Annotated in this window: 44 protein-coding genes and 1 tRNA gene (1 of these 45 only partly in view); 16 read left to right on the plus strand and 29 right to left on the minus strand. The window is 40.9% G+C overall.

Going from position 1 to position 57671, the window contains the following annotated elements:
- Positions 1 to 94 precede the first annotated feature (94 nt).
- Both AACU25_RS02360 and AACU25_RS02365 read left to right on the plus strand, forming a co-directional pair.
- On the plus strand, positions 95 to 1192 hold the full coding sequence (locus AACU25_RS02360; RefSeq protein WP_422641094.1) for a fatty acid desaturase: 1098 nt from the start codon (positions 95 to 97) through the stop codon (positions 1190 to 1192).
- 132 nt (positions 1193 to 1324) lie between these two features.
- On the plus strand, positions 1325 to 2446 hold the full coding sequence (locus tag AACU25_RS02365; protein WP_096573745.1) for a fatty acid desaturase family protein: 1122 nt from the start codon (positions 1325 to 1327) through the stop codon (positions 2444 to 2446).
- 180 nt (positions 2447 to 2626) lie between these two features.
- Here AACU25_RS02365 and AACU25_RS02370 read toward each other — a convergent pair whose 3' ends face one another.
- The 5 genes from AACU25_RS02370 to psbZ form a co-directional block, all read right to left on the minus strand.
- The gene (locus tag AACU25_RS02370; protein WP_096573746.1) at positions 2627 to 3892 is read right to left on the minus strand and encodes a glutamate-5-semialdehyde dehydrogenase; all 1266 of its coding nucleotides are present in this window, start codon (positions 3890 to 3892) and stop codon (positions 2627 to 2629) included.
- 4 nt (positions 3893 to 3896) lie between these two features.
- A complete protein-coding gene (locus tag AACU25_RS02375) occupies positions 3897 to 4304 on the minus strand; it encodes a hypothetical protein (protein ID WP_045871917.1) in 408 nt (135 codons plus the stop codon).
- A gap of 731 nt (positions 4305 to 5035) precedes the next feature.
- A tRNA-Gly gene (locus tag AACU25_RS02380) sits at positions 5036 to 5107 on the minus strand.
- A gap of 176 nt (positions 5108 to 5283) precedes the next feature.
- On the minus strand, positions 5284 to 5862 hold the full coding sequence (ribH, locus tag AACU25_RS02385; protein WP_045871918.1) for a 6,7-dimethyl-8-ribityllumazine synthase: 579 nt from the start codon (positions 5860 to 5862) through the stop codon (positions 5284 to 5286).
- 186 nt (positions 5863 to 6048) lie between these two features.
- Positions 6049 to 6237 carry a photosystem II reaction center protein PsbZ gene (gene psbZ / locus AACU25_RS02390; RefSeq protein ID WP_045871919.1) on the minus strand — a complete coding sequence of 63 codons (189 nt, stop codon included), beginning with the start codon at positions 6235 to 6237 and terminating at the stop codon, positions 6049 to 6051.
- 244 nt (positions 6238 to 6481) lie between these two features.
- On the opposite strand from psbZ, the gene AACU25_RS02395 reads away from it, so the two are divergent.
- Positions 6482 to 9214 (plus strand): CBS domain-containing protein, encoded by a 2733-nt coding sequence (locus tag AACU25_RS02395; RefSeq protein WP_096573747.1) that lies wholly within the window; start codon positions 6482 to 6484, stop codon positions 9212 to 9214.
- 69 nt (positions 9215 to 9283) lie between these two features.
- Positions 9284 to 9871, plus strand: coding sequence for a Uma2 family endonuclease (locus AACU25_RS02400; RefSeq protein WP_096573748.1), 588 nt, complete (start codon positions 9284 to 9286; stop codon positions 9869 to 9871).
- 190 nt (positions 9872 to 10061) lie between these two features.
- Here AACU25_RS02400 and AACU25_RS02405 read toward each other — a convergent pair whose 3' ends face one another.
- The 6 genes from AACU25_RS02405 to psaK form a co-directional block, all read right to left on the minus strand.
- Positions 10062 to 10286, minus strand: a complete 225-nt coding sequence (locus AACU25_RS02405) for a YgiT-type zinc finger protein (RefSeq protein WP_096573749.1) — start codon at positions 10284 to 10286, stop codon at positions 10062 to 10064.
- 105 nt (positions 10287 to 10391) lie between these two features.
- Positions 10392 to 12158 carry a serine/threonine protein kinase gene (locus AACU25_RS02410; protein ID WP_190445558.1) on the minus strand — a complete coding sequence of 589 codons (1767 nt, stop codon included), beginning with the start codon at positions 12156 to 12158 and terminating at the stop codon, positions 10392 to 10394.
- Between the two features lie 336 nt (positions 12159 to 12494).
- Positions 12495 to 12830 (minus strand): XisI protein, encoded by a 336-nt coding sequence (locus AACU25_RS02415; protein WP_096573750.1) that lies wholly within the window; start codon positions 12828 to 12830, stop codon positions 12495 to 12497.
- Positions 12818 to 13234, minus strand: a complete 417-nt coding sequence (locus AACU25_RS02420) for a XisH family protein (protein WP_096573751.1) — start codon at positions 13232 to 13234, stop codon at positions 12818 to 12820. The genes AACU25_RS02415 and AACU25_RS02420 overlap by 13 nt, the downstream gene beginning before the upstream one ends.
- Positions 13235 to 13406: 172 nt before the next feature.
- Positions 13407 to 14603 carry a site-2 protease family protein gene (locus AACU25_RS02425; protein ID WP_096573752.1) on the minus strand — a complete coding sequence of 399 codons (1197 nt, stop codon included), beginning with the start codon at positions 14601 to 14603 and terminating at the stop codon, positions 13407 to 13409.
- 1414 nt (positions 14604 to 16017) lie between these two features.
- A complete protein-coding gene (gene psaK / locus AACU25_RS02430) occupies positions 16018 to 16266 on the minus strand; it encodes a photosystem I reaction center subunit PsaK (protein ID WP_096573754.1) in 249 nt (82 codons plus the stop codon).
- A 133-nt stretch (positions 16267 to 16399) separates the two neighbouring features.
- Here psaK and AACU25_RS02435 point away from each other — a divergent pair, with 133 nt between their 5' ends.
- Positions 16400 to 17053 carry a phosphoribosylanthranilate isomerase gene (locus AACU25_RS02435; protein ID WP_096573755.1) on the plus strand — a complete coding sequence of 218 codons (654 nt, stop codon included), beginning with the start codon at positions 16400 to 16402 and terminating at the stop codon, positions 17051 to 17053.
- Between the two features lie 135 nt (positions 17054 to 17188).
- Here the strand turns inward: AACU25_RS02435 and folE are convergent, their stop codons facing one another.
- The 5 genes from folE to AACU25_RS02460 form a co-directional block, all read right to left on the minus strand.
- Complete coding sequence (gene folE, locus AACU25_RS02440) at positions 17189 to 17896, minus strand: GTP cyclohydrolase I FolE (protein WP_096573756.1); 708 nt, start codon at positions 17894 to 17896, stop codon at positions 17189 to 17191.
- Between the two features lie 105 nt (positions 17897 to 18001).
- Entirely contained in the window at positions 18002 to 18727 is a 726-nt protein-coding gene (locus tag AACU25_RS02445; protein ID WP_096573757.1) for an SDR family oxidoreductase, read from the minus strand.
- A 391-nt stretch (positions 18728 to 19118) separates the two neighbouring features.
- On the minus strand, positions 19119 to 20099 hold the full coding sequence (locus AACU25_RS02450) for an acetyl-CoA carboxylase carboxyltransferase subunit alpha (protein ID WP_096573758.1): 981 nt from the start codon (positions 20097 to 20099) through the stop codon (positions 19119 to 19121).
- Between the two features lie 229 nt (positions 20100 to 20328).
- Positions 20329 to 21348: a long-chain acyl-[acyl-carrier-protein] reductase gene (locus AACU25_RS02455; RefSeq protein WP_045869008.1), complete on the minus strand. Its 1020-nt coding sequence runs from the start codon at positions 21346 to 21348 to the stop codon at positions 20329 to 20331.
- Between the two features lie 270 nt (positions 21349 to 21618).
- The gene (locus tag AACU25_RS02460) at positions 21619 to 22314 is read right to left on the minus strand and encodes an aldehyde oxygenase (deformylating) (protein WP_096573759.1); all 696 of its coding nucleotides are present in this window, start codon (positions 22312 to 22314) and stop codon (positions 21619 to 21621) included.
- Between the two features lie 177 nt (positions 22315 to 22491).
- Here AACU25_RS02460 and AACU25_RS02465 point away from each other — a divergent pair, with 177 nt between their 5' ends.
- Positions 22492 to 23319: a carbohydrate ABC transporter permease gene (locus tag AACU25_RS02465; protein WP_096573760.1), complete on the plus strand. Its 828-nt coding sequence runs from the start codon at positions 22492 to 22494 to the stop codon at positions 23317 to 23319.
- A 140-nt stretch (positions 23320 to 23459) separates the two neighbouring features.
- On the opposite strand, the gene AACU25_RS02470 is transcribed toward AACU25_RS02465, so the two are convergent.
- On the minus strand, positions 23460 to 24491 hold the full coding sequence (locus tag AACU25_RS02470; protein ID WP_096573761.1) for a hypothetical protein: 1032 nt from the start codon (positions 24489 to 24491) through the stop codon (positions 23460 to 23462).
- 624 nt (positions 24492 to 25115) lie between these two features.
- Here AACU25_RS02470 and AACU25_RS02475 point away from each other — a divergent pair.
- The 3 genes from AACU25_RS02475 (at position 25116) to AACU25_RS02485 (ending at position 32086) form a co-directional block, all read left to right on the plus strand.
- Positions 25116 to 26078, plus strand: a complete 963-nt coding sequence (locus AACU25_RS02475) for a trypsin-like serine peptidase (RefSeq protein WP_096573762.1) — start codon at positions 25116 to 25118, stop codon at positions 26076 to 26078.
- Positions 26079 to 26783: 705 nt separating this feature from the next.
- Positions 26784 to 29135 (plus strand): adenylate/guanylate cyclase domain-containing protein, encoded by a 2352-nt coding sequence (locus AACU25_RS02480; protein ID WP_096573763.1) that lies wholly within the window; start codon positions 26784 to 26786, stop codon positions 29133 to 29135.
- A 1415-nt stretch (positions 29136 to 30550) separates the two neighbouring features.
- Positions 30551 to 32086 carry a serine/threonine protein kinase gene (locus AACU25_RS02485; protein ID WP_096573764.1) on the plus strand — a complete coding sequence of 512 codons (1536 nt, stop codon included), beginning with the start codon at positions 30551 to 30553 and terminating at the stop codon, positions 32084 to 32086.
- 413 nt (positions 32087 to 32499) lie between these two features.
- Here the strand turns inward: AACU25_RS02485 and AACU25_RS02490 are convergent, their stop codons facing one another.
- The 5 genes from AACU25_RS02490 to abc-f form a co-directional block, all read right to left on the minus strand.
- Positions 32500 to 32697, minus strand: a complete 198-nt coding sequence (locus AACU25_RS02490; protein ID WP_045869015.1) for an NblA/ycf18 family protein — start codon at positions 32695 to 32697, stop codon at positions 32500 to 32502.
- Between the two features lie 976 nt (positions 32698 to 33673).
- Positions 33674 to 34405: a Stp1/IreP family PP2C-type Ser/Thr phosphatase gene (locus AACU25_RS02495; RefSeq protein WP_096573765.1), complete on the minus strand. Its 732-nt coding sequence runs from the start codon at positions 34403 to 34405 to the stop codon at positions 33674 to 33676.
- A 17-nt stretch (positions 34406 to 34422) separates the two neighbouring features.
- Positions 34423 to 36108 carry an AarF/UbiB family protein gene (locus AACU25_RS02500; protein ID WP_096573766.1) on the minus strand — a complete coding sequence of 562 codons (1686 nt, stop codon included), beginning with the start codon at positions 36106 to 36108 and terminating at the stop codon, positions 34423 to 34425.
- A gap of 187 nt (positions 36109 to 36295) precedes the next feature.
- Complete coding sequence (locus AACU25_RS02505) at positions 36296 to 36622, minus strand: DUF6825 family protein (protein WP_096573767.1); 327 nt, start codon at positions 36620 to 36622, stop codon at positions 36296 to 36298.
- Positions 36623 to 36800: 178 nt separating this feature from the next.
- The gene (gene abc-f, locus AACU25_RS02510; protein WP_096573768.1) at positions 36801 to 38426 is read right to left on the minus strand and encodes a ribosomal protection-like ABC-F family protein; all 1626 of its coding nucleotides are present in this window, start codon (positions 38424 to 38426) and stop codon (positions 36801 to 36803) included.
- A 575-nt stretch (positions 38427 to 39001) separates the two neighbouring features.
- Here abc-f and AACU25_RS02515 point away from each other — a divergent pair.
- Complete coding sequence (locus AACU25_RS02515; RefSeq protein WP_096573769.1) at positions 39002 to 39718, plus strand: hypothetical protein; 717 nt, start codon at positions 39002 to 39004, stop codon at positions 39716 to 39718.
- Positions 39719 to 39862: 144 nt separating this feature from the next.
- On the opposite strand, the gene AACU25_RS02520 is transcribed toward AACU25_RS02515, so the two are convergent.
- On the minus strand, positions 39863 to 41515 hold the full coding sequence (locus AACU25_RS02520; protein WP_096573770.1) for a Ppx/GppA phosphatase family protein: 1653 nt from the start codon (positions 41513 to 41515) through the stop codon (positions 39863 to 39865).
- Between the two features lie 249 nt (positions 41516 to 41764).
- On the opposite strand from AACU25_RS02520, the gene AACU25_RS02525 reads away from it, so the two are divergent.
- On the plus strand, positions 41765 to 42646 hold the full coding sequence (locus AACU25_RS02525) for a 4-hydroxybenzoate solanesyltransferase (RefSeq protein ID WP_096573771.1): 882 nt from the start codon (positions 41765 to 41767) through the stop codon (positions 42644 to 42646).
- Between the two features lie 101 nt (positions 42647 to 42747).
- Here AACU25_RS02525 and AACU25_RS02530 read toward each other — a convergent pair whose 3' ends face one another.
- The 4 genes from AACU25_RS02530 to AACU25_RS02545 form a co-directional block, all read right to left on the minus strand.
- The gene (locus tag AACU25_RS02530) at positions 42748 to 43425 is read right to left on the minus strand and encodes a hypothetical protein (RefSeq protein ID WP_096573772.1); all 678 of its coding nucleotides are present in this window, start codon (positions 43423 to 43425) and stop codon (positions 42748 to 42750) included.
- Between the two features lie 350 nt (positions 43426 to 43775).
- Entirely contained in the window at positions 43776 to 44123 is a 348-nt protein-coding gene (locus AACU25_RS02535) for a winged helix-turn-helix transcriptional regulator (protein WP_096573773.1), read from the minus strand.
- 114 nt (positions 44124 to 44237) lie between these two features.
- Positions 44238 to 48026 carry a CHAT domain-containing protein gene (locus AACU25_RS02540; protein WP_096573774.1) on the minus strand — a complete coding sequence of 1263 codons (3789 nt, stop codon included), beginning with the start codon at positions 48024 to 48026 and terminating at the stop codon, positions 44238 to 44240.
- 140 nt (positions 48027 to 48166) lie between these two features.
- Positions 48167 to 48865 (minus strand): hypothetical protein, encoded by a 699-nt coding sequence (locus AACU25_RS02545; protein ID WP_096583439.1) that lies wholly within the window; start codon positions 48863 to 48865, stop codon positions 48167 to 48169.
- 535 nt (positions 48866 to 49400) lie between these two features.
- Between AACU25_RS02545 and dnaX the strand changes: the two genes are divergently transcribed.
- Positions 49401 to 51968 carry a DNA polymerase III subunit gamma/tau gene (dnaX, locus tag AACU25_RS02550; protein ID WP_096573775.1) on the plus strand — a complete coding sequence of 856 codons (2568 nt, stop codon included), beginning with the start codon at positions 49401 to 49403 and terminating at the stop codon, positions 51966 to 51968.
- Between the two features lie 94 nt (positions 51969 to 52062).
- Here dnaX and AACU25_RS02555 read toward each other — a convergent pair whose 3' ends face one another.
- Positions 52063 to 53466, minus strand: a complete 1404-nt coding sequence (locus AACU25_RS02555; RefSeq protein WP_096573776.1) for a glycosyltransferase family 2 protein — start codon at positions 53464 to 53466, stop codon at positions 52063 to 52065.
- Positions 53467 to 54257: 791 nt separating this feature from the next.
- Between AACU25_RS02555 and ebsA the strand changes: the two genes are divergently transcribed.
- The 4 genes from ebsA to AACU25_RS02575 all read left to right on the plus strand — a co-directional run bounded on the left by ebsA (position 54258) and on the right by AACU25_RS02575 (position 57400).
- On the plus strand, positions 54258 to 54632 hold the full coding sequence (gene ebsA / locus AACU25_RS02560; RefSeq protein ID WP_045869026.1) for a type IV pilus biogenesis protein EbsA: 375 nt from the start codon (positions 54258 to 54260) through the stop codon (positions 54630 to 54632).
- A 209-nt stretch (positions 54633 to 54841) separates the two neighbouring features.
- Positions 54842 to 55936 carry a phosphotransacetylase family protein gene (locus AACU25_RS02565; RefSeq protein WP_096573777.1) on the plus strand — a complete coding sequence of 365 codons (1095 nt, stop codon included), beginning with the start codon at positions 54842 to 54844 and terminating at the stop codon, positions 55934 to 55936.
- Between the two features lie 217 nt (positions 55937 to 56153).
- Complete coding sequence (locus AACU25_RS02570) at positions 56154 to 56657, plus strand: DNA recombination-mediator protein A (protein ID WP_045869028.1); 504 nt, start codon at positions 56154 to 56156, stop codon at positions 56655 to 56657.
- A gap of 251 nt (positions 56658 to 56908) precedes the next feature.
- Entirely contained in the window at positions 56909 to 57400 is a 492-nt protein-coding gene (locus AACU25_RS02575; protein ID WP_045869029.1) for a YajQ family cyclic di-GMP-binding protein, read from the plus strand.
- 100 nt (positions 57401 to 57500) lie between these two features.
- Here AACU25_RS02575 and AACU25_RS02580 read toward each other — a convergent pair whose 3' ends face one another.
- On the minus strand, positions 57501 to 57671 hold the 3' portion of the coding sequence (locus tag AACU25_RS02580; RefSeq protein WP_096573778.1) for a hypothetical protein. Its footprint extends 294 nt past the window's final position; 171 of the gene's 465 nt are visible here — the last part of the coding sequence; its start codon lies off the right edge, out of view; it ends in the stop codon at positions 57501 to 57503.

Raw genomic sequence — 57671 nt, forward strand, 5'->3', positions numbered from 1 at the left:
ATAATCACAACAAACTAAAATACGCCAATCTAAAATTTTCGGTAACATTTCCTTGTTTACAGCAAGGCTTAGAATTTATATTCCATTGAATCCAGTGCCATCAAATAGTATCCCAGCCGACAGCGTTAAGCTACACCATACCGTTAGCTCACAATCATCTGAAGATTCGGCAAAATTACCTTTTACCCTGCAGGAATTAAAAGCTGCAATCCCACCTGAATGCTTTCAGCCAGATTTAGGTAAATCTCTGTTCTACTTTTTTCGAGACATCCTGATTATTGGTCTACTTTACGCAGTTGCTAATTATCTGGATTCTTGGTTTTTTTGGCCGATTTTTTGGCTAATGCAAGGAACAATGTTTTGGGCTTTGTTTGTAGTTGGTCATGACTGCGGACATCAATCTTTTTCTAAAAAGAAATGGCTCAATGATTTAATTGGACATCTTGCACACACACCAATACTCGTTCCTTATCACGGTTGGCGAATTAGCCACAGAACCCACCATCTCAATACCGGCAATATCGATAATGATGAAAGCTGGTATCCTGTGAGCGAATCACAATATAAAGAAATGCCGTGGGAACAAAAGATAGGGCGATATTATGTGTTTTTCTTAGCTTATCCGGTTTATCTGTTTAAGCGTTCTCCTAATAAAGAAGGTTCCCACTTCTTACCCAGCAGCTCACTTTTCAAACCTTCTGAAAAATGGGATGTGATTACCAGCACTGTACTATGGACTTGCATGGTAGCTTTGCTTGGCTTTCTGACATATCAATGGGGTTGGTTATGGTTATTGAAAAACTATGCCGCACCCTACATTGTGTTTGTAATTTGGCTAGATGTAGTGACATTCTTGCATCACACTGAGCCTGATATTCCCTGGTATCGTGGTGAAGAGTGGACTTTCCTGAAAGGTGCTATTTCTAGCATTGACCGTAATTACGGTTTAATCAATCATATCCATCACGATATCGGTACTCATGTAGCTCACCATATCTTTTTGAATATCCCTCATTACAATTTGCTGAAGGCAACCGAGGCAATTAAACCAATTATGGGGGAATATTTCCGTGAGTCTCAAGAACCCATTTGGAAGTCATTATGGCGTTCCTGTATTAGCTGTCATTTTGTGCCCGATTCTGGGGGAAAAGTTTACTACACATCTAATAGTAAATTTGCTAAACCTTCATAAATAGACAGCATTTGATGAACTGAAAAAGCATAGCTCAGAAGATAATCTTCTTACGCTTTTTCAGTTTCTATTAACTAGTGCTAGCTTCTTAATGAAGCAGCACTTTCATATTAAATTTACGTGAGTAAATCTATGACAACAGCACCAGAAACAAGAGTTACTTTTACTAAAAACTTTGGTTTTAGGAAAGAACTGAATAAACGAGTTGATGCTTATTTTAAGTCCAACAATATTTCTACCCGCGATAATCCAGCAATGTATTTCAAAACATTGACTATTGCAGTTTGGGTAATTGGAGCCTGGACATTTACACTCTTCGGCCCACCGCAAATCTGGCTGAAAGTGATTGGCTGTATTGTTTTAGGATTGGGTATTGCGGCTGTCGGATTTAGTGTCGGACATGATGCTAATCATGGCGGTTATTCGAGTAAGAAATGGGTCAATACTCTTGTGGGTTCAATATATGACGTAATTGGATTATCTAGTTATTTATGGCGATATCGGCATAATTTTCTACATCATACTTATACAAATATCTTAGGCCATGATGTGGAAATACATGGTGATGGCTTAGTGCGAATGACTCCCTATATGGAGCATAAATGGTATCACCGATTTCAACACATATTTATTTTATCTATCTATACAATCATTCCTATTTACTGGTCTTTTGCAGATATTCACATCATTCTGTTTAAGCGTAAATATCATTCCCATGTGGTTCCTACACCCAAACCGCTAGATATGCTGATCCTTTTTGGCGGTAAAATCATCTGGTTGGCACTTTTTCTCGGAATTCCCATTGCTGTAGGCTACAGTCCTATACAGGCACTTGTAGGATTTCTCATTACTTACATGACCTATGGATTTTGGATTTGCATAGTCTTTATGCTGGCTCATGTGATGGACACAGCAGAGTTTATCCAACCAGAGAGTCAACCAGAAGAAATTGATGATGAATGGGCAATTTTCCAAATTAGAACCACCGTTGATTTTGCTCCTAAAAATCACTTCTTAAATTGGTATTTAGGTGGACTGAATTACCAAGTTGTCCATCATTTATTCCCTCAAGTTTGTCATATTCACTATCCAAAAATAGCTCCTATTTTGGCAGAATTGTGTGAGGAATATGGAGTGAAATATAATGTCTGCCCAACATTTACATCAGCACTTGTATCTAATTTTCGTTGGTTGAAATATTTAGGAACTACACCAAATGCAGAATATAAAACTCCAGCTTTAGTGAATAATTAGCACGACTTAGTAAGTGTTGCGTGTAGTTTTTAAGCTGTAATATCAAACTTTTGGGGACATAGTATTACTATGTCCTTAATTTAATGTAAAAAGGGGATCGGTAATTGGTAATTGGTAATTGGAATTTATTAATAATTGTTATTTCTCCCTTTTCCTCCTCATATCCCATTCCCCAATCCCCTAAAACCTCCCATTCCCCTGCACAATATGCTTAACAGTCGTCAGAGTTTCTAGGCTAATAAATCCCCGCCGATGACCTTTTTGATTCGACATTCCTAAAAATATGGAGTCTCCCCGTGAGGGGTTGCGAGAAAAACGCGGGGAAGCATTGATGTAGGTGGAGGCGCTATTTACTCCTAAAGCAAACTGGCGACTTTCTTGATAAGATTCGGTAACAATGCAGTCCGCATGACCGCTACTGTATTGATTAATCCACGCGATCGCAGCTTCTAAGCTATCAACTAATTTAAAAGCTACTGTTTTGGTTAAATAGGCGGTTCCCCATTCGGTATCTTTCGCTAGCTGCAATTGGGGAAAGGCTTCTACTAGTTCTGCATCGCCTTTGACTTCAAAGCCTTTGTCTTTTAAGCTGTTCCACAAAACGGCTAAGGATGACGGTAAGGCTTGGCGATGAATTAAGACTTTTTCAATGGCGTTGACGGGATCTGGATCGCTTTCATGGCTATCGATAATCATCCAGCGTACCATTTCCAAGCTGCTATTGAGCGACCAGTAAAGGTAACAGTTACCCATTGCTGACTTTAACACTGGGCAAGTTGCTTGTCGCATGACTTGCTGTACCAAGGTGGAACGTCCGTAGGGAATGACTAAATTTAAGTATTGGTCTTGAACAACCAAATCCCGAACGGAAGCACCATGTTCTGTGGTAATTAGTTCTAAACAGCCTGCTGGTAGACCAACTTCAGTAATAGCACTTTGGAGAACATTGGCGATCGCTTCGTTGGAATGACTCGCCTCAGTGCTGCCTTTAAGAATAATACTATTACCAGTTTTGATACATAAACCCGCGGCGATCGCTCCTAAATCGGGGAACGCCTCATAAATAAACCCGATCACGCCTAAAGGCATTAACTGGGAGTAACTTTGAGAATCATCCTGCTGATACTCAGCGTTTCTCACCCGCCGCAGCGGATCGGATAATTCCCCCAACCGTTGTAAAATTTCCACAGTCGTTTCTAGCCTGGTGGGAGTTAATTTCAGCCAATCCAAAATCAACTCTGGCACTGCCATTTCTCGGCTTGCTTCTAGGTCTAAGGTATTAGCCTCTAGAATGTCATCAAAAGCGCGTTCTATAGCCCGCGCCATTGCCAATACAGCACGACTGCGGTCTACTCCTTTTGCGATCCCCAGCTTAAGGGAAGCTTGGTAAGCGCGTTTAGCGCTATTTATTGGTTCGGGGATATCATCCAAAACTTCAACGGTCATTGAGTTAACGTCTGTAGGTAAGCCAGACCATAAGTGCTGGCAAAATAGCCAGAAGTACCGCCACCATTGCCCAAGCAATAATGGTGGAACCATTTGCTAATCGCAGTGCTAATGGTAGCCATATAATCACTAGCACGAAAATAATGCCCAGCGCTATCGGCAGATAGCTTTCTCCCAGTTTTGGATGGACAACGTGCCAACTATTACCCATCCAGCGCCAAGCACGTTTGTAGGGGTAGGTGGTGGAAAGTTGCTCTAGGACATAAGCATCATTTTCTACCACAAAGATTTGTTGACAGCGATCGCAACCAAATGCATCTGTCAGGGTAATCGGAATTAACCGTCCTCGGCGACGGCAAGGACAGGGATATTCCGTATTGAAGTCTATTTTTTCAGGTTTTTGAGATTGCACAAGCGTTCTAATAACTTGAGCTTATTTTTTACAATAGGTGAAAACACTATGCCTCGGTCTATGCCTTGGGTAGTGGTTTTCTGATTTTTTCAGATTGATACAGATAGGAGACAAAGCCGAAATTGCAATGATTCCCCAGGATCAATGAGGCTGAATGAGGCTGTGATTACAGCCGTCTTCACGTTCGGTTTGTTAAATAAAGCTTATCTGGCTGTTGTTCCCTATGTTGAGTAATTTTTTTTAAGAGTTTTCTCGTCTGCATCTGTGGCTTAAAAAGTAATCTAGTAGTGTTTTTTAGACATTTATTGTTTTTGAATATCTGGCACCGTTTTTAGTTTAAGTGGCAATATCTCATAAAACAACCGTTCTCTGAGGTCTAGCCTAACAATAATCAGTACCAGCAAATCAAGGTTAAGTTCTTATGTCAAACGACTTACAATTTACTTGTCAGACTAATCAAGAGTCAACAGTTCAAGTTAGTCTAAAACAGGCGATTGCAAAAGCCAATGAACTTAACAGTGCTAACTCTTGGTCTAGGTAGATTTTGGCTCACTTCACAGCCACAAGGCGCTTGACACCTACACAATATCGCTATCAATCTAGCCACCCTTGATCCAGTGTAGTACAATGCACAAAAAACGAATTGACTACATATATAAAGATTAGATTAAGCCTGTATCTCACTCATCAGAGATTTACAGTCTCACTTCGTCTATTCTTAATTTTTATAAAGCGGGTAACGCGATTCGAACGCGCGACATTCACCTTGGCAAGGTGACGCTCTACCACTGAGCTATACCCGCATTGCTCAACACATTTATTATGATGTCATAAATATCTTGGTTTGTCAACCCCCTGATTGAGGTTTTGAGTCAAGGAGGGGGTGAAAGAGCAGGGGAGCAGAGGAAGCAGGGGAGCAGAGGAGGAATGCTTAATCACCTTTGTACAGACGCGATTCATCGCGTCTCTGCAACTCTTATTAGCCCAATTCTTCAGACTCAGGGGAGAAATTGCCGATGCTGGCGCTGGGGAAAGATGCTGGTAGAGATGGGCTATTACGGGCGTATGGCTCTGCGAGATTAGAGCGTAATTGCCGCATCAGGCTGGCCATTTCTAAGGCATTCATGGCGTATTCCCAGCCATGATTACTTTTTATCCCGGCTCTTTCTAAAGCTTGCTGCATGGTGTCTACTGTCAAAATGCCAAAAATTACAGGCACACCAGTTTGAAAGCTGGCGGCGGCAATGCCTTTGGCTACTTCCGAAGAGACATAATCGAAATGGGGTGTTTGCCCACGAATGACAGCGCCTAAACAAATAATGGCATCATAGCGATGAGAAAGCGCTAATTGCCGGGCGACTAATGGTACTTCAAAGCTTCCAGGAACCCAAACGTAATCAACTTGCTTACCTTGGGGGTCGGGATCTACACCGTGGCGTTTCAAGCAATCTTGACATCCCTCTAACAGCTTTACGGTAACTAGGTCATTAAATCGACCAATTACCAATGCAAACCGCAAAGGTTCTGTTTGAGTAAAAGTTCCCTCAAAAACTGCCATGACCGCCTCTTTACAAACTATACATCAAGGCTAATATACATTTCTTCTGCAAAGATAGAAGAGCAGAAGAACACAATCAGCCAAAAAGAACAAGGTGAACAAAGAAATTCACTATCATTACTTTTTAGCGTAGCTCTTCTGCTCTGGTAATATCTTTGCTATTTAACTGTGTCTCTAAGCGATCGCTTAAACTACAAAAAAGTTTAATAGCCCTACTAAAAGTACCAAAGCGATCCAAACTCCAGAACCTAGCCAGAGTAGCTTTTTAGACTCAACCCAATTTTGGGGTGTTGCATAGGCAACAGGAACGCCAATAACTAATACAAAAGACAGCAGAACCAATCCTAACAAAGCAATTTGGAATATTATGGTCATTTTTGCTTCTCCCAAGACAGCGAAATACTAAAGATAGAATATCGTACAGGGCAATACTGACATTTCCTTATTTGTTAAGCTATCAGAAATTGCGTCACTATAGTCATTAATCCCAAGTCCAAATCATGAATGTTGCTTAGTCCTTCTGGAAGTGCAAAGGACAAGGGAGATAGGGAAGACAAGGCAGAAATATTTATATTACTATGCCCTATGCCCTATGCCCTATGCCCTATGAGCAATGACTATGGACTTAATTCTTTGCCACACTACAGCTGATTTTGACGCACTGGGAGCTGCGGTAGGACTGACGCGGTTACAACCAGGTAGCAAAATTGTACTAACCGGCGGCGCTCATCCACCTGTAAGAGATTTTTTAGCGTTGCATCGAGATGAGTATCCCCTGATTGAGAGGCGTTCTGTCAATCCTGAGAAAATTCGTTCCATAACTGTAGTCGATACTCAACAGCGCGATCGCTTGGGTAAGGCTGCTGAATGGTTCGATTTACCTAATGTTCAAGATATCATTATCTACGATCATCATCTGGGACAAGATACAGATATTCCCGCCACTCACACTCATATTTCCCCAGTAGGAGCCACTACAACTTTAATGGTGGAGCAATTGCAACAACAGCAAATTTCCCTCACACCATTTGAAGCTACAGTGATGGCTTTAGGTATCCATGTTGATACAGGGTCGCTGACATACGAACAAGCTACACCACGTGATGCTTTAGCTTTGGCTTGGTTAATGCAACAGGGAGCCAGCTTGTCTGTAATTTCGACTTATCGAGACCCTGGTTTATCACCGCAATTGCAGCAGTTATTAACTAAGGCGCTGGACAACTTGGAATATCTATGCTTGCGTGGATATACGATTGCGTGGGTAATTTTAAAAACTCATGATTTTGTGCCAGGGTTATCAAGTATTGCTTCCCAACTGGTGGAGTTAACCGAAATCGACGCTTTACTACTAGCAAACGAATACCCTTTGAGCGAAGATGAATCTCGGTTAACAATAATTGGGCGATCGCAAATTCCCGAGACTAATCTCAACGAATTATTCCAACCTTTAGGCGGTGGTGGTCATTCTCAAGCAGCATCGTTGAATTTACGCGGAGTTGATTCCCAAGCTGTCCTCAAACAACTCCTAGATGAGTTTAAAGCTACTATCCCCCATCCCCTCACAGCTAGGGATTTGATGTCCTCCCCTGTCCGCACTATCCGGCCGGAAACCACAATTACGGAAGCACAGCGGATTATGTTGCGTTATGGACACTCCGGTTTATCTGTAGTCGATGCTGAAGGGCAATTATTAGGTATCATTTCCCGCAGAGATATCGATATCGCTTTACACCACGGCTTTAGTCATGCACCAGTTAAAGGCTACATGACACCCAATATCAGGAGTATTACACCTGAAACCACATTGCCACAAATTGAGGCATTGATGGTGACTTATGATATTGGACGATTACCAGTATTAGACAACGGTCAATTAGTCGGAATTGTCACCCGCACAGATGTATTGCGAGAATTACATCAAAATAGCGCCGAGTTCCGAGAAATGGATTCTCAGTCGCAATTTCCCCTCAAAACTCAAGATTTTGGACTCAGCACAGAATTAAAAAATCGCCTGACTCCCCAATTATGGCAATTACTCACCCAAGCATCTCAAGAAGCCGAAAAACGAGGTTGGCATTTGTATTTGGTTGGTGGTGCAGTCCGGGATTTACTATTAGCTGAAGGCGCAAGCAAGACATTAATGATTAAAGACATCGACTTAGTAGTTGATGGCTTCCACAAAGCCGCAGATGTGGGTGCTGGTGTCGAACTAGCCAAAGCATTACAGCAAATGCACTCAGAGGCGCGCTTAGAAATTCATGGTGCTTTTCAAACTGCGGCTTTGCTATGGCACAAACACCCAGAATTAGATTCGTTATGGGTAGATATTGCAACAGCTAGAACTGAATTCTACCCTTATCCTGCTGCGAATCCGGAGGTAGAAGCGAGTTCTATTCGCCAAGACTTATACCGCCGAGATTTTACTATCAACGCTATGGCGCTGCGGCTAACTTCTTCCCGTCTTGGTGGGAGAACACAACAAGCTGCACCCCTACTCGATTTCTTTGGTGGATTACTAGATTTACAAGCCAAGAAAATTCGGGTTTTACACGCCAACAGCTTTATCGAAGATCCTACCCGCATTTATCGCGGTGTGCGTTTTGCTGTCCGCTTTGGATTTGCAATTGAAGCACAAACAGAAGATTATATTCGCTATGCCATTAATAGCGGTGTTTACGATCGCACTGCCCAAGAGAATAGCAGAACACCAGCTTTACAAACTCGCCTCAAAACCGAATTGAAACATATTCTTGAAGCGCCTTACTGGAAACCTGCTTTACAATTACTCGATAACTTAGGCGCATTGCAGTGCATTCATCCCACTTTGAAATTAGATGAGGATATCTTACGAGAATTGCGTTTATTAGAGTTATGTTTGCGAAGATTTGACCGCCAACAAACTTTAATTCATTGGCAAATGCGTTTAGAAACTTTAATTGCTCACTTATCACCTCAATATCGAGAGAAAGTTGCAAAAAATCTGCAAATGCAAGAAGAAAGTATTAGTAGATTGAACACCTTAGCCGAGGTACAAGCTGAGGTGATAGCATCATTATCTAATTTTCAATCTCCCAGTCAGATAGTAAATTTATTGCGACAGCAGGATTTACAAACACTGATTTTAATTGCTTTGAAAAGTCCGCGAACAATCCGGCGGCAGATTTGGCATTATTTAACAGTTTGGGCTAATGTTCAACCCATTCTCAACGGTAATGATTTAAAGCAACTTGGCTACAAACCAGGCCCTCAATATCGCCAAATCCTCGACGATTTACTCACAGCAACTTTAGATGGCATAATCAACAATAAAACAGAAGCACAAGAATATTTAAGCACGCATTACCCTCAATAAATTCTCTCCTCTCTGCGTCTCTGTACCTCTGCGTGAAAAAAATTATTTTAACTTTATCTTACCGCTTTTATGCAAACACAAACACAAAAAATATTCTACACACCAGAAGAATATCTCCAACTGGAAAAAACATCGGAATTTAAAAATGAATATTGGGATGGAGAAATTGTACCAATGGCTGGCGGGACAACTAATCACAACGAAATAGCTCTAAATTTTTGCACCAATTTTAAATTTACAACGCGAGGTAAAAACTACAAAATATATATGGGTGATGTCAAATTGTCGATACCACGTTATCGCATTTACACATATCCAGATATTATGGTCATTCAAGGAGAACCAATATATGAGGGAAATGGTACTACTACAGTGACAAATCCATTATTGATTGTAGAAGTATTATCTAAATCCACAGAAAACCACGATAGAACCAATAAATTTAGATTTTATCGTTCCATCCCAACATTAAAAGAATATATTATGATTGACCAGTATGAATATCTAGTTGAGCAGTTTACTAAAAATGCTGCTAGTCAATGGGTATTAACTGAATATGAGTCTGAAGATGCAGTATTATCACTTCAGAAAATAGACTTTCAAATTCCCTTTAGTGAAATTTATGCAGGGGTGAATTTTGAAGTGGGCGAAGAATGAATTTTGGCTTGTCTTTCAATTCGCATCTGGCGCATTTTTTCTGACACCTGTTTTTTTCTCACTCTATGACCATGTTCTATCCAGTGTAATATTTTAGTGAAAGCGATCGCACTACATGAAGGACTTGAAAAAAAGGTGATCCTATTCTTAACTAGCTAGATTATATTGAAAATTCACTATTAGCATAAGACTACGCTGCATATCTAATAATCTCGACCTCTGCGCCATTATTCACAGCTATTTCTGCCCTTTCTAGGACTTGTTCAGTGATGGAATCACTTAAATAATATTCTCCGCAGTTATCACAAACTTCTGCTGGAACTTTTTTAATTACGATAATACATTCATCTCTTTCTAAGGTAACAGTTACTAAACCTGGCTTAGTTTCTCCATGCTTGCAAATGACACATCTCATGGCGATAAAACATCTATTGGATAGCATGACGGGAAAAAATTAGATTCTGACAATACATTAATCTTTACAAATAAGACTTTTTGGAGAAGTGGGATATCTGTTTAGTTACGGCTTGATTAAATATTCTTCAGAGTCACGATATTTAGTAATTAAATTACGTGTTTTTAGGGGTGAATAAAGCAGCATGGAAAGTGCGGGTAAACTGGTTCCTGTTAGTGCTAACAAAATAAATGGATTTAGAAAGCCTGCTATTATCCCAGTTCCTGCGCTAGCTCCAAATCCTAATGTTAGTAGTATTAGTACAGTTGTAAATGAGTCTTCAGCCAAATTTATAACCCAATCCACAGCATTACCCACAGCCCCACCCACAAACAAACCCACAAACAAACCCACAGTCCCACCCACATACAAACCCACAACCCCCCCAGCCCAACCCACAGCCGAACCCGCAAACGAACCCGCAAACGAACCCACACAGAAACCCACAACCGCAGCCGCCCTACCCACAGCCTCAACCACAGCCTCACCCACAGAGTTTCCTTGCTTTCGTGCGGAATAACCGCTCCCAAACACAAGCATAAGTGAGCAAATGCCGACAAACAGAATCCATCCATATCCAGCATTAGTAATAAACCAAGTCGTAGCCATAGCTACCACCACAGCCACTACAAACAACCCAATTAAACTACCAAAGGGTATCTTTCGCTTTTCAATTGGTAAAGCAGCCGTCTGCACCTTCACTGTTAAAGTGTGAGTCTGTGGATAAGCATTACTGTGCAGTATCAGTTGACGTTTATACTGCTTATCCGCCATCAATTTACTCGTATCCACCAGAACCTGACACTGAGTATGATTCCCGCTAAACTGAGCAGGTGTCACCGCAATCCAAGCATGATCGTCTGGCGTATGCGGTGGGTCATGAGGATGGGGTGCAACTTCCCATCTACCTTGTAGTAAAGTATCTGCTATGGGGTTCTCAACTGTGATACTTTGCGTTAGCTTTTCCCCTAATCGGTTCGCTTTGAACTCTAGCACTGTTTCACTAAAATCAACTCCCGCTACACGGATAACATCAATTGGTTTGAGTCCTGCTAACGCTTCTTTCGCAGTGGAAAAACGGTCTTTTTGTAGGGGTTGCACCATCTTCTCCAACCAGCCTATAAAGCTTAGACTCAGCTGAGGTAGGCGATTTTGAAACTGAATCTGATATGGATTATTGCGATCGCACAATTCACGGATTTCTGTAGATCTAATTTCTGTCAACAGACAAATCAAAGTTGCACCCAAAGCATACAAATCTGTAGCTTTGGTAGGCTCAAACATTTGCTCTGGCGGAATAAAACCCGGAGTACCTTTAAATACACTACTCCCCGCCACTTCCTGACTACCAATGCGAGCAAAACCAAAGTCTATCAAATAAACGTTGCATTCTTCATCTACTAAAATGTTTTCTGGTTTAATATCCCGATGAATCACCCCAGGTTTGAGATTTTGTAGATAGACAAGAATTTCTAAAACTTGAATAGCAATTTGCTTTATTTCTTCTAATTCAAAATGACCAATCAGTTCTGCCAAATTTTCAGCTTTGATATATTCTTGTACTAAGCAGAAGCCATCACATATACTAAAAGAATCTATGTACCTGGGAATACCAGGATGAGCTAGTTTTTCTAGCACCTCAATTTCTCGTTGATGAGCCTCAAACCCTGACCAACTAGAGCCAAATTGGGCAAAGCAAAACTGCTTCACTACCACCTGTTCTTGACTATCAATTTTTAATGCTAGCCAAGTAATTCTTCCTCCTTCCCGATTGCGCCCCAATTCTCTAATTACTTGATAGCCGTGTTCACTAAAATCTGGATAGCTAATCATAGTTCAAGGACAACAAGTATAGTAATCTATGTATGCTTTACAATCTGCAAATACACTTAGGCTATCAGGAGTAATTTAATTAATCAATAATTTTAAGAATAGTTATTGATTGCGCGAACTTTATTGTAAAATTTGTTACTTGTTGGCCCGTTTCTAGCAGATTACTCACTGCTTTCTCAAATTGAAGATTTACCCCAATCATCCAATACGGTTTAGTTAGACTTGGATGCCATGTCTAGCAAGGTAACGCAAAAGTTAAATTTTTTTAAACCCCGAAATACTATAGATGCCCTGCCTCTACAATTTGTCTTAACACTAGGTGCATGACCGAAATACTTACTCTACAGCATAAGCGGTGAATTGGCGTTTAAAAGGTGAATAAAAACCAATTACAATATCAGAATTAGGTACACCACACTCCACTAATCTTTCCGCAATCAGTTCTTCCGTACCATTATATTGAATCCATATTTTTCCATTTAAAATATCAAAATGTAGCACAGGGCCAAATACCCTTTTATCGCCATTCCAGCCAACATAAGCTAATTGATAATGGTCGTTGTCATTATCAAAAATTAATTCTGCTTTCACATCATCTGGATTAGAACTTAATTCTGAATGTTCTTGCAAAATTTGTTTAATAATTTGACGATAGCGTTCTATTTTATCCATTGCCTTATTTCCTCCTCTTTAGGGTCATAGACTATCAATTTTACTTGATAGCGCTGAAGTGAGCGTTGCACAAAAGCAAGCTGAAAAAAGTCCTGATAAGTTTCATTAGGAACAGCTAAATAAACTATTCTGTCTGGCTCATATTCTTCTAATGCTTGACAATAATTTAGATATTGTCCAAGTGCAGTATGAAATTCATTAATATCGGAACCTGTAATAAAACTCTTGATTTCAACTGCTATTTTTTCATGACCACGTTCGGCAGCAATGGCATTTTCTGCTGCTAAGTCTATTTGTACTTTTACGACTTCGCTAATGCGAACTGTTAATGGGTCATTCGTAATTATCCAACCATCTTTAATTAAGGCATTTTTTACCTGTTGATGAAAAACATCTTTAGCCATATTAAATTATGCTTTCTTTTTAGCTGCAAGCATTTGTAATACTTGAGAATGAATGCATCTATAGAAAAATATATTTCTTATTTAAGGGTTATTAAATCATCGTATTCAAAAATAATGCAGAGACGCAAAGTGAATTTTGATTTTATTCTCCGCGTCTCTGCAGCGTAAGCAATTAACTGATAGTTGATTTGGCAATTACTCCCAATTGCATCCCTGATGGGTAATTACCATCTTCTTTAATACGTTTAATTTCAGCATCGCCAATTCGCAAGTTTAACTTTTGTCCTACAGTCCGCACAATATCTCCGCGATCAATTACGCCAGCTACAGCACCAGCTGGAGACAGGACTGTAATCCGAGGTAACTTTTCAGTTTCCATTTTGTTAATTAATTCCGCTAAAGAAGTTGATTCTGCAACTGTAGGAATTTCTGTTAATGGATGCACAATGCTTTGCAGAGTTTGAGTTTCCCATTGGCTTCTTTCTACTAAGCGTAAATCGTCAATAGAAACCATTCCCCGGTAACGTCCATCAGCCGCAGCAAAATAAACTTCTGGAGCATTAGTATCTAATAGATATGCATCAGCAAAGACACGCAAAGTTTGATCAGCATCGACTACGCGGAAGTCACGCGTCATCGTATCAGCAGCTGCGAGTTTCAGCAAGGTTTCTTGTAAAGTGGTGACGCTATCATAGCTGTTGGCGTTGCGAATTCCAAACCAACCCAACAACACAATCCACAAACCTAAAGCTATTTCCCTAGTAAAAAAGTCTATAGCAAATCCCAGAGCGATCGCACTATAACCCAAAATCTGCCCAGCCCTAGCTGCTAAATGTACAGCTTGAAAGCGGTTACCTGTAAACTGCCATAGTGCTGCTTTTAATACTTGCCCTCCATCTAAGGGTAAGCCGGGAATTAAGTTAAATAAAGCCACAACTAAGTTAATTCTGGCCAAATCATTGACCATTTCACCCAGAGGATTAGTATCAGGTAACACATAACCCAATAGACGCAGCATAAAAAATAGAGCAATACTCACTAAAGGCCCTGCGATCGCAACTTGAAATGCTTTACCTGGAGTTTTCGATTCTTCCTCAATCGCCGCAATCCCACCAAACAAAAATAAGGTGATGGAATTTACTTTAATCCCTTGCGATCGCGCTACTAAGCTGTGACCTAATTCGTGTAACAAAACCGAACCAAATAACAGCAGCGCCATGACTATGCCTGCACTCCACGCTACTGTATTCCCCCATTCTTGGTAGGCTACGCCAAAGTTGAGAGTTGCTAACCCTAAAATTACGAACCACAGAGGATCTAAAAATAGTGGAATCCCAAATAAAGAACCAATTCTCCAATTTGTTTGCATGACATCTTCCTAAAAGTAGATATTTGCTGTAGTAGATGATATAAATAATTCAAGTGTTCTTTTATACTATGAAGTGTGCCTATGGCGAACCTTGTGCCCCACAACTGTGACGATGCTCTAATTTCTAGAATAGACAATTAATCTTATTTAATCACGCAAAGAAAATAAAATTCTCATTTCCAATCTATAAGCCTTTTAATCATAAATATGGTGCAATGCAGCCTTAATCATTGAGCATACCTGTATTGCAATAATTATGCGTTCAAGACATAAGAGAAAGTGGAAATGAAGCAAGAAAGCTTTTTAAACGCTTGTATAATGTTCACAAATAAGCATTTACCCTCAATAAAAATAGACTTTTAGAGCCTATTCCTGCAAGTATTTTTCTGCTTTCAGAATTAGTCATCTATAAACATTGAGGTGGCAATTTTTACAGTCAATTAAGATCAGAGACTGCCAACGGAAAAAAATATACAATCACACCCTTGAGCAGGAGAAGCTGGGGAGGAAGAATTTTATGATGATCTTTGCTCTCACTCATTGCATAATTGATTTTCTGGAACTCCCGAAAATAATATGTTGAAAGTACTGAAGCAGTATTTTATTAAGTGAAATAAATTAGTGTCAAATAGGAAAACCCTAAATTTTGATGTAGTTCTTACTTAATAGATTTTTATTTTTGTTACTCTCACTAATAAATGAAAAGCGTATATACTATTTTTATTTAATTTTTGAAAGTCAAAGTAAATTTGTCAGTTCTTCTTTCTTATTCTTTATTCCCTACTTTAATTAATCATTTCCCAACTTCTGCAAGCTTTGCTATATATCAATTATTTATCTTTGTACATAGCTGAACTATTGTATAAGCAAGATTATGGTAGGGTGAGTTTAACGCTGGACTTAGTAATACTAGATTACCTGAGATAAACAGTATGCTTTTACCAGTTTTTTACATGGCAAGCATTGATGATATAGACACTGCAAATCTTTCTCGCGGTGAAATACAAGTGCGGAATATTGCTAAAAATATCTCTTTAATTCCGACTTTCGTTATATATGCGCTCTTTTTACCGTTGCTAATGATTTTATATTACTGCTACGAACCTGGGAAAGAAAAAATTCATGGCTTTATCTTTACTTTTATGATTAAGCCAATTCGCTGGTTCTCATATCAAATAGTTTATTTGATTTGTGATTTTTTCCGAAGGCTGAATAAATAAGCAGGATTAACTGCGGACAAGAACATGGAATACAACTTACTTATTTGTGTCTTCATGCCTTTGCGATTCAAGATTTTTACACAAAGGCACAAAGGCACAAATTTATGTTTAACTCAAGTGAATATAAAGCTGAATAGATTTTCAGCCTTAGAACTTACAAGAGATATGTAGTTAAGAACCTTGATGAATCAAAACTACAGACGACCGATGTTAGTCAATCCCAACACAATGCCCACACCGATAATGTGACCAAAAGCCATTGCTGCAAGGAAGGTAGTACCGCTAACGGGAAGACCAGGTAATTTAGGGCCTACATTAGGATATTCAATTCTGGTAGACAGCAAAAGTGCTACGACACTGCTGAGACTGATGATAATGGCCACGGTTGGATTCCATGCAGGTGTTGCAGGAACGGATGTTGCTGCTAATAAGAGGGATGACATCAATTTTGTGCCTCCTAAAATAGGAAAATAAATTTAAACCATCAAGATTATAAAATTGATTAGGAAAAAACCAGAAAATAATGGAAAAATATCTACCTTTTTACAGGTATTTTTCTAATATAGATAAACCTCTATGCGAATCAAAATTTGTGGCATTACTCAACCTCAGCAGTCTGTCGCGATCGCTTCTCTTGGTGCTACGGCACTAGGATTTATTTGTGTGCCAACTTCACCCCGCTATGTTAATGTACTGCAAATTCAGGCAGCAGTAGCGCCACTACCCCACCACATAGACAAAATTGGAGTGTTTGCCAACTCTAGTATCCAAGAAATTAGTCAAACAGTTGTAGAGTCTGGTTTAACTAGCGTGCAGTTGCACGGTAATGAATCTCCAGAGTTTTGCCACCAGTTACGTCAAGCTTTGCCAGATGTGGAAATTATAAAAGCTTTGAGGATTCGCAGCCACGAGCATCTTCAGCAAGTGACTGAATATACCAATTATATAGATACGCTATTACTAGATGCTTATCATCCGCAGCATCTTGGGGGTACAGGTCAAACGTTAGACTGGACTATGCTCCAACAATTCAACCCTGGTTGTCCGTGGTTTTTAGCTGGGGGATTAACTCCAGATAATATTTTAGATGCCCTGAGTCTAGTAAAACCCAATGGTATAGATTTATCTAGTGGTGTGGAAAGAAAACCGGGAGATAAAGATTTAGATTTAGTCGCCAAGTTATTTTTAACGCTGAATAGTTATGCGAGCGATCGCACAATCAGCGCCTGAAAATAGCCTGGATCTAGCCTAAGGGATTTCCAGAAAATGGCATATTTTTTATTTGGAAGTCCCTAAGCGCCCTATTTTCAAGGATGAAGCCTGAAGATTGAAATTATTCATTCTTCATCCCTTACACTTTATTCTTTAAAAGAATGCTGCTTGGTGACGAATCAAATTCAAGAATTCTTCGCGAGTTTTTTGTTCATCTTGGAACACACCTAGCATCGCACTGGTGACTGTCCAAGAACCTGGTTTTTGTACACCGCGCATTACCATGCACATATGAGTTGCTTCCATGACTACCGCAACTCCTTGGGGGTTGAGGATGGTCTGAACTGCTTCTGCGATTTGGCGGGTAAGTCTTTCTTGGACTTGCAGACGACGAGAGTACATCTCAACAATCCGCGCTAGCTTGCTGAGTCCTACAACTTTTTGGTTAGGAATATAAGCAATGTGCGCTCTCCCCATGAAAGGTAACATATGATGTTCGCACAAGCTAAAGAAATTAATATCCCGAACTAAGACCATTTCGTTATGGCCCTCATTAAAGATGGCTCCATTAACCAGTTCTTCTAGCGATTGGTTGTAGCCACTGGTCAGAAACCGCATTGCTTCTGCTACCCGTTTGGGTGTTTTCAGCAGACCTTCACGTTCAGGATCTTCTCCCACACCTAATAATATTTGGCGCACGGCTGCTGTCATTTGCTCCATCTCTTCTTCTTGAGGAGGATGCAAATTAGGCTCATGTCCGTCGTGGGTATTGCGATCAGGTCTGAGAGTGATGGCTTCTGCCAAATCAGGAATTAAAGGTGATTGTGAGCGATTAGAACCGTTAGGACTCGCGATAGTCATGATTTAAGTTTGGTAAGGGTTGATTGTCTGTCATTTGCCATTTGTCATTAATCATTTGTGATGAGCAAAAACAAATGACTAATGATAAATCAACGAAGGACTAATTTAGAGAACGCCAGCACTAGGCATGAGAGTTAATTCATCAATGACCGCTTGTGGTGGCAATAAAGCTGTGTGCAGAATCGACTGGGCAACAATTTCGGGTGTTAACATTTTTGAGCGATCGAAGTTGGCGTTGACTGTTTCTGTATCCCAAAGTTCGGTATTCACAGCACCAGGATAAATTGCTGTGACGCGAATTCCGTGGGCGCGTTCTTCTTGTGCTAAAGCTTGAGAAAGGGCAATTAGACCAGATTTACTAACGCTGTATGCACCCCAATTAGCAAAGGCTTGCTTGCCAGCAATTGAGACAATGTTGATAATTGTGCCGCTTTGGCGATCACGCATTCCTGGCAAAATCCCTAAAATACACTGGAAGACGCTGGTGAGATTTAAATTAATCACTTGCTGCCAGTCTTCTAAGGAAGTTTCGCTCAACATTCCTGTATACGCTATCCCCGCACTGTTTACCAAAATATCTATATCGCCAAAGTCATGAGCGATCGCTTGTATTTGTTCTTTTACTTGCCCAACACAAGCTAAATCGACAGCATAAATTTTTGCGGCAACGCCTGTATCCTTTGCTGCTAATGCCACCGCCTCCAATTTTTCTAGGGAACGGCTGACTAAGGCGACATCTATTCCCGCCTTTGCAAATGCCAAAGCAGTTGCTTTCCCAATTCCACTACTTGCCCCAGTAATTAGGGCGCGTCGTTTCGGCTCAACGCTCATGCTATCTCCAGATTTGTTGGCGGTTCTGCAAGCTTCTACATACCCAATTATTTAAATCTCTCGGTTTGGATAGATTAAAGCAATCTAATATATAGATTAAAAAAATCTAAAAAAGCCGATGATTTTTTGTGACAACTGCTATATTCGTTGCCAACATGGGTGTTTTTTTGGTTAAATATTTTTCCCTAGATGACCGCAAATGTTCATCTAGAAATTGCCATTGCCACACTCAATGTTATTACCAAATAACTAAATATTAGACAAACCAATCATCCAATAGAGTTGATTTGCCCAAAAGCAAACGCCTATGACTGAGAAGATTGTTAAAAATCTTTAAGCGTCATAGGCAATTATAGCATTGCTGCTATGCTAGGCAAGCATATTCAGGTTGTTACTGGGCAAGTTCAGTGAAAACGCCAATCTTGCGGAATTTTTCGTAGCGCAATTGACGGCGTTCGGAAGCTGTTAAACGATTGAGTTCGTCGAGATTTTCCAATAGAGCTTGTTTGAGGGTTGTAGCGGCTTCTATAGGGTCAGAATGAGCGCCACCAATTGGTTCTGGCAAGATTTGGTCAATAATACCCAAGTTTTTCAGGTCATGGGAAATAATTTTGAGAGCAGTAGCAGCTTGTGGGGCTTTAGTAGCATCTTTCCACAAAATAGCAGCACAAGCTTCTGGGGTGGCAACTGTATAAACAGAGTGTTCAAACATCATTAAGCGATCGCCTACACCAATACCAAGTGCGCCGCCAGAACCGCCTTCACCAATTACCGTGCAGATAATAGGCACGTCCAAGCAGAACATTTCGCGTAAATTGTAAGCGATCGCTTCTCCTTGCCCTTGATGTTCGGCTTCTACCCCAGACCAAGCTCCCGGCGTATCGATGAAGGTTAAAATCGGCATCGAAAACTTATTGGCGTGTTCCATCAACCGCAGTGCTTTGCGGTAGCCGCCAGGGTAGGGCATACCAAAATTACGTGCAATATTGTCTTTGGTATCCCGGCCTTTTTGATGGCCCAACATCACTACAGGCTGTCCGCCCAAACGACCAACACCACCCACTAAAGCCGGATCGTCACCGCCACAGCGATCGCCATGTAACTCCATCCATTCATCACTAATTGCTTGAATGTAATCGAGAGTACTAGGGCGACGCGGATGACGAGCCACTTGCAATCGCTGGGATGGGGATAGACTAGTAAAAATTTCCTCACGCAGTTGCATAGCACGTGCTTCTAGCTGGCGGATTTGACCAGAAACATCCACACCATTTTCTTCTGCGAGTTGGCGAATTTGATCGATTCGGGTTGCGAGTTCTGCTAGCGGCTTTTCAAAATCTAACAGTAGCGGTTTACGCTCGGTAGTTGCCATAGTTAGGGATTAGGATTAGGAATCGGGTATAGGGTATTTGGATATGGGGGGTTGAAAATTGGGGATTGGGAACTGGATAATGGATATAAGAAATTGGGAATTGAAAATTGGGGATTTTTGATATCAAGGTTCTGAAGATTGGGGCATCAAGATGAGAGATGAGGTTTGGCTAATTTCCCTGGTCTCCTCATTATGCTTTTTCCAGTCCCCAACCCCCAGTTCCCAATCACTAAACTAGCAGTGGTCTAAATCCATGCTTAACTGAAACCTGACCAATCTGCTCCATTTTGTCTACGGTAATCTGATTCCGTCCCCAAGAAAAGTTCGTATATAACTTCTCAAATTCCAGCAGCATCGATTCCGCAAAACAAGCAAACAATTGACGTGCTGGCACCTCCATATTGACTATTTTCATAATTTTCCAGTCAATGTCTAGAGAATGCTCTACAATCCCACCATTTAGCACATATACGCCAGGATGCTGAATCTTTGTCCCTAAATTTTTAGGATAACCACCATCAATCAACAAACAGGGTTGCTTTAATACAGTCGGGTCTATTTCTACGCCTTTAGGCATACTAGCAACCCAAACCACAATATCCGCTTGGGGTAGTGCTTCCTCTAAAGACAAGATTTTTCCCCGTCCCAGTTCACCTTGCAAATTATGGAGACGTTCTTGGTTACGGGCTATTAACAGTAGTTCTTTGACATCTGTTTTCGCATCTAGCCAACGAGTAACAGCGCTACCAATATCACCAGTTGCGCCACAGACAGCTACAGTCGCTTTGTTTAACTCAATTCCTAATTGTTTTGAAGCTTGTTCCACCTGCCGACAAATAATATAGGCAGTATGCGTATTGCCTGTAGTAAAGCGTTCAAACTCTAGTTTAATATTCCGAACTTGGCTAAACTGCTCCAAGTTAAAGTTTTCAAAAATGATGGAAGAAAACCCACCTAAAGCTGTGATATTAATGCCATGCTTTTGAGCATGGGCCATAGCATTGAGTACTTTGCGGGTTGCGGCTTTAATCCGGCGATTTGCTAGCATCTCAGGCAAGAAGCAAGATTCTACATACTGCCCTTCTATTTTCTGTCCCGTGACGCTAGTGACAGTAATCTTATCAACAATTTGCGGTGGGGCACTGCACCAAAAATCTAGCCCTTGATCGGCATATTCTGGGTATCCCAATTCTTTGGCTACCGCTTGAGCGTGTTCCAAACTAGTCAGATGTCCAATTAGACCAAACATGTATTGATATTTAAGCGCGTGCTGCGTCGAAAACGTGGAATCATAACCAAATTTTGGATATATAGAATGATACGAGATTTCTAGGCTAGCCTTGTCCCCAAGACTTTTTCCCCGAAATCTCCAATCTAAAATCCAAAATTGTTATGGGTGGGTTAAGAGGGAATAACTTACTCTTAAAAATACTACACAAAGCGTAAGCAGCATTAAAAGTATGAAGTGTGAAGTATGAAGTTGAGAATTTCATACTTCATACTTCATCCTTCATCCCTTTTAAGCGGCTACAAGTCCGTAAGCTGATAGGCGCATGATGTCACGAGTAGTGAAGCCAATATTACTTAATGCTTCACCGTACTGAATCATGAAATCTTCGACCAAAGCATCTTTTTCCATTGCCAAAACTTCAGCATCATCTGCTACTTGGTTGAGCATTTTCCAAACCAGAGGAAGGTTTTGACGATTTGCCTCTTCTAACTCAGTTTTGGATGCCTCGAAGTTGTCTTTTAACCAAACTTCGCCAAAATTGAGATGGCTATACTCATCTTTGACTACACCTTCAGTAATTTTGCGGGCGAAATCATCTGCCACAGGGATGTAGATGTTGTATGCTGCTATAGCAAAGCATTCAATAATTAAAGCTTGAATCAGCAAGCAAGTAACTACCTTTCCTTCTGCTGCTGCTTTTTGGAAATTACTATGCAGTCCCGAGAAAAATTCCTTAGCAAATTGCAGATCTGGCTCTACTTGTAAATTTCGTCCACAAGCTTCAAACCCTTTCTTATGGCGACTTTCCATTTTGGAAAGGCGAATCAAGTCTTCTTTATGTGTCGGCAGCAGTTGGGCCAGTTGAATGTAATTTTCATAGGCTTCTTGTTCACCTTCAATCACGATCGCATTAATACGGCTGTAAGCGTCTTTGTATTTTTCGCTTTGGAAATCTATTTCAGATGGCTCTGTTATCTGCTGCATGTTATCTTTACCTCTGTAAAGGTGAATCATTTGATACCAAAAATAAATTTACCCTATGATTTTAGGGTAACCACCACTGTGATTTAATTTAACTTAACAAGTCACTTGTTTATAGATTAGCTGTTACTGGGGGCGATGCTCTACTAATAGAAACATAAAAGCTTCAGAGCAAAATTCATGTCCAAACCACGCTGGAATCTAAAATCTACCGATTTTTTAAGCTTAGGATTATTACTACTGGGTGCTTTTATCGTTTTGCTACCCCTGTTTGTGGTCTTCCTTACCTCTTTTGCACCTGCAGGCGCAACACCGGAAGTTGTAACCAAAAATAGCTGGACTCTAGCTAATTATCATGATGCATGGCAGCGAGGTAAATTTTTGTTGGCGTTTGCTAATTCTACCCTAGTAGCGATCGCAGTGACGGCATTTCAGATTGTGACTTCGGCATTGGCAGGTTATGCGCTAGCACGTTTGAAATTTCGTGGCAGACAAGCACTGCTATTGATTGTCCTAGCAACTTTAGTCATACCCTTTCAATTATTGGTGATTCCCATCTTCTTGGTGTTGAAGTGGGGACATTTAATTAATACTTACGGAGCGTTAATTTTCCCAACAGCTGTCAACGGCTTTGGAATTTTCTTGTTACGTCAGTATTTCCAGACAATACCTGTAGAGTTGGAAGAAGCTGCGGCTATAGATGGGGCAAACAGGTTACAAATTTTGTGGCAAGTAATGTTACCTTTAGCCCGTCCTGCTTTAGTAACGTTGTTTTTGTTCACCTTTATCGGTGAATGGAACGATTTATTTAAGCCCTTAGTATTTACCACACGTCCGGAATTAAGGACAGTACAGCTAGCCTTAGCTGAATTTCAAGAGCAATTTACCAATAATTGGCCTTTGATGATGGCGGCGGTAACAATTGCAACTGTACCCGTGATGGTGCTATTTCTCATTGGACAAAGACAGTTTATTCGAGGTATTGCGACGACGGGGATTAAGAATTAGGGGATTGGGGAACTCGGGGCCCCCTCTGGGGATAAGGGGTAATGGGGACTAGTGACTAGGTAGTAGAAGGATAAGGAAGCAGAAGCAGAGGAGCAACTCCAATTACCCATTACCCATTACCCATTACCCATTACCCATCACTAAGTGATTTCTTGAATTTGCAAACGCACAGTATGTTCAACAGTGCCACTGAGTTGCAATTCCATGATTTCACCACCTAGGGGTTCTAAGTTACTCAGAAGCGATCGCAAATTTGGTGTACTTGCACCTGTATCTACGTACAACCGATCTGCTAAGTTGCTAATGCGTTTCCAAGTCATGTATAACTTAGCAATCGTTTGTTCCATTTGGGATGCTTGATTAACTAAGTCAGCAGCTATGCTTAAACAGCCTACACGTTGCGCTTCTTCTAAGGCTGTTTCAATGTCTACTTCTGCTTGCGTTAATGCTTGCACTTGAGCCGCAGATTTTAAGTATTTTGCCAAATAACGCGCTTCTGTAGTTACCTGTTTGAGGGTATCAACATCAGGATTGGCAGCAATTTCTTTTTGTAAGTATTTTTGGTGCGGTTCTGGCAGTTTTTCTAATTCCTTCACCAGAGGGGCAATGTAGCGCGGGGGAAGGGTGTTATCGGCGGCTTTCACCTTGACTGGTTCTGGTAGCAACTCCGAGGACATTGCTGTCCATTCGTCGCTGAGTTGACGGACTTCGCGCCGAGTGATGCGATCGCCTTTTTGGGCAGCTTCACTCACCATTTGTTGCACTTCGGGCGAAGCTTTGGATGTTTCGACAAAGGCCCGTTTACTAAAATTATTTACTGAACCTGGATCAAGTCTGCCTTCTTCTAGGAGTGTATCAGCACTGTTTGCTAACTGAATCCAGGCGTAAGCTTGACTTTTACTGATTTCTCGTTCTTTCAGCCATTTGAGGAAACCAGTACCTCTACCATCACCACCTTTTTTCTCGCGATCGCGAATCGCCCGCAAAATTCGCCCACGCCAGATTTCGGTTTGCAAATCAAAGCGATCGCACACCTGCCAAGCTACATCTAGCTGCTGTTGAAAATCTGACTCTGGAATCTGTTCGTCTTCTGGATCGGGTAGTTCAAAGGCAAGATCCGCTGGCTGTTGCAAAGCAGCAGCAATGTCGTTAATAGATTCGTTATATTCCACGACTGTAGCCGACTAGTGTATGCGTCGGCTTATTATGCCACAATCTGTGTGCTTTGGTAGTAAGATTGCGTCAAATTTTACCTAGTTCATTTGTATTAATTGCTGCTATACACAGTTTCAGCCCCAATATTTAGGTGTAGATATTGAGGCGATCGCCCCCCTTGTAGAGACGCGATTCATCCCGTCTTCTTTTCACCATCGCGTCTTCTTCTCACCATTGCATAAGCTGCAAATCGCCAGAGATATAGTAACTCGTAGCGTTCAATCAACAAACTAACTGCGACCTATGACCAAGCAAGTTGAAAATATTGGTCAACTTCCAGATTTCAAAGACGATGGCAGAAAATTCACCAGCAAAAATAGCCTTCAATGCATAAAGCCTTAGAAATTTAGGTGTTATCTATACACAAAACTAATTTAGTCTCTAGTCTCTTGGTAGGATACTGTCAATTAGGGGCAAGACCCCCCACCCATATAAACGAGAGGTTCAGCCTCAATAACTACTGCATTTTCAGACTGAGATGGGGAATTTAATTTGGCTGCACCCTTCCAGGTAATGCTACTCAGGCTTCATGCATATTGTGCGGAGAAAATTTTAACTTTTAATTGAGGATAGATGATTTCATGACTACAAAAGCTATTTACAAACAATCTTTCGCGCTTTTTTTTGCAGGAATTTTGAGTGCTGTAGCTTTAGGGGGTTCGGTATCTGTGCAAGCACAAACAGAATCACAACCTAGTTCTCCTCCTAAATTTACAAAATTCCAACCAGGCAAATTAAAAATACAAGGTAATGGCAACCCATTCAAACCTTCGAGAATGAGACAGTCAGAAAAACCAACTGGAGGTAGAAGAGGAATTCCTGATGGTATAGACGATCGCATTCCGATGCTGAGTCGAGATTACCCTTGGTCTGCGATCGGTCGGGTACAAGGAACAACAACTGATGCCAAAAGTTACCATTGCACGGGTACTTTAATTGCTGATGATATAGTTTTGACTAATTCCCACTGTGTTATTGACCCAGAAACTCATCAACTCAGTAAAAAAATTCTATTTCTACCAAATGTCATCAATGGTGAAGTCAGCAATGAAAGAGATATCGCCACTGTAGATCAAGTGATTTATGGCACGGACTTTACTGGTGATAGCACGATAAATCAGACTCATGACTGGGCAATTATGAAAATTGATAAGCCTCTTGGTCGTAAGTACGGCTATTTAGGATGGAAATCTCTCCCAGCCAGCGCATTGATCAAAAATAAGGAAAAATTATTCTTTGTTGGCTACTCTGGTGATTTTCCTAACCCTGACAAGAAAGGTTATGAGTTCCTCACTGCTGGTAAAGGTTGGACTGCCGGATTTCAAGCCGGATGCAGTATTGTCAAAGAGGAGGACGATGTATTATTTCATGATTGTGATACAGCTGGTGGTTCCTCCGGTGGGCCGATAATTGGTTTGATTGATGGGCAACCATATATTGTGGCCTTGAATAATGCTGAAATTAAAAACACCAGAACTCATCAAGATGTCATCAACCTAGCCGTCAAAGTGTCTTTCCTGGATGAATTAGCAGGCAGTAAGTAAACTCAGGTAAATGGAATTATCTTAAAATATTGCTCTATTCCCGACGTAAAGTCGGGAAGCTGACAAATTTAAGCCTTCAGCAATCATAAAAACCATGATGCGATCGCCTGCAAATCTTGAGAAGGCAGCTAATCAAATAAGTACCTTTTTATACCCAAAATCCATTTGCGTGATTTGCGGTTTTCAAATCCCACCTCAGTAGATTACATATTTATTTACAATAGCTCTGTAAAATATTTGCATCCTCATACTTGTTTTTGCTTTATCCTTGATACTTGTGTCTAAAAATATGAGGAACTTTTGAGGAGTCATAATTATCTTATTTTGCTGTGCTTGTAAAATTCATCCGATAGCAGCTGAAGATAATTTGTGAAGGGAAAAAGCAACTCAAAATTAGTTTCATATATCTAGGTTGAAAATTACATAGTTAAAGTCAAAGTCAGAGTTCTGGGCTAGAACAACTTAATGGTAAGTTGAACAGTAGCCATATGTATTTACTTAAACTTGGGAAGAATGATTGACAGAATAATTAGAGGTGCTGATTTGTAAATTGTAGAAGCTAAATCTTCAATTTTGAGTGCTGAGTTTTCATGGAGGAATGGGGTTATATGGTTATTACGATCCAATTCGGCTGTTACCTATATTTACCTCAAGTCTGCTGATTAATCCTGCAGTAATAATTTGAATACCTATTCCCACAGCACTATGAAATACCAGGTATTAGAGCGGATTTTTAATAAACCTTCCTTCCCACGTAAATTTGAACGCCTGGAACTCGATCATAATTTTCAGATTTTAGAGAATTCTGAGCAAGTACACAAGTTTGCCGAGCGACCAGAAGAGGTGATGCAAGGAAAGGATATTCGGCTAAGTTTCCCTGAATTTATAGGCATAGAAGATATTCTGGTATCTATCCTTCAAGGAGAACAAGAATTATTTGAATTACCAGGCATTAGACGTTGCTTGGATAATAATCAGGAAATATATATAGATATATATGTAATTAGCGAAAAAGTCGAATTTAAATCTGCAAATCGTTTATTAATTCTGATTGAAGAAGTTACTGATAGATTAGCATTTGAACAGAAGTTAGCACAGAAATATCATGAAGCGAGTCTGCTATCAAGTACATTAATAGCATACAAGAATTACATGGAACAAGTTATTGGCTCAATGGCAGATGCCTTACTAGTAACAAGTAATTCGGGTAAAATAAAAAAGATTAATACAGCTACAAAAAAAATATTTGGTTTCACTGAAGCAGAATTAATAGGAAAATCAATTTCTTTGATCATAGATGATTATGCTTTATTCAAAAATATCCTCAAAAAATATTCCTTATCTCATCAAAAATCCTCAAATATCGAGGTGGTTTGTCGAACAAAAAAAGGAGAAAAGCTGTTAATAGCTTTTTCTTGCTCAGTTTTTCCTAATCATATAAATAGCTTAGAAGATATTGTCTATATTGGTCGGGATATTACTGCTCGTCAGCGTCGAGAACAGAGGATATGCGCTCAGTATGCTATTACTAGGATACTCTCAGAATCCCAAAGCATAAAGGAGGCAATGCCAAAAATATTGCAAGCTATTTGCCAAACTATAGGTTGGGATTTAGGAGAACTATGGACAGCAAATGAATATATCACTAGATCTATCAAACGGCAGAGTAATCATAATATAGTCCTGAGATGTGTAGAAATCTGGTCAAGTCGAGTAGTTTCTGTACGGGAGTTTAAAGCGATTACTTGGCAAACTACTTATAAAACTGGCGTAGGTTTACCAGGTCGAATTTGGGACAGACGTTCTCCAATTTGGATTAAGGATATTGCAGATGATGATGACTTACTGCGATCGCAACCAGCCGCCACAGCTGGATTACACGCGGCGTTTGGTTTTCCCATTTTAGATGATCGAGAAATTTTAGGAGTCATGGTTTTTTTCAATCAAGAAGTACAGCAAAAAGACATAGACTTCTTACAAATGATGGTTTCAATTGGGAACCAAATTGGTCATTTTATTAAATGTAAACAAACCGAAGCTGCTTTAGTAGAAAGTGAAGAAAGATATCGAGATTTATTTGAAAATGTTACCGATTTAATTCAGTCTGTAAATGCCTATGGTCGGTTTTTGTATGTCAATAAAGCCTGGCAAAAAACTCTAGGCTACAGCGAAGCTGAAATCGCTAATATGACGTTGTTTGATATTATTCATCCTGATTTTCACCAACGCAGCCGTCAAAAGTTTTATAGCGTTATGTCAGGAGAAAAACTTGCACAAGTCCAAACCGCATTTATTACTAAAAATGGTCAAACGATATTTCTCGAAGGCAATATTAACTGTAAATTTGTTGAAGGAAAGCCAGTAGCGATTCGAGGGATTTTCCGCAATATAACTAAAAGGATACTAGCACAAGCAGTACTATACAATCAAAAAGAACAAACTGAACGTTTATTAAGTAATATATCACCAGTAGATATTGCCATTTCCAGACCAGAAACAGGAGTAATTTCCAAAGATTTTGTTGAAGTTACAGTTTTGTTTGCAGATATCATTGGCTTAAGCGAAATTGCTGCTTCTATGAGTGCAATGCAATTGGTAAGCTTACTCAATCCCATTTTTTCTGCTTTTGATAGTTTGAGTGAACGTTATAGTCTTCAGAAGATTCAGGCGATTAATGATGCTTATATAGTAATAGCTGGATTGCCAATGCAACGTACCGATCATGCTCAAGCGATCGCGCATATGGCTTTGGATATGCAAACTGCGATCGCCTTATTTAATAGCGAGCATCACCAGAACTTTAACATCCGGATCGGTATCCATACTGGCCCCTTAATTGTCAGTATGATGCAGGTACAAAAATTCGACTATCATCGTTGGGGAGAAACCGTAAACCTTGCTAGCTGTATGGAATCACAGGGAATACCCGGACAGATTCAAGTATCACAAATTACTTACGAGCGTTTATCGAATGACTTTCTTTTAGAAAAGCGGGGTGAAATTGAAATTACAGGAAAAGGTTTTATGAGCGCTTATCTTTTGCTTGGGCGACAATAATTATATTTAGATATGATTTTTATAGATAGTCATTCTATGTATGACTAACTTGATAATAAAATTAGCAACATAATTATTTAATTTCACTTAATCTTGGCTTTAATTTGTTGATTGGCAAGATTTTCTTCTTCATCAATTTTACTTTGTTTCTCTGAGTTTAAATTAATTTCGTATAGCAATCTACCAACAAATAGCGCTAGAGGAATACTTAAGATTACCCAAAGGCAAACAATAATTACCAATGTAGAAATCATCAGAATAAAAATAAATAAATTTTGTCAAGTTCAAGATAGCACAATCATCGAAAAAAGACCCTGCTATGGCATTCCTATTTCATTTGTGAAAAAAAACAAAGTTCATTTTTATATCCTTCTTGCCTGTTGCCCGTTACCTGTTCCCTGCCTTAATGAGTGATTCTCACAACTCATATAGGATTGCTATATGACAGATGTTATCCAATATGAGATGTTGTTGCGAGTCTTAGGAGCAAAAGCTCTCAGCAGACTCTTATGCTTTAATCTGCTGTAATTCTCCCAATAAATAGTTATAGTCTACAGCCAGGAAGAGAAAAACTCCTTTACCTGGTTTGTTTTTCTCCGTATTTATTGAGAGATTATCCTTTCCGAATCGGGCATTCTTATGCTAGCCTATCGTTTGTGAATAGAAAGTCTTCCTTGAGCTAAATTCAAAAAGCCTATTCTGCCATCAGTATTTATAGACTTGCCTACAATTATTTGTTGAAAAACTCAAGCAACTTCAAAGGGTTTATTGGCTGAATTCATATTAACGGTAAGCTATACTATCTCATTTTAAGGCTAAGAAGTTGTTTAAAAAGTGATTGGCTGTAATTTTAAGCAGTTATGAATTCCCCCAACCCCCTTGAACAGGGGGCAAAAACCTCTTAAATTTCCCTTTTTAAGGGGGAGCCACTGCGCTCTTAGTGGTTCGCTCTTCAGAGCAAGTGGCGTGGATTTAGGGGGATCTAAAACGTTTTGCTACTAACTAGAGGACTTTTAAAAAATGCTCCAAGATCAATGAAGAGCAACTGCAGATAATTCATAAATTTTATTCAATATCATGGGTACTCAATAGTAATTTCTAGCCTGGCGCGATCGCCAGCTAGCTAGAAGCTCTAATATAGTACTTTTGCACTATTTATATGACCTTTAGGTAGGTTATTGCTTTCCTCCATTTTGAGGTGGTAAATTTCCAGGGTTTATTCAAGATTTATCTTCAGCTATTTGTTCCAGCAAAATTGGGCAAACTAAATCATCAGCAAAGTGCAAAATCGTACAAAGATCAGGGTAACTCTACCAATTTTGTTGAATAAATTGAAATTTTAAAACGTAAAACCTACAACCTGTGTCTTAAACAGGAATCACCCACGATTTTTGGACATTGGAGCCAAATTTTCTATGCCAGATCCCAACATTGGTCGCCTACTTAGCAAACGCTACCAGCTTCAAGAGTTAATTGGTACTGGAGCAATGGGCCGAGTTTATCGTGCTAAGGATGTTTTGTTGGGAGGAGTACCTGTAGCAGTGAAGTTCCTGGCTTTGTCAATTCAAAATGAAAAAATGCGATTGCAAGAACGTTTTGAGACTGAAGCTAAAACTTGTGCCTTACTAGGACAAAAAAGTATTCATATTGTCCGAGTGATGGACTATGGTTTAGACGACAAGAACACACCGTTCTATGTCATGGAATATCTACAAGGAGAAAGTTTAAGCAATATTATTCGCCTACAAAATCTGTCTGTACCACGATTTTTGAGTATGGCGCGTCAGATTTGTTTGGGGTTACAGTGCGCCCATGATGGCATTTTGGTTGATGGCCATATTTATCCAATTATCCATCGCGATATTAAGCCCAGTAATATGTTGGTGATACAAGATGCCAGTTTTGGAGAATTGGTGAAGGTTCTCGATTTTGGGATTGCCAAGTTACTCCAATCAGATGGTAATGTTACTAACTATTATTTAGGGACGTTGGCTTATTCTTCTCCAGAGCAAATGGAGGGTAAAGAATTAGATAATCGCTCTGATATTTATAGTTTGGGCGTGATGATGTTTGAAATGCTCACAGGTAAGATGCCGTTGGTACCAACGACTTCCTCTTTTGGAGCATGGTATAAAGTGCATCGTCATCAAGAGCCAATTGCTTTTGCAGAAGCAGCGCCAGCTTTACAATTACCGAAGGCACTGGAGGATTTAGTTAAGAATTGCCTTGCTAAAGCACCAAGCGATCGCCCGCAAAATATCAGTGAAATCCTCGAGATTTTATCAGATATTGAACACCATTTTCATACGCGCCTGTCTTTACCACAAACTGATGCGGTGGCTGATGTGATGATGGCTAAATCGGAGCCTGAGTCACAAACAAAAGGTAATTCCCAAATATCTGGCGCTAGTAGTGAAATTCCTGCTATCTATTCTTGGCCTAAAAATAAACCAATAGCTGATATTGTCTTTCCCCAACCCATCCGCACTAATGCTGGGGTTGCACCTTCCCTGTGGGTGATGCTACCGCAAGAGGAAATTCAAAAGCGCTTAGTTTGTAAACGTTACAATCAATTTTTATTTATTACTGTTCCCCATCCTATGGCTCTGTGGATTACAGTACTCTACAATCGTCAACATGGTGCTAAATGGTTACCTTACTACCTAGATCTCAAAACTAATCTGGGGCAAGAAATAGCCAATCTCATGGGGCAAACAGGTTCTTATCGCTTGTTATTTTTTGCTAGGGAGTTCCCAGGTAGCTGTTCTCATATGCTAGTTTCTACTATAGCGCCAGCCCAATGTCAAAAGCTGCTAGAGTGGGTCAATAGCAGTCGAGTTATGGTTTCTTCGGCTGAACCGCAAATGAGTAAAACGCTTCTCAAACGCGAGTATGAAAAAATTAAGCCGATGATTCTGGCAAAGCTAGAAGGAATGAATACTAATTCCTGATTTGTAATTTACGTAACTTATGTATTATTAAAAGTGTATCAAATATTTGTGTTAACTTTTGTTAATAAAAATCTATATATAGTTGTAAGTTGTATTTAGAAAAAATATAATGGGCTACGGTAAGACTTGGAGAATCGAATTTTGTATGAATATCTACAAAAAATACATTGTAGTGTTTACAAAGTGAAGTAGATTCTCAAGAAGTATAGATAATTATCCTTATTGGTAGCTGACAGTAAATTAGCTGCGCTAATGTTCATAGTGAATTTAGCCTCAAGGCTCCAATAAATTGTCTTTGTGTTGTCAAGTTTAGAGATTGCCTATCGAAGTTGACGCCCCGGCATCCCCAGCTCCTTTCCTCCTTGGAACCGAGCAAGAGAAGGAGGTCGCCCACTGCGACATTAGAAAAGAATCTATGCCAAAGTGGAGCCTGAATCTAAGCCCCATTGGTGCTTAAGTAACTCTTGGTATGTTGCTTCACGTACTACCATTTGCTCATACAGCTTAACTAAAAAGTCTTTAGCTTGGTCATGGCTCATGTGCTGTACTTGAGTAGCGAAAGAGCGGATGCTGAATTGTTGTTCTAAGGATAATTCGATTGGGTTACTCATATTTAACTCCAAAAAGAAACGCGTAAAGGTTATGTTTGTTTAGGTTGCAGAAGCTGTAAAAGTAAAATCCTTGGGACTGGACTTCGTTACACTTTTGTTCTTCTGATATTAAGAAAGATAACAATTGTTTGACGAATTGCCCACCCCTAATGGATTGATTTTGCCCACTAACTTATGGGTTAGTTTGTGGTTGGCTGATCTACAACCTAAGTCTACTGGTATAGAACCGAAGTCTACCTCGGTAGTTTTCGCTTGTTTTGGCTGTTGATAAACCCTATTGGGTTAAACGCCTCAATTCCCCTACTATCTCGTTTAACACAAGATTAAATGAGAAGTGAAAGGAGTTGGCGTAAATTATATTCGCTATACCGCATTAAGCGCAAGATGTCAATTTGACAAATTGTGCAATTTCCGCATCCTTCTGGTCAGTTGGAAGCTTAAAAACATTTTTATCAAGTAGTAAATAGGAAAAATGCTCAGGCTGAACAATTGCTGAGTATATTTACCAAAAATGGTCAGGAGAACATAGGAAAGGCGAAAGAGGACAAGAAAAACCTTTAACCCTTAGCTATTTACTCTCATTCCCCGTCTACAAATCTTGCTGTTGAAAATTCGGAATTTTAACATAGCAATTTAGGATTTTAGATGATTTTTAGCTTCAGCCGGACTGTGGAGGTAACTAATCTAAAATCTCGAAGCAGTGTTTTTTGTTGGGCTAGTACAGTTCGGCGGAAATAAACCACCGATTTCAAATCAACGAAACCCTTACAGCGTATTCATTTTGAATTTTGAATCAACCTTGCGGTACTAGTATAGTCAATCTCAAAAATGCTCAGGACTGACTCTTGGTGCTGGCGTAGGCTCTAGCAACCCTTATTTTAAGCTAGCTGATGCTTAACATCTGTGTTTGCAACAAAAGCCTTTGAAGCTTCGCTAGCGCACACCTCAAAATTCAAATTGTTTGACTTTGATGTCGTTAATTGTCCTCTACTGCAACGAGCGCGACGGTAATATTATCATGTCCGCCGTGAGCTTTAGCAGCCTCAACTAGAGAGTAAGCAGCCTTATCTAAGACAGAGTTGTCTTGCAGACAGTCAGCAATTTTTTGATCTGCTAATTCTTCTGTGAGACCATCACTGCATAAAAGTAAGCGATCGCCTACCATCAAGTCTATTGGTTGCACGTCAATTTGATGTAAGTCCTCGCGCCCTAAACACCTTGATAAAACATGACGAAAGGGATGAACCCGTGCTTCTTCAAAAGTAATATCGCCTAGTTTAATTGCTCTGGCGACCCAAGTATGATCTTCTGTGATTTGTTCTAAATGTGAGCCGCGCCAGCGATAAAGCCGGGAGTCGCCAACATGGGCGCACCAAGGAGACTCGGATTCTCGGAAAACCACAACTACAGCTGTTGTCCCCATATCAGCACGTTCTGGAGCATTTTGCTGATCCTGCAAAATTGCTTCATTAGCACGCCACAAAGCTTGTACTAGTAATTCTTGAGCAGACTGAGAAGTTTGCCAATTTTGTGCTAAGTAAGCTTGAATTTCTTGCGTAGCGATGCGACTAGCTTCCTCTCCGCCTGCATGACCACCCATCCCATCAGCAACGATACAAAATCGTTTCTCTGGGTCGATATAATATGCATCTTGGTTATTAGAACGAATCAGTCCCGGATCGCTAAGACCCGCGAAGTTAAGTTTCATAAATTTTTACTGCAACATTAATACATACGTTCATAACGTTCGAGACGTAAAAGTAGGCGGATAAGTAGTACTGCGATCGCCGCTGCAATTAAGCCTGCTAATACTGCTAACAATACATAATGATTCACCAATAGAATCGTACCTGAAAGCGTAAATCCACTGACGAGGAGAGCGTAACTAATACCTATCTGAATATTACTTTGTCGCCTCAATAGGCGTTCAGTTTCTAGAGAACGGACTCGCATACGCATGTCACCTCGCTCTAGCTTTTCTAGCGTATCTTCTAGTCTCCGTGGTAGCCCAAAAGCAGTGGTACTAACTTGAACTGCTTGCCGGCTTAATTCGTTGAGGAAGCTATTGCCCTCAGAACCATTCATATCGGTCATCAGCTGCATTGCATATGGTTTAGCAACTTCCATAAAATTAAATTCTGGATCTAAGCCCTTGCCGACTCCCTCAAGAGTAGAAAAAGCTCGCATCACAAAAGTGAAGGTTGCTGGAAATCTAAATGGTTGATTATAAGCTATTTCGTACAGGTCGTCACTGATTGCCGCCACTGATTGATTTTCAAACGGCTTATCCATGAAATTATCCAGCATATACTGGACAGAACGCCGCACTGGCCCCATGTCATCAGTTGGTGCGATCGCTCCTAAATCGATCAGGGATTGGACAACGCGATCGCCATCTTTTTGGGCAATCCCAAACAGCGTTTCCATCAGCCCTTCACGGATGTTAGATTTAATCCGCCCCATCATGCCGAAATCGTAAAATATTAAGTCGCCATTTGGGCCAACAGCTATATTTCCTGGGTGCGGATCGGCATGGAAAAACCCATTATTGAGCAGTTGAATTAGGTATGCTTGGGCACCTTGACGGGCAATCACCTTGCGGTCTAAACCCGCAGCTTCTAATGCTTCATATTGGCTAATTTTGATGCCTGGAACATATTCCAAGCTCAGTACTCGTGACGAAGTATAACGCCAATGTACCCTCGGTACTTTCACCCACTCATAGCCGCGAAAGTTACGCCGAAAACTATCAGCGTTACGACCTTCATTGAGGTAATCAATTTCTTCCCAAAGAATGCGACAACATTCTTCGTAAATTCCGATCCAATCTCGCCCCCGTCCCCATTTAGGATGGTTTTGAAAATAACGGGCAATTCCCTTAAGAATTTGTAAATCTATTTCAAATAATTTTTTCAGTCCTGGACGTTGTACTTTGACAACAACCGCTTCGCCTGTATATAAGACGGCTTTATGTACTTGTCCCAAACTAGCAGCCGCTAGCGGAACCGGATCAAAACTCTGGAACAGTTCCGGAATTTTCTTACCTAGTTCTCGCTCAATAATCGCCTCTACTTGCTCATAACTAAAGGCGGGTACTTTATCTTGTAACTTTGCTAGTTCGTCTACATATTCGACCGGGAAAATATCAGCACGGGTGGAAAATAATTGCCCCACTTTAATAAAGGTAGGCCCTAAATCTAGCAGGGTATTACGAATCCAAATTGCCTGTGCCTTGCGTCTTGCAGCTTGCTTGGCCTCTGTTATGCCACCAGGATAACTCCAAGCTTTGTTGTATCGCCAAAGCTTGAACATTAAGGTCAAAACAAACGACCAAATATCAATAAAACGCCGTCGGCTAGAATAGTTTTCACGATTCCAACGGTAAGCCTTATCTGAATAACCTTTTTCCATATTGTTTGCGTACCGTTGGTTTGTCACCGAATCACTTGGAAGAAAAGACACTCTGATTCCTAAAATGTTTGCGATCAAATGTCATTTGTCCTTTGTCAGGTGTCATTTGTCTCGTGACTAATAACTAATGACTAATGACTAATGACCAATGACTAAAATATGCTTCCTAGTGGATTGTTCGCAGCTTTTACACAGAACTACTACGATACTTTTGTAATTCAGTACGTAATAAAGCGATTTCTGCCCGTAGTTCATCAATCATTGCTTGCAAATCAACAGGGTCAGAGCCACTGGGGCCACGCACTGTAGTAGACTGACCAGTACCAGCAGCCTCAGCTGCACGATTTGCCCGTTCTAGCACCTCATATGTGAACTGGCGCAACTGTTCTCTGGCTTCAGCGTCAAATTTGCCAATTTCACTCAAAGCATCAGTCAAAGCGACTTCTAAGCGTTCGTTTACTACTTCAGCAACTGCTCTCCCGACAAAGAAAGCTTGTAAAAGGGGGTTACTCATAAATTTTTGTTACGTCTCTCCGCAAGAGAATTATAACTTGCTCCCATGCTTTGCGGCTTCTACTTTTGGATTAGGGATTGGGGATTAGGGACTAGGGATTGGGGATGAGGGGGAAAAGGGGAAAGGGGAAAGGGAACAGGGAAATTATTATTACCAATTACCAATTACCAATTACCAATTACCAATTACCCAATTGATGACATTCCAGCAGTTCTTGATAATACTGCTGTGGGGTATTGGGTAAATAGCTTGTGATTTGCAAGGCTTGGTTAGTTAACTTGTAACTTTGAGTAATGTTGATGCGGTTGAGGAAATCTAAATCGTGGGAAATTACCCACAGCGCGCCTTGATACTCGTTGATACCTACTATCATTTGCTCGACAGTTTCGATATCTAAGTTATTAGTCGGCTCATCGAGAATCAATAGGTCAATTTCTGAGATGCTGATAATTGCGATCGCTAATCTGGCTAATTCTCCTCCACTCAACACTGATGCACTTTTGTGAACGTCATCATATTTAAATAAAAAGTGTCCTAGCTGTTGACGCAGCAGTTGATAGCTGAGACTGGGGTTCGCGGCTTGCATATTTTCTAAAATCGTCTGCTGGCGGTTGACTAGTTCATAGGTTTGATCGAGATATACGGCTTTTATGCCTGGTGCGAGTAAAATCTCACCTCCAGCCAAAACTGCTGCTGACTGTTCCATTCCCAGAATGGCTTTGGCGAGAGTCGATTTACCTGAACCATTTGCGCCAACAATTGCTATGCGATCGCCTGTGGTAATATGCAGTTGGATGTTTTGTATCAATAAGCGCTCTGATACCCAAAGATTGGCATCTTGAATATCAATCAAGTTGCGGCGTTTTTGAGCTTTTTCAGCTAATTGAATACTGGTTGCTTTTGTGGTTTTTACTTTAGTATCTGCCACGGTTTGCGTAGCTTTTGCTACTGAGATTTCATGCTTCTTTTTAGCGTTCCCAGAAGCAGCCTCAGCTTTGGTTTTAATCAATCCGGCTGACATCCGATCAATACTACCATTGAGAAACTTAGCACGCCCTTGACGCTGAGATTGCGCGGCGCGTTGCTGTTCTTGCATGGCTGTAGTTTGGACGCGTTTAAGTTCTTTTCTAGCGACTTCATGCGATCGCACTGCGGCTGCTAACTCAATTTCTTTTTGTTGGCGATATTCCGAAAAATTACCTCCATATACTTTCACCCCTTCAGATGTCAGTTCCCAAGTAACTTCTGTTACCTGATTTAAGAAGAAAGGCTTGTGGGAAACAATAATATATGCACCAGCAAAATTTACTAGAAATTGCCTTAAATTTTCTAGCGCTAGTAAATCCATGTGATTTGTGGGTTCATCTAGCAATAGTATGTTTGGTGCTTGAGATAAGCCAATTGCAAGAAATAATTTTGTGAGTTCCCCACCGCTCAAGTTACTTATGGATAATGATAAGTCCAGGTTGGTGTGGAATTGTGTTCGCAAGATTTCCTCAATTTGCCACCATTCATCAGATTTAGAACTTAAGAAATCGAGTACTGTATCTGCGGTAATCTCTTGCTTGATGGTGCTGATTTGGGGTAAATAATAAATATGATGTTTGCACCATACAGAACCATTACTAGGCGTAATTTGCCCTGCAAGTATCTTCAAAAGAGTGGATTTTCCCACACCATTACTACCAACTAAAGCGATGCGATCGCCTGAAGCAATACTTACCTGAACTTTCTCAAATAAAGTCCTGGTTGAACTGAGTTGATAAGCTAAATTATCAGCTAATAATATTGATTTTTTCTGCATTCTTCTCAAACCTCAATTGCCCAACTTCCACCCGTTGATTAATAACAATTCCGGGTAGATTCGGTACACAACAAACCAAGCCGCAGAGAATTTGCTCACGGCTAAATATAGAAAGGGTAAATCACAATATTTTTAGAACATGATTTTTTGAAGTAACCTGTCAAACTGCTTGTGGTGATTATGTTTTGACATTTGTTGCTGGAGTGCAACATGAGGTTGTTACTACTTCATTTCAGCTATCTCGCTAGCGATTTGTAGAGGGTTGATATTGAATACAGTGTAGCACTAATAAATTCCAGAAGGCTCAGAGTTTTTGTCAAAGTATCTGGCTGTGACATTAAACGCTTATTAATACCTACTACCCCCTTGAAAAATAGTGGAAATAGAATTAAATTACAGCATTTTATAAGTGTGATGGCTTGACAAGCTTAAATTCTCAACTAAAATTTTGCCAAAATATGTAAATATACTGGTTTTGCCTGTAAGAAGTTATTTAAGTGACATTGGGTAGGCGTTTCAAAAGTAAAAAAGCTAAGTTAGATATTTAGTGCTTTTGAATACTTTATCTAGCAATTATGAATAACAGTAAAGCGTTATATATTTTATCAAATAAGTCTAAACGCAATTTATCGGCTTTTAACTCACCTGTTAAAAAGTATAAATTGTTAGCAAGAATAGCTTTTGCGTTTTTGAGTTTAGGGTTAGTTAATATTACTCCTAGCCTGATTGCAAATACAGCGACAGCAAACAAAGCACAAACAAAAAAAGTGATTTGTCAATCAAAGAAACTGGGATATGAAGAAGCTTTATTCTTTTACTTAGCAAAACCACAACAAGAATTTAAGAGTGCGGGAGTCATCAATTTATACGAAGATGCAAGGTTGGAAGTACTCGCAAAAGGTATTGAAAATTGGCTATATGTAAAAGTGATTGATTCTGAATCTCCGAAAGATAAATTTTTGGAAGGTTGGGTAAGTTCAGCAGCCCTTAAATGTAACGCGAAAATAGCTGAAGTCAAACCAGCGATGTGCGAAGTAACCGGACTAGTGAAAGGACAGTTAAGTTTACGGCGTACACCAGGCGGAAAAGTTGAAGCTGGTTTAGATAATGGTAACAATGTCACATTATTAATGCGTGACATATCAAGCTTGAATGCTACTCCAACACCCTGGATTAAAGTACGCGTTATCCCAGAATCGAACCCTAAATTAGCAAATAAAGAAGGGTGGATTAATTCTGATTACGTTATCTGTTATAGCAATCAAAGCAATGACGCGATCAATTTTCCTTAAAGTTTATAGCTTGCTTTTCCTTAACGCGCCGTTTTTGATGTCATTGGTAGTGCGTGATTGCTTTAACCATCACGCACCAAAAGGGCTGTATACTTTCAATTGTGATGAGAAATAGCTAGCCTGTGGCAACATTAACGGCGTAAACTATGAATTAATAGACATCGTATAAGGTTCTAAAGTTGTGATTAAGTGAACGTTAAACTCTGCCTCAAATACCGATTTTTTGTAATCTAAACTCCATAGTTCTAAGGCACAGTCATCATCAGGATGGGATGGGAAAATTCGCAGATAAAATTTTATGGTGTGGGGATGATATTCACACTGTACCTTTTCAATAGCGCCAATTTGTCGTCTATCTAAAGCTACTGCCAATCTTAAAAGCGTACTTAATTGGCTAACTATTTGGCGGTGTTGTTTTGTGAGCAAGTTGCGGAAATTCTCGTGCTTTTTCTTGGGTGCAGATTTGCGATGATAGCGCGCTATGTTCGCAATAATTTCGATTTCGCTTTCGGTATAACCGAGTAATTCACTATTGCGAATTAGATAATAAGAATGTTTGTGGTGAGATGAATGGCTGACATGATGACCGCAATTATGTAATATCGCAGCAGCCCATAGTAGTTGTCGTTCTTCCTCGCCCCAGAAGTGTAATTTATTTTGAGTTTGATCAAATATACTTAGGGCAAATTCGGCGACGCGATCGCTATGCTCTAAGTTAATTTGGTATTTATTAGCTTGTTTGAGTACACTACGCTGCCGAATTGAGCTTTGGAAACGCAGTTTATCTTCGATTAAACCGTGGGCTAGCATCCAGTCCACGATTACACCTTCGCGCAAAGAACGCTCACAAGTCGTTATTGATTCAACGCCCAAAAGGGTCATAGCTTCCTGTAATATTACTGCGCCTGCCAGTATAACTTCCGACCGCTTATCTGGCATACCTGGTATCGCAGTGCGTTCAACGTTACTCAGTTTCCGTAGGCGATTTACCCAATCTCTTAAGTCTTTTAAACTTAATTGGTAGCCATTGAGCGTGGAAGGTTCATAACCTAATTTTTCCCTGGCATCGATCAGTGCTAAGGTTTCAATCGTGCCAGAAGTACCTACCAAACGTGGTGATTCCCCAAATTTGAGGTTTGCGATTACCTCTTCTACAGAACGTTCTAACATCCCCCGTGCATAGGCTTGGAGATATTGAAACTCGGCGTTACTGATGGGATCTGTGGTGATTAACTCCCCAGTCAGCCGGACTGCACCAATTTTCGTACTTGTAAGCGTGCGCGGTTCGTTACTATCCCCCAAAACTAATTCTGTAGAACCACCGCCAATATCAATAATCATGTGCGGTTGGTTGTGAAATTCCATCCCCGACAGCACACCCAAATAGATACGCCGCGCTTCCTCTTGTCCAGAAATTAAGTCAACGCTTAAACCTAAATCAACTAGAACTCTGTGTAAAAAATCTTTACCATTAGGTGCTTCGCGCACAGCACTAGTTGCGACAGCCACGATAGTTTCCGCATTGAAAGTTTCGGCAACTGTTTGAAAGCGTCCTAAAGCAGCGATCGCCCTGTCCATCACTTCTGGTTTAAGATTACCTGTAGCCAGATCGCGATCGCCTAGTCTCACAGTTTCTTTTTCTCTGGCAATAATGCTAAAAGCTGGTAGGGTAGCGTCAATTTTTACCACTACCATGTGCAGAGAATTGGTACCTAGGTCAATGGCAGCAATAATCCGATTTTGCTTAAATGTCGGAGTGGGAATGCTCACGTGGTTAGTCGAAACTAAACTTAGCATCTAGTTTTCTCTCTGTTAGTAAGGATAGTAAAAACTGGTGTGTCGGGGTCATAAAGGTTAAGTGAAGATAACTCAACCTTGATCAAGAATATTCACTCTGCTGCTCACAACTAAATTGACCTTTTAGATATATCTAAGGATGCAAGTTTAGGTTGTGTTTTTACAAATAGCAAATAAAGATATTCTATAGATGTAAAGATGTGTGAATTCATCTAGCTAAAGTAATTACTTGATTTTTTGTTTACTTCTATGTTAAGAACGCCAGAAAGCAATTCCGAACCGATATGGCTGATAATTATTCGGCTGTTGCGGTGGCATAAACCAGAAGGGCGATTAATCCTGATGATTCCTGCACTGTGGGCTGTGTTTTTAGCCGCAGCAGGTAAACCACCTTTGCCTTTAGTTGGCGTAATTATTTTGGGTACTCTCGCCACCAGTGCGGCTGGATGTGTTGTCAATGATTTGTGGGATCGGGATATCGATCCCGAAGTAGAAAGAACTCGCGATCGCCCCCTAGCTGCCCGTACACTTTCAATTAAAGTCGGAATTGTTGTCGGCTTAGTGGCGCTGGCTTGTGCCGCAGTTTTGGCGTTTTATCTTAATCCTTTAACTTTTTGGTTATCAGCAGCAGCAGTTCCCGTTATTTTGCTATATCCAGGCGCGAAACGAGTTTTTCCCGTACCGCAATTAGTCCTTTCAATTGCTTGGGGTTTTGCTGTCTTAATTAGCTGGAGTGCAGTTACACAAAATATTTCCCAACCAACTTGGCTACTTTGGGGTGCAACTGTACTGTGGACATTGGGATTTGATACTGTATATGCAATGAGCGATAAGGAAGATGATCGGCGAATTGGTGTTAATTCTAGCGCTCTATTTTTTGGTGATTACGCACCTTTAGCCATTGCTATTTTCTTTGTCGGCACAATTGCTTTACTGGCTTACTTAGGAGTTGTGATTCACCTTCACCTAGCATTTTGGATTAGCTTAGTAATTGCCACAATTGGCTGGGTTTGGCAATCAATCAAGTTAAGTAAACCAAATTTACCCAACCCTATTTATGGCAAGATGTTCCGTCAAAATGTCTGGATTGGTTTTATCTTATTGGGTGGAATGATTGCTGGCTGTTTCTAAGTTCTGATTTTTTGATATTTACCAAGGGGGTGAAAGAGCTATCTTTAATTAGCCTTTTCACCCCCTAAATAATGATTATTTTGCTGAAATTGATGCCAAAGTTAATTTTTATTTTCCTCTACTACAACTAACAGTCCTTCTTTATATGCCTTTCGGAGTGCGATCGCTTCTGCTACTATTTGTTGAGCGCTCAAACCTTCTGTATCAATCATGCTTTGCAGAGCCATCCCTGTATGCTCATCTTGCTCATGAATGGCGGGTATTTGGCAATATCTGCCACCATTCTTTGTTCGCCGCCAAATACTGGGTTTTTCTGGTTTTGGTTCTCTAGGAGTGCGTTTTTGTTTGACTAGAGAACGCACAGCTTCTTGAGTAATAGCCCTTAAGTCAAAAAGAGCCTCTATTACTGATTTATATTTATTACTATTATTTGCTAGCTGATAGACGGTCAATGGTTCAATCTGTGCCAAATCCTGGGGTGAAAATTCACCAAATACGGCTGCAATCTTCAGATATCTCTTTTCTTCACCTTTCCAGCCTTGTTCAAGTAATAACTGTTTATACTGTCTTAATGAAAGCTTTTGTTTTTGTTCAGCTAACCAAAAGGCATGATGTAAAATTGTTTTAGTAACATCAGCTAGGGAAAGTAGGGAAAATTCTTCTCCACTAGCATTTTTTAAAGCATTAGCTTTTTCTTGGGCGTATTGCTCAAACTCAGATTTTTTAACTACTTTAGAGTCAACCGGAGCGGGAATTACAGTCTGCACTTGTGCGATCATGATGTTGACCTCCTAAAAACTCCCCAATATTGCACAACAAATCAACCGCCTTGGGTAATTACTAGAAGGCGATGTCTAACGTTAAGCTGCATAGCAGCTACGCACTCAAGTTGCTGAAAGTTGGGAATTAAAGTTGCTTACTAGAACAATTGTACTACTTATAACCAAATAAGAATCCCCAAACATACCCAAATTTTCGCAGAGGTGATGAAAGGTTTATACATGGGGATTGGGGACTGGGGATTGGGGACTGGGTACTGGGTACTGGGGAAGATAAGGAAGAGTAGCTTTTAACTTTTGTAGAGAGGCGATTAATCGCGTCTGTTTGACTTTTGATTTTAAGCCCTTATTTAGATTCGCTGGCGGCGGATTTGAGAAGAATATTTAACAGCCCATTCATGCATAGCGTTGAGAATGGGTTGCAAGCTTTCGCCTAAAGCTGTGAGTGAATATTCTACTTTCGGGGGAATTTGGGGATAAACTTCACGATGGATAATACCATCCTCTTCCATTTCCCTTAGCTGTTGGGTAAGCATCTTTTGCGTAATACCATGTAATGCCCTTTGTAACTCACCAAAGCGTTTTACACCTGACATCAGTTCTCTAATAATTAAAACTTTCCAACGTCCACCAATCACCTCTAATGTAAGTTCTACTTCACAAGTTAGTCTGGTAGAGTTTTCTGCTTGAGTTTCCATAATTTGTCATTGGGTGTTTGGTAATGGGTAATTGGTAATTGGTAATTGGTGTTTGTTATTTTTTCCCCCTGCTCCCTGCTCCCTGCTCCCCTGCTTTTTCCCAGTCCCCAGTCCCTAATCACCAATCCCCCGATATGTGATTGTAAACGCTGCCCAATAATAGGGATGATTGTATAGTTTTTGTTCTGGGGACAGTTTACTGCTTCTGTACATTTGTGTGGCTACATGAGTCCTAATTCTTAAATCTTCAGGATGGAGATTATTGAGTAAATCTTCATACCATTTTGTCAGGTCTCTGGCAGTTAGTTCTCTCAACCAAGTTGTGACTTCAGCTAATGTATTGACTGCTGGTTGATCTGGTTGTAGTCGTCGGTAAAATTCTAAGACCACTAAATCATTAGCTACTGATTCTACAGTCCATAAAGTACTTAAAACTTGGGATACTCCAACATGTAGAAAAGCATTAATTAAACTTACATACTCACTAGTAATAGGATGATTATTATTAGTTGTAATTTCGCAAGCTGATAGGTTAACTAGGTTGTAACTTACTAAAGATGGTTGACTAATTTCTGCTAAAGTCAGCTTATCTTCACCTGCTAAAACTAGTTCCGATTTTTGCGGTTCACTAAAGTTGTTAATGACATGACCTGTAAAATGGAAAATATGATAATTATCAGTTAGAGCATTTTTAACGATGTGTTTATCTGCTTGTATGCCTTGGATGCGGTAGGAATTAGGGAATATATGATTAACAATTTCTGATTGCAGTTTGGCGAATTTTAATGGGGGATAATCTGTGCTGTGGGGATGTTCAACGCTGAGTAGTACTTGATTATGTTTATCACCAATAATTTCTGGTTTGATGGATAACCCTATTTGGACGCTTGGTAAGTAGCTAATTGTGAAATTCGATTCTAAATTTGATAAGTATTCTGATTGATTAGAGCCGGAAAATAGGGCATGGAGAGGCAATCTTTGTAAATCGCGGTGAGGAATTAAAATTAGCTGGGTAATTCCTTCCAATTCCTGAATAATACTAGGAATATTGAGAATATCTTTTAGCTCTGATAGCCTTTGCTCCATATCCATTCGCCAGGAATGGTGGATTTGATTTTGTTTATCTTCAGAGAGGCTACTATATTCTTGATATTGTTGATTCCAATCTTCTAACCAATCTTCAAAGGTAATTAAACGTCTGACTCCTTCTGGTAGAGGTAATTCTTGTAAACGTGAGGCTGTTCTTCCTAAGTTAAATACACCTGTATCTTGCATAGGTGTAAATATGAGGATGGGTGAAGGCGCTTGATCCTTCAATACAAATGTGTGTACTGAAGCTGGACTAATATGCCAGTAAATAATTGCTGTTTGAGGATTTAATAGCAGTTGAACTTCAGAATAGCTGATTGATGCAATTTCTTCTTGCCAACCATCAAGCTGCCAAGTTAAACAAGCATTTTTCGCTTGTTCGGCAATTTCCCAAGCTTCTACTAAATCACCATACTCTACGGCTAAATCCACAATTAATTGCCGCAAGCCAGCAAATCTTAAAGCTAACTGCTTTTTACTGTCATCGGGACGGGTGGAATCAGTGAGTAATTCTCTTAATAAATCGGTGCTGTATTGCAGTAAGTCTTGAGCTTGTGCTGTTTGTCCCAAACCGACAAGGGTTTTGATCAGGGATTGCAACACTTCTAAATGCAACTGCGGAAAATCTTCACTAGTCAGAGTTAATAGTGCCTGATTATACTCTGCTACCGCTTTTTGCCAAGGAGTGCGGCTAGCTGCATTTTTCTTACCGTAATCGTAATGAGTATTAGCGATCGCTAAATGCAATCTGCCCCAACCTTCGGGGTGAGTGTCTGGGCGGACATATTTCAAGCCTGCTTCGTAACTAGCTATTTTCCCTTCATAGCCAGTTTGCTTCAAGGCGGAACTGGTATCTGTAATTTTCGTGAATAAACCGGAAAGTGCATCTACATTCACTAAATTACCCGCAGCCGTTCCCCGCCCAATCCAAGCTTCCCAGTAATCTTGTTTGATTTCTAAAGCACTATCGTAGGAAGCGATCGCATCAGCATAGCGTCCTAAATAAAACAAGGCGACTGCTTGGTTATACCAGGCTAAATGGAATTCGGGGTTGATGGCGATCGCTTTCTTGTAGGAGTTGATCGCTTCTTCGCGTCTACCTAAATTATCTAAAGCGACACCGCGGTTATACCAAGCTAAGTAGAAATCGTTGTGAATCGAGAGGGCTTTGTCCCAGGAGGCGATCGCTTCTGACCATTGTTTTAAATTAAATAGGACTACGCCGCGATCAATCCAAACTTCATAGTAATCGGGGTCAATTTCTAAAGCTTTATCGTAGGAAGCGATCGCTTCTTCATGTTGTTCGTTAATACCTAGCGCTATACCTCGGTAATACCAGTTTTCTTGGTCTTGTGGTTCCAAAGCTAAGGCTTGGTCGTAACTTTCTATGGCTTCCCATAACAGCCCTAACTTCATTAATGCTAAACCCCGTCTAGCCCAAGCTTCTGAAAAATCGGGTTTGATGGCAATTACTCGCTCAAAGGAGACAATCGCCTCATCGAATTGCCCTAATTCTCCGAGAATTCCCCCCCGGTTATACCAAGCTTTGTAGTAATCGGGACGTAGTTCTATGGCTCTGTCGTAGGATGCGATCGCTTCATTAAAATGTTCTAAATGAAACAGTGTCAAACCCCGGTTAAACCAGTATTCATCAACATGGGGTTTCAGTTCTATGGCTGCATCATAAGAAGCGATCGCACCTAATAAATCGCCCGTTCTCGCTTGTTGCAAACCTTGATAAAACCATGCTTGCGCCCGATCAATTTGGGGCTGGGGTATGATTTGCGAACTTTGGCGTTGAATGGCTAGTTCCGAAGCCAGTTCTTGAACTAAGGAAGTACTTTGATCTAACCTGACTAACAACTCATCCAAAGCTTGAGCGACGTTAGGCTCTAATTTGGCTAAAGATTTGTCCCATGTCGGCGCTTCGGAAATTTCGGTGGGTTGCTCCTCTGCTGGCGGAACCAGACTAATATCTTCCTCTGGTGGCGTGGGAGTAGTTACTTCTGCTACTGGGGTGTGCAGAGGTTCTTCAGGAAGCGGATTTAAATCAGTAACCGGCGTGATGATTTCTGTGTCTGTTTCTTCATCATCAGGCGGTTCTAAGAACAGATCAAATAAATTGGCGATCGCATCATCTTCTGAAGGATTGAGGATAGCGGCTTTTGTAGCAGCATCTTCGCCGTCATATTCCCATAAAACTTCGCCAATATTGCCTGTCCATGCTTCTTCCACAGACATCATCTCAGGTATGGGAATTGTGGATTCAGTATCTTCCTCCTCATAATCCCATAACCTCTCGCCCAAGTTGCGGATCAATTCTTGTCCTGGAGTATTGTGAAAATTATCTTCAGGGGTAGTGCTTTCCATGCCCAGACGACGATCAAAATCGTCAATTGCTTCATAACTACTTGCGGAGTTACGCTTCAACAAAGTCAAACCAATGTCATAAGCAAGTTCTCCAATTCTGCCAACACCTAGTTCACCCAGTTGGATCATTCGCCCTGCTATTTGCTGGTTGGGTGCTGGGGAATTTAACAATCTTTCACCAAAATTCAGCAACCAATCGATCCAGCGTTCATCAGAAATCCGATGTTCCATCCGTTGCAGGTACTTCAGCGCCCACTGACGGCCTCTGGCTTGATGCACACCTTCCAGCAGCTGGGTAAACAACAGTTCTAGATCCGCATTGGTCAGTTCCGGTGGTGACTTTGCCACCCCGTATCCCCTTGCGGTATTTCGAGAACCAGCTTGTTGATTACTAAAAGGAAGCTGGAACAAGTTTTTTAGCCATTCAATTAGACGCCTGAGCATCTGTCACACTCTTGGATTTTTATTTAACCTAGATTGTAGCCATCGTTGTGTTAAAAAGATCATGAATTACGTAAAAACTCATGAGTACAATTACAAAAACTTTATGATCCTCGGCGGTAACAATATTTTCATCTGAGTATTCATGATTCTGTTGCTTCTGTAGCTGCTTGTTCTGTAGCTGCTTGATTAGCAGCATGGTATTGATTAATCAATTCTTGAATGATGACTTGTGGATCGGTCGTCTCCAGCCCTAGTTGTTGGGCAACTTGCTGGCATAAATTTTCATCTTGCTGCATCATTACAAACAACTGTTCTAAAGTAACAGTTTCGTAGGCTTCTGTTGAATTATTTTCGGCTGTGGCTGTTGCAGTTGCTACAGAGTCGATTTCTGGGGGTGGTGAGGGGTTGGTAGCATCTGGCCCATCATATTCCCAAATTGGTTCGCCTTGATTGCGTGTCAACAATTGCATCCCGATATCATAGGCAACATCTCCTACCTCACCAACGCCTAAATCACCCAATTGCACTAACCGTGCTGCCATTTCATTATTAGGTGTAGGGGCTGCTAGTAATCTTTCGCCCAACCGTCGCAACCACTCTATCCAACGTTCTGTAGGGATGCGATTTTCAATATTATGTAGCCACTTTTGTGCCCATGCTTGACCGCGTGCTTGGTGGACTCCTTCCAACAATTCGTTGAACAGAAATTCTAAATCGGTATCGCTGAGTGTTGGTGGTGGTTGTTTGGGAACCTCTGCACGCACTTGCGGGCGAGTTTTTTTACGTCCAAACAAGCCCTGAAACAAGTCTTTCAGCCATTGAACTAACCTCCTGAGCATTTGCTGCATGATTGTATCTCCTCCCCTTGGTGCCGCAAAGTCCTAGATGACGGAATTCATCGCCGCTTGATTCTGGACTTTTTTGAGTTTGATTACCCTAAGAATTTTAGTGATCGGTGTTGATTAAGTAACTGGTTCACTGGGCAAAATGGAGCTATGGCAAATAACTATAACCATCCACTTTGTAAATTCATTTGCAGTACTGGTGGCGGACTGGGCTTATCTAGCCTGAATCCGTCATCATTTTAAACACCCTACCGATGCACAGAGCTAAAAGCAATATATTGCTTTTAGGCGTGATGACTTTTTTAAAGTAGCCCTATTTAGACTAAACCTGGGTATCTATCGAGTAAATTAATCTTTTGTTCAGATTTTTCTTAAGTGTTTAGGCGATCGCACTGTACTATAGCGTTAATCTGCAAAACTTTCTAGAACTCATCGTTAAACGCCAAAGTTCCATCCCAGAGCAACCTATGGTGCAGTTCTGGTAGTCTACAATAGTAAAATCTTCAACTCTACTGGGTGCTATCCTCTTATGTCTTACGAACCCCTGCACCATAAGTATCGCCCAAAGAGTTTTGCGGAATTAGTCGGACAAGAGGCGATCGCTACTACCCTCACAAATGCGATCAACTCAGCTAAAATCGCCCCCGCCTATTTGTTCACTGGCCCTAGAGGTACAGGCAAAACTTCCAGCGCGCGTATTCTTGCCAAATCCCTCAATTGTCTGGCGAGTGGTAAGCCCACTGCTCAACCTTGTGGTAAGTGTGATGTCTGTCAGGGAATTACTCAAGGCTACTCTTTGGATGTGATTGAAATTGACGCAGCCAGCAATACTGGTGTCGATAATATTCGAGAAATTATTGAAAAAGCGCAGTTTGCTCCTGTGCAGTGTCGCTACAAGGTATATGTCATCGACGAATGTCTAACTGGCGACTCTTTAGTCTTAACTGATGAAGGACTCGTCAGAATTGACGACCCTACTATTCAGGGCAAAAAAGTTTTAAGTTACAACGAATTATCAGGGAATTGGGAATTTAAACCTGTTGTACGGTGGTTAGACCAAGGAAAACGTCAAACCTTGGTTATCAAGACAACTCATGGAGAAATTAGATGTACTGGCAATCATTTAATTAGGACAGATCGGGGATGGATAGCAGCAAGGGACGTAAAAGAAGGAGTGAAGATACTATCGCCTGTGAATGTGGATGCGGTAGCCTCATTTACAAATTCGGCACGGATGGACGCATTCGTCGATTTGCCTCAGGACACCAATTTAAAGGTAATCTCTCTAACTCAATCCCGACAATGGAATACAAGTTTGGCAACGGTAGAATCTGTCCACCTCGCTGGGGTTGAGCCAGTTTATGACATTGAAGTTGAAGATAATCACAACTTTGTAGCTAATGGGCTTTTGGTGCATAATTGCCATATGCTCAGTACTCAGGCATTCAATGCGTTATTAAAGACACTAGAAGAACCGCCTAAACACGTAGTGTTCGTCTTGGCAACAACTGACCCCCAGCGAGTATTGCCGACAATTATCTCTCGCTGTCAAAGGTTTGATTTTAGACGTATTAACTTAGAGGCGATGGTCAAGCATTTAAGCGCGATCGCCCAAAAAGAAAATATTAATATTTCTCTAGATGCTGTAACTTTAGTTGCCCAAATTGCTCAGGGGGGATTGCGAGATGCAGAAAGTCTCCTCGACCAATTAGCGCTATTATCTGGTGAAGTTACACCGGATAGAGTTTGGGATTTGGTTGGTTCTGTCAGCGAACGGGACTTAGTAGTATTGTTAAGTGCGATCGCTCAGGATAATGCCGAAGCAGTTTTAGATTGCACTCGTAAAATTTTAGATCGCGGTCGAGAACCATTAACTATTTTGCAAAATCTCGCTGCTTCTTACCGTGATTTACTCATCGCCAAGACTGCACCCAACCGTCAAGATTTAGTTGCTTGTACTCAACAAACCTGGCAAGCCTTAATTGCATTGGCTCAGAAGCTAGAAGCCAGCACAATTTTAGCAGGACAGAAAAATTTACGCGAAGCAGAAGTACAAATCAAAAACACTACCCAACCACGTTTGTGGTTAGAAGTGACATTGCTGGGATTATTACCCAGTGCCAACATTCCAGTGCAAGCCACCAACACGCCACCCAGTAGAGTCAGCACACCAGTCACAAATTATCCCTCCTCACCTCCCTTATCTCCCCCACCTTCCTCATCTCCCCCAATTTCCCCAATCCCACAGCCAGCAAATAACATCTCTGCTCCTGCTCAAGCAGTATCATCACCCCAGCAGTCAGAAAATATTTCTCATCCTCAACAAGCACCTCAAGTATCGCCACCACCAACAGCAAATAACTCTGTTCCTCAGGCACATACTCAGCAACAGCCACTAAGCACACCTGTACAACCAGCATCTTCTGGTGCAGATGTTGCAGAAGTCGTGGAAACAACACAGTCTGACTTAGCTCAAATTTGGCAGCAAGTACTAGGTTGTTTGTTAAATCCTGGCAGTCAGGCTTTATTCAAGCAACATGGGCAATTATTAAGTATCAATGATGGTTTAGCTCAAGTAGGAATGCCACCAGCACTAGTGAAGTTTGCTCAACCCAAAACGGTGGAAGTTGAAGCAGCGTTTGAGCGAGTTTACCAAAAGAAAGTAAAAGTTACTTGGGTTTCCAACCAATCGCGGAATGGGGCCAGTAATGGAAGTAGTGTAGCTTCACCCAAAGATTCTACTCGTGTTCAGCAACCACCTACCCCCAGGTACAACAACCAAAACACACCAGTAGCGCCGATACCGCAGCCTGAAACCCCGAAAGCACCACCAGTGACACCACCAGCACCCATACCAGCGCCAGCAAGAACTGAGTCAGCAGCTACAGGTAGAGGTGGTGTCCAAACTTTGCCACCACCAACCCCTACACCTGCACCACCCCCTAGCGAATGGGAAACGGATGAAGTTGCGATCGCAGCTCAACGATTAGCAGAATTTTTCCAAGGACAAATCATTCGTCTATCAGACGATGCTTTAGATTTTGGCGGTACTATTGCTGATTCTGGCTTAATGGATGAAGCAGATATTGATGATTAAGAAAGCAGACAGGGACAAGGGACAAGGGACAAGGAAAAAAGGGGAAAAGGTAATAAATACCAATGCCCCATGCCCCATGCCCAATGCCCATTTTTCATTCCACCCCTGTATGCACAGTTTTAACCCATTTCAGGCGTTTGGGACGGAATGACATCCGGGCGGTGGTACTGCTCATCACAACAAACCAGTGGAACATATATAAGGTGCCACGTAGGGTTTGCAGCAGTAACACTAAATATGTAGACAAATGGAATTTTTGCCCTTGATGTATCCGCTTCAAACCAGTCAACATACCGATGACTGAGAGAGATACAGACAAACCAGTAATCGGGCCGAAGATGGGGGGACGATGAAGGGCGATCGCCATTAATAAATCTGGTATCGCTGCTGTCGGTAAAATATACATAATGAGCATAAAGCTCAATAAATCCCAGGTTTTGCGGGTTCCTAGCCGATTCTTGAGCAGCAAATCCCAGTAATCTAAATAGCGCTGATATCCACCTTCTGCCCAACGGTTGCGCTGATGCCAAAGTGCGATCGCATTGGTTACACCTTCTTCTTCTACGGCGGGCGAGAAGACACAATCAATATCCCAATTGTCCAAATGTAGGCGCAGCGTCAAATCCAAATCATCGGTGATGGTTTCTTCATTCCAACCACCACAACTTTCTAAGGCTGCACGCCGGACAAATTGACCATTTCCGCGTAGTTCGCCAATTCCACCCAGCGCCGTCCGTTGTTGCTGAAAATAGGTATCAACGGCCATTTCTGCCATTTGCCCTTTAGTCCAAAAATTCTCTTTGGCATTGGCGATCGCTTTTCGCACTTGCACCGCCCCTACCTGTTCTCTTTGAAATAAAGGTACTACTTGGTACAGCAAGTCTGGTGAAACTTGAGCATCAGCATCAAACACGGCGATAATTTCGCCTTTAGTTAGTGGTAGGACTTGATTTAATGCCCCAGACTTACCACCAGTTGCTTGTGCTGAACGTCGGAAAGTTTTCAGTTGTTTATATTCTTTTGCCAGTTCTGTTAATAACTGGGGAGTGCGATCGCTGCTGTTATCATCAATGACCCAGAGTTCGTACTTGCCATCTGGATAGTCCAGACTGCAAAGACTCTTGACTAATCGACCAATTACTGCTTCCTCATTTTTCGCTGCCACCATTATAGATACAGAAGGTAAATCTCCTTCTATTTTTTTTGGGTGACGGCGGGGTCTGGTAAATACCACCTCCAGAGCGTGAATACCTAGAATAGTGGTCAGTCCCAGTACGAACAAAGAACCCCAGGAAACTAAATGCAGCGCGATCGTGATACTCCAGACTATAGTCAAAACTAGAGCTGCTTTGCGTCTGCGTCCTTGAAACCGGAATGGTAGAAACAAAGGGTCTGTCTCTACAATTGACTCCTCAGTTGCTGAGAGGTCAGACAACAGAGAGTTGAGCGGAGCCAGCTCGTTGCTAGAATCGTCTTCGGGCCAGAAATTCGCTGGCATAGGTTACTTGATTCCAAAACCACTATTTGTCTAAGCCAATAAAGAAGCTGAGAATCAGGTAACACTAAACTGTACGGTCTTGAGCAACGTTGAGCTAGCCTAAGATTGGCAGTGTTTTTCCGCCGCTTCTCACTCAAAATGAGCCAGGGGAATTGCCTCTTGATGGCAAATCTGGTTTAGGCACAGCGATCGCCAAGTAGCAACAGCTAGTTGTTGAGATCAATCGCAATTACAGCATCTACCTTTAGATAGAGGAGATTTTTGACTGTTATTGCTCTCAGCTTCCATAAAAGCCAATGCGGCCCTATTGTACATGACATTCATACATTTCTTAACAGTAACTTTGCTCTTAATTCAGTATTTAGGCAAAATTCAAGCTACAACTGAAGGTCAAGGAACTATTAACAGCTTGAAATGTATTTATTAATTTTTTTTAAGTATTTATAAATTTAAATAATCCCATCCCGAATGCTCAACTAGGACAACATTTCTGTGCAGAGTTTGGTAAAAACAACATCAAGAATTTTTCCAGCAAAAATATTCCAATGCGAGGAGCATAGCAAACAGAGTTGCACGATCAAGAAATTTTTTTGGGAATACTGAGTATTGAAACCAACTGATATCCCTAGCTAACAACAGTTGTGAAGTTAGCAAATCCACCAAGGTCGGAGTTTTCCGCCCTATCAGACACTCTATAACTAGGGACTGGGGTGCAGGAATCTGGATACTCAGCTTCTTCTCCCAATTTCTTATCCCTAGTTACTTTTACATAACTTGAGGAGCATTTAACGATGTCTATTGAGCAACTCCAGCCAGCCAGCCCGCAACAAGCAAGTGTTTATTTGCCCTACATTCAAGGTAACAAGCGCACTTTCTTACCCTATGCCATCAGTCTTTATCAAAAAGGCGTTTTGGAAGGAAACCGGAGAATCGAAGCTAGTGAAGCGATTCCTTTTGTTGCCACCTGGAATGTTGTCACCCTACCTTCAGACTTAACGCGTTGTCGAATGCAGTTTCAAGGTGATGCTGAACTGAGTTATGAAGTGATGATGGTGAATTCGGAGTTTATAACTTATTTAATTGAACTGATGGATAACTATAAACGCAATCGCAGCACCGATTTTTCTCAAGCATTTTATCGCAAACTGCTGCGGATTGAGGAATAAATTAGGATCAACACTAAAAATTATCTAATAAATAGATATTGCTAGTAATATCACAGGGAAAAGGTTTTCTGTGAACAATTCCTTCCTTTGAGCATTTAGACATTCACTTCTGTAACTAAGGTTTGTAACAACAGCGATGGCTAAGTTCGACCTAAAATTAGGAAACACCAAGCTGGGTTCTACTTCCTTTTGAAAATAGGAGTGCATGTGTGCCAAAATCCGCGAAATATTTGCTGATTGGATCAACTGAGACTTACAGTGGTAAATCTGCTACAGTTTTAGGTTTGTCTTATCAGCTACAGCAAGCAGGACTGGATATTTCCTACGGCAAACCATTAGGTACTTGTTGGAATGTATCTGTTGGTAATGTATTTGAGGAAGATGTCCAGTTCATTGCTCATAGCCTTAACTTGGCAGAAAATCGTATTGCACCACCAATACTGGCTTTAGATGAAGCCAGCGTGCAAAGACGCTTAGGTGGCGAAGACACAACTAATTATCAGCAGTCTCTATTACAGCAATATTTGCAAATGTCCAAAGGAGATTTGGTGTTGCTAGAGGGGCCTGGTGATTTGGAAGAAGGTAAGTTATTTGACTTATCTTTGCTGCAAGTAGCGGAAGTTTTAGATGCTGCTGTTTTGTTAGTAGCACGCTATAAATCGCTGGTTTCCGTTGAACCACTTTTATCTGCAAAACAGCGAATAGGCGATCGCTTAATTGGCGTTGTACTCAATGATATCCCTAGCGACCAAATAGAATCGGTCACTACTCTGGCGCGGCCGTTTTTAGAACAGCAGGGAATTCCTGTATTGGCTATGCTACCAAAACATGATGTGCTACGTAGTGTGAGTGTTGGCGAACTGGTTAAGCAGTTAAAGGCCGACATTCTCTGTGGTAGCGATCGCCTGGATTTAATGGTGGAAAGCCTAGCCATTGGCGCGATGAATGTGAACGCTGCTGTGAAATATTTCCGCAAACGTCGGAATATGGCAGTAGTTACAGGAGGCGATCGTGTGGAAATTCAGCAAGCCGCATTGGAAACTTCTACCCAATGTCTGATTCTCACTGGACAATTACCTCCTCCCCCGTTCATTCTCAGCCGTGCTGAAGAACTAGAAATCCCCATTTTATCTGTTGACTTAGATACACTCACAACGGTAGAAATTGTTGACCGCACTTTTGGACAAGTACGCGTTCATGAACCGCTCAAAGTTCACTGCATCCGCCAACTGATGAGCGAGCATTTTGACTTAGAACGCTTATTATCCAAACTGGGGTTAAGCCCAGCAGCTGCTTTACCTTAGGGGTTGGGGATTGGGGACTAGGGACTGGGGATTGGGGAGATGAGAAAGATAAGGGAGAAGTAGTCATTACCTATTACCCATTCCCAATTACCCATTACCCATTACCCAATGACCTTAAATTATCCAGAAATTGTAGCAAAATCTAACCAAAGTTGGCTTCGCACTTACCCTCTGTTTGGTAAAATAGCTGGGTCGTTTCATCTCATTTAGTCCATCTTTGAGTCAGTCAATAGACCTCATTAACCTCGATACATTAGCGCAAGAACTGGCGACAATCCAGCAAACAGGTTCTAAACGAATTGCTTTGCTGGGTTCCCGCCATGTGCCAATTACGCATCAAACTCTCATTGAAATGATGACTTACGCCTTAGTCTTATCAGGTAATCGAGTCATCACTTCTGGGGCTACAGGTACCAATTCAGCTGCCATTAAAGGCGCAATGCGCGCTGATCCCAACTTGTTAACGGTGATTCTACCCCAAAGCTTAGATCGCCAGCCCAACGAATCGCGCCAGCAATTAGAACAGGTAATGCACCTGGTAGAAAATCCCAGTAACGATAATCTGTCTCTTGCCGAAGCGAGTTACATTTGCAATAAGGAGATCATTTCCCGCTGTCAGCAACTCATTTGCTTTGCGTTTCACGACAGTCGCACTCTGCTACAAACTTGTAAAGATGCAGAAGAACAGAGAAAAGTGGTCACACTTTTCTACTTTGACTAATGTGAGGCCGAGTTTCCGTGGGCGTAATTATCAAGAAAAGAAACTACTCATGGTTAATGGGTAATAGGTTCTATTGCCCATAACCTTAAATTAGTGCTACTTATTGATTGGGTTGATGACAGACAACCGCCTGTTTCTGCTGTCGTTCAGATGGCGATCGCAGAGGAAGGGTAAAGAGAGGGGTAGCAATTCCCCGTTGACTCATCCCGAATATCTATCCCAAATTCAACATCTTAAACCCAACATTTTTTATGGCTTCTACTTTTTCTTTTGACATTGTGAGTGACTTTGACCGTCAAGAATTGGTCAACGCTGTCGATCAAGTTGTACGAGAAATTAAGGGCCGTTACGACCTTAAAGATACTGCCACTACTGTTGAGTTAGGTGAGCAAAGTATTGATGTGAATACCGATAGTGAGTTTACTTTAGACGCAGTGCAAAACATTCTGCGGGAAAAAGCAGCTAAACGTAATCTCTCTCAAAAAATCTTTGATTTCGGCCAAGTCGAATCAGCTAGCGGTAACCGTGTACGTCAAGAAATTAAACTCAAAAAAGGCATTAGCCAAGACATTGCCAAACAAATTTCTAAACTAATTCGTGACGAATTTAAAAAGATTCAAGCCTCGATTCAAGGTGATGCAGTTCGCGTCAGTGCAAAATCTAAAGATGAATTGCAAGCTGTCATCCAACGCTTAAAGCAAGAAGATTTACCTGTAGCTTTGCAATTTACAAATTACCGATGAATAGCGTTAGGGATTGGGGATTGGGGACAAGGTAAACAACAGACAATTTGACCCTTGACCCTTGACCCTTGACCCTTGACCTTTGACTCTTAACCTCTTTTTACAAAACCTTGTGTGTATGGGAATGCTGCTTAACGTTATCTTCTTTAGTAACTACTCTGGCAGCATTGAGTATCCGTTTGCGTTCAGTGGAATATTTCAAATCTGTGTAGGTTGTCTCTAAAGGGATTAGAGACTTGGCACTTTCACGACGCTTGTAAGTCCGAGATGC

Source organism: Tolypothrix tenuis PCC 7101, from assembly GCF_963874875.1.
GTDB lineage: Bacteria > Cyanobacteriota > Cyanobacteriia > Cyanobacteriales > Nostocaceae > Aulosira > Aulosira tenue.

Bases quoted from the DNA above. Each gene is read 5' to 3' on its own strand.
- AACU25_RS02445 (WP_096573757.1), bottom strand. From the start codon at position 18,727: ATGAGCGTTGAGCCGAAACGACGCGCCCTAATTACTGGGGCAAGTAGT.
- AACU25_RS02405 (WP_096573749.1), bottom strand. From the start codon at position 10,286: ATGAGATGTGTCATTTGCAAGCATGGAGAAACTAAGCCAGGTTTAGTA.
- AACU25_RS02500 (WP_096573766.1), bottom strand. From the start codon at position 36,108: ATGGAAAAAGGTTATTCAGATAAGGCTTACCGTTGGAATCGTGAAAAC.
- abc-f (WP_096573768.1), bottom strand. From the start codon at position 38,426: ATGCAGAAAAAATCAATATTATTAGCTGATAATTTAGCTTATCAACTC.
- AACU25_RS02420 (WP_096573751.1), bottom strand. From the start codon at position 13,234: ATGGCTAAAGATGTTTTTCATCAACAGGTAAAAAATGCCTTAATTAAA.
- AACU25_RS02520 (WP_096573770.1), bottom strand. From the start codon at position 41,515: ATGCTAAGTTTAGTTTCGACTAACCACGTGAGCATTCCCACTCCGACA.
- AACU25_RS02370 (WP_096573746.1), bottom strand. From the start codon at position 3,892: ATGACCGTTGAAGTTTTGGATGATATCCCCGAACCAATAAATAGCGCT.
- AACU25_RS02480 (WP_096573763.1), top strand. From the start codon at position 26,784: ATGAAATACCAGGTATTAGAGCGGATTTTTAATAAACCTTCCTTCCCA.
- AACU25_RS02465 (WP_096573760.1), top strand. From the start codon at position 22,492: ATGTCCAAACCACGCTGGAATCTAAAATCTACCGATTTTTTAAGCTTA.
- AACU25_RS02400 (WP_096573748.1), top strand. From the start codon at position 9,284: ATGCAAACACAAACACAAAAAATATTCTACACACCAGAAGAATATCTC.
- AACU25_RS02540 (WP_096573774.1), bottom strand. From the start codon at position 48,026: ATGCTCAGGCGTCTAATTGAATGGCTAAAAAACTTGTTCCAGCTTCCT.
- dnaX (WP_096573775.1), top strand. From the start codon at position 49,401: ATGTCTTACGAACCCCTGCACCATAAGTATCGCCCAAAGAGTTTTGCG.
- psaK (WP_096573754.1), bottom strand. From the start codon at position 16,266: ATGTCATCCCTCTTATTAGCAGCAACATCCGTTCCTGCAACACCTGCA.
- AACU25_RS02395 (WP_096573747.1), top strand. From the start codon at position 6,482: ATGGACTTAATTCTTTGCCACACTACAGCTGATTTTGACGCACTGGGA.
- folE (WP_096573756.1), bottom strand. From the start codon at position 17,896: ATGACTATCGCGAGTCCTAACGGTTCTAATCGCTCACAATCACCTTTA.
- AACU25_RS02535 (WP_096573773.1), bottom strand. From the start codon at position 44,123: ATGGAAACTCAAGCAGAAAACTCTACCAGACTAACTTGTGAAGTAGAA.
- AACU25_RS02425 (WP_096573752.1), bottom strand. From the start codon at position 14,603: ATGCAAACAAATTGGAGAATTGGTTCTTTATTTGGGATTCCACTATTT.
- AACU25_RS02525 (WP_096573771.1), top strand. From the start codon at position 41,765: ATGTTAAGAACGCCAGAAAGCAATTCCGAACCGATATGGCTGATAATT.
- ebsA (WP_045869026.1), top strand. From the start codon at position 54,258: ATGTCTATTGAGCAACTCCAGCCAGCCAGCCCGCAACAAGCAAGTGTT.
- AACU25_RS02555 (WP_096573776.1), bottom strand. From the start codon at position 53,466: ATGCCAGCGAATTTCTGGCCCGAAGACGATTCTAGCAACGAGCTGGCT.
- AACU25_RS02575 (WP_045869029.1), top strand. From the start codon at position 56,909: ATGGCTTCTACTTTTTCTTTTGACATTGTGAGTGACTTTGACCGTCAA.
- AACU25_RS02505 (WP_096573767.1), bottom strand. From the start codon at position 36,622: ATGAGTAACCCCCTTTTACAAGCTTTCTTTGTCGGGAGAGCAGTTGCT.
- psbZ (WP_045871919.1), bottom strand. From the start codon at position 6,237: ATGACCATAATATTCCAAATTGCTTTGTTAGGATTGGTTCTGCTGTCT.
- AACU25_RS02545 (WP_096583439.1), bottom strand. From the start codon at position 48,865: ATGCTCAGGAGGTTAGTTCAATGGCTGAAAGACTTGTTTCAGGGCTTG.
- AACU25_RS02450 (WP_096573758.1), bottom strand. From the start codon at position 20,099: ATGGCAACTACCGAGCGTAAACCGCTACTGTTAGATTTTGAAAAGCCG.
- AACU25_RS02530 (WP_096573772.1), bottom strand. From the start codon at position 43,425: ATGATCGCACAAGTGCAGACTGTAATTCCCGCTCCGGTTGACTCTAAA.
- AACU25_RS02475 (WP_096573762.1), top strand. From the start codon at position 25,116: ATGACTACAAAAGCTATTTACAAACAATCTTTCGCGCTTTTTTTTGCA.
- AACU25_RS02410 (WP_190445558.1), bottom strand. From the start codon at position 12,158: ATGATTAGCTATCCAGATTTTAGTGAACACGGCTATCAAGTAATTAGA.
- AACU25_RS02495 (WP_096573765.1), bottom strand. From the start codon at position 34,405: ATGAAACTTAACTTCGCGGGTCTTAGCGATCCGGGACTGATTCGTTCT.
- AACU25_RS02515 (WP_096573769.1), top strand. From the start codon at position 39,002: ATGAATAACAGTAAAGCGTTATATATTTTATCAAATAAGTCTAAACGC.
- AACU25_RS02460 (WP_096573759.1), bottom strand. From the start codon at position 22,314: ATGCAGCAGATAACAGAGCCATCTGAAATAGATTTCCAAAGCGAAAAA.
- AACU25_RS02455 (WP_045869008.1), bottom strand. From the start codon at position 21,348: ATGTTTGGTCTAATTGGACATCTGACTAGTTTGGAACACGCTCAAGCG.
- AACU25_RS02490 (WP_045869015.1), bottom strand. From the start codon at position 32,697: ATGAGTAACCCAATCGAATTATCCTTAGAACAACAATTCAGCATCCGC.
- AACU25_RS02365 (WP_096573745.1), top strand. From the start codon at position 1,325: ATGACAACAGCACCAGAAACAAGAGTTACTTTTACTAAAAACTTTGGT.
- AACU25_RS02485 (WP_096573764.1), top strand. From the start codon at position 30,551: ATGCCAGATCCCAACATTGGTCGCCTACTTAGCAAACGCTACCAGCTT.
- AACU25_RS02415 (WP_096573750.1), bottom strand. From the start codon at position 12,830: ATGGATAAAATAGAACGCTATCGTCAAATTATTAAACAAATTTTGCAA.
- AACU25_RS02435 (WP_096573755.1), top strand. From the start codon at position 16,400: ATGCGAATCAAAATTTGTGGCATTACTCAACCTCAGCAGTCTGTCGCG.
- ribH (WP_045871918.1), bottom strand. From the start codon at position 5,862: ATGGCAGTTTTTGAGGGAACTTTTACTCAAACAGAACCTTTGCGGTTT.